This window comes from Enterobacter sp. K510, assembly GCF_055804875.1.
On sequence record NZ_JBNRLQ010000004.1, the window covers coordinates 168,894 to 225,478 of the forward strand.

At 56.0% G+C, this 56,585-nt stretch carries 54 protein-coding genes (2 of these 54 cut by a window edge); 25 read left to right on the forward strand and 29 right to left on the reverse strand.

From position 1 onward, the window contains the following. The 4 genes from nagZ to ACQUTD_RS08645 form a co-directional block, all read left to right on the forward strand. Window positions 1-912, forward strand: partial view of a beta-N-acetylhexosaminidase gene (nagZ, locus tag ACQUTD_RS08630; RefSeq protein ID WP_318364560.1) — the 3' portion only. It extends 114 nt beyond the left edge of the window; the window shows 912 of its 1,026 coding nt (coding positions 115-1,026); the start codon falls outside the window, past its left edge; it ends in the stop codon at window positions 910-912. A 33-nt stretch (window positions 913-945) separates the two neighbouring features. Beyond that, on the forward strand, window positions 946-1,488 hold the full coding sequence (gene ycfP / locus ACQUTD_RS08635) for an alpha/beta hydrolase YcfP (protein WP_072568175.1): 543 nt from the start codon (window positions 946-948) through the stop codon (window positions 1,486-1,488). A 237-nt stretch (window positions 1,489-1,725) separates the two neighbouring features. Beyond that, window positions 1,726-3,030 (forward strand): FAD-dependent oxidoreductase, encoded by a 1,305-nt coding sequence (locus tag ACQUTD_RS08640; protein ID WP_473274882.1) that lies wholly within the window; start codon window positions 1,726-1,728, stop codon window positions 3,028-3,030. Between the two features lie 187 nt (window positions 3,031-3,217). Then, a complete protein-coding gene (locus ACQUTD_RS08645; protein WP_072568177.1) occupies window positions 3,218-3,757 on the forward strand; it encodes a glycine zipper 2TM domain-containing protein in 540 nt (179 codons plus the stop codon). Between the two features lie 414 nt (window positions 3,758-4,171). Here ACQUTD_RS08645 and ACQUTD_RS08650 read toward each other — a convergent pair whose 3' ends face one another. The 4 genes from ACQUTD_RS08650 to ACQUTD_RS08665 all read right to left on the reverse strand — a co-directional run bounded on the left by ACQUTD_RS08650 (window position 4,172) and on the right by ACQUTD_RS08665 (window position 10,599). Beyond that, entirely contained in the window at window positions 4,172-4,807 is a 636-nt protein-coding gene (locus tag ACQUTD_RS08650) for a TetR family transcriptional regulator (RefSeq protein ID WP_473274878.1), read from the reverse strand. Window positions 4,808-4,865: 58 nt separating this feature from the next. Continuing rightward, window positions 4,866-5,834: a L,D-transpeptidase LdtC gene (gene ldtC, locus ACQUTD_RS08655; RefSeq protein ID WP_473274876.1), complete on the reverse strand. Its 969-nt coding sequence runs from the start codon at window positions 5,832-5,834 to the stop codon at window positions 4,866-4,868. Window positions 5,835-5,971: 137 nt separating this feature from the next. Continuing rightward, window positions 5,972-9,418, reverse strand: coding sequence for a transcription-repair coupling factor (mfd, locus tag ACQUTD_RS08660; RefSeq protein WP_473274875.1), 3,447 nt, complete (start codon window positions 9,416-9,418; stop codon window positions 5,972-5,974). Between the two features lie 107 nt (window positions 9,419-9,525). Further along, entirely contained in the window at window positions 9,526-10,599 is a 1,074-nt protein-coding gene (locus tag ACQUTD_RS08665) for an acyltransferase family protein (protein ID WP_318377111.1), read from the reverse strand. Between the two features lie 280 nt (window positions 10,600-10,879). Between ACQUTD_RS08665 and lolC the strand changes: the two genes are divergently transcribed. From lolC to cobB, 5 genes are read left to right on the forward strand one after another with little or no spacing between them, the layout of a single operon-like run. Further along, window positions 10,880-12,079: a lipoprotein-releasing ABC transporter permease subunit LolC gene (gene lolC / locus ACQUTD_RS08670; protein ID WP_072568183.1), complete on the forward strand. Its 1,200-nt coding sequence runs from the start codon at window positions 10,880-10,882 to the stop codon at window positions 12,077-12,079. Further along, window positions 12,072-12,773 carry a lipoprotein-releasing ABC transporter ATP-binding protein LolD gene (gene lolD, locus ACQUTD_RS08675; protein ID WP_072568184.1) on the forward strand — a complete coding sequence of 234 codons (702 nt, stop codon included), beginning with the start codon at window positions 12,072-12,074 and terminating at the stop codon, window positions 12,771-12,773. The genes lolC and lolD overlap by 8 nt, the downstream gene beginning before the upstream one ends. Next, entirely contained in the window at window positions 12,773-14,017 is a 1,245-nt protein-coding gene (gene lolE / locus ACQUTD_RS08680) for a lipoprotein-releasing ABC transporter permease subunit LolE (RefSeq protein WP_318364888.1), read from the forward strand. Before lolD ends, lolE begins: the two co-directional genes overlap by 1 nt. A 16-nt stretch (window positions 14,018-14,033) precedes the next feature. Continuing rightward, window positions 14,034-14,945, forward strand: a complete 912-nt coding sequence (nagK, locus tag ACQUTD_RS08685) for an N-acetylglucosamine kinase (RefSeq protein WP_473274872.1) — start codon at window positions 14,034-14,036, stop codon at window positions 14,943-14,945. A 15-nt stretch (window positions 14,946-14,960) separates the two neighbouring features. Next, window positions 14,961-15,782, forward strand: coding sequence for a Sir2 family NAD+-dependent deacetylase (gene cobB / locus ACQUTD_RS08690; RefSeq protein ID WP_473274870.1), 822 nt, complete (start codon window positions 14,961-14,963; stop codon window positions 15,780-15,782). 39 nt (window positions 15,783-15,821) lie between these two features. On the opposite strand, the gene potD is transcribed toward cobB, so the two are convergent. The 4 genes from potD to potA are packed head-to-tail and all read right to left on the reverse strand — an operon-like array spanning window position 15,822 to window position 19,642. Further along, on the reverse strand, window positions 15,822-16,865 hold the full coding sequence (gene potD / locus ACQUTD_RS08695; protein WP_072568188.1) for a spermidine/putrescine ABC transporter substrate-binding protein PotD: 1,044 nt from the start codon (window positions 16,863-16,865) through the stop codon (window positions 15,822-15,824). Then, window positions 16,862-17,653, reverse strand: coding sequence for a spermidine/putrescine ABC transporter permease PotC (potC, locus tag ACQUTD_RS08700; RefSeq protein WP_473274869.1), 792 nt, complete (start codon window positions 17,651-17,653; stop codon window positions 16,862-16,864). The genes potD and potC overlap by 4 nt, the downstream gene beginning before the upstream one ends. Beyond that, the gene (gene potB, locus ACQUTD_RS08705) at window positions 17,650-18,507 is read right to left on the reverse strand and encodes a spermidine/putrescine ABC transporter permease PotB (RefSeq protein ID WP_318377127.1); all 858 of its coding nucleotides are present in this window, start codon (window positions 18,505-18,507) and stop codon (window positions 17,650-17,652) included. Before potB ends, potC begins: the two co-directional genes overlap by 4 nt. Beyond that, window positions 18,491-19,642 (reverse strand): spermidine/putrescine ABC transporter ATP-binding protein PotA, encoded by a 1,152-nt coding sequence (gene potA / locus ACQUTD_RS08710; RefSeq protein ID WP_199775958.1) that lies wholly within the window; start codon window positions 19,640-19,642, stop codon window positions 18,491-18,493. The genes potB and potA overlap by 17 nt, the downstream gene beginning before the upstream one ends. Before the next feature lie 258 nt (window positions 19,643-19,900). Between potA and pepT the strand changes: the two genes are divergently transcribed. Together pepT and ACQUTD_RS08720 are read left to right on the forward strand one after the other, a co-directional pair. Then, window positions 19,901-21,127, forward strand: a complete 1,227-nt coding sequence (gene pepT, locus ACQUTD_RS08715; RefSeq protein ID WP_473274867.1) for a peptidase T — start codon at window positions 19,901-19,903, stop codon at window positions 21,125-21,127. Between the two features lie 107 nt (window positions 21,128-21,234). Beyond that, window positions 21,235-21,732, forward strand: coding sequence for an REP-associated tyrosine transposase (locus ACQUTD_RS08720; protein ID WP_473274865.1), 498 nt, complete (start codon window positions 21,235-21,237; stop codon window positions 21,730-21,732). 101 nt (window positions 21,733-21,833) lie between these two features. On the opposite strand, the gene ACQUTD_RS08725 is transcribed toward ACQUTD_RS08720, so the two are convergent. The 8 genes from ACQUTD_RS08725 to rluE form a co-directional block, all read right to left on the reverse strand. After that, entirely contained in the window at window positions 21,834-22,955 is a 1,122-nt protein-coding gene (locus tag ACQUTD_RS08725) for a JmjC domain-containing protein (protein ID WP_473274864.1), read from the reverse strand. Window positions 22,956-23,046: 91 nt separating this feature from the next. Beyond that, window positions 23,047-24,510: a two-component system sensor histidine kinase PhoQ gene (phoQ, locus tag ACQUTD_RS08730; protein ID WP_473274863.1), complete on the reverse strand. Its 1,464-nt coding sequence runs from the start codon at window positions 24,508-24,510 to the stop codon at window positions 23,047-23,049. Beyond that, complete coding sequence (gene phoP / locus ACQUTD_RS08735; RefSeq protein ID WP_318364896.1) at window positions 24,507-25,181, reverse strand: two-component system response regulator PhoP; 675 nt, start codon at window positions 25,179-25,181, stop codon at window positions 24,507-24,509. The genes phoQ and phoP overlap by 4 nt, the downstream gene beginning before the upstream one ends. 119 nt (window positions 25,182-25,300) lie before the next feature. Then, window positions 25,301-26,671 carry an adenylosuccinate lyase gene (gene purB, locus ACQUTD_RS08740; RefSeq protein WP_318364897.1) on the reverse strand — a complete coding sequence of 457 codons (1,371 nt, stop codon included), beginning with the start codon at window positions 26,669-26,671 and terminating at the stop codon, window positions 25,301-25,303. A gap of 18 nt (window positions 26,672-26,689) precedes the next feature. Next, window positions 26,690-27,319, reverse strand: coding sequence for a high frequency lysogenization protein HflD (gene hflD / locus ACQUTD_RS08745; RefSeq protein ID WP_072568198.1), 630 nt, complete (start codon window positions 27,317-27,319; stop codon window positions 26,690-26,692). A gap of 31 nt (window positions 27,320-27,350) precedes the next feature. Next, window positions 27,351-28,520: a tRNA 2-thiouridine(34) synthase MnmA gene (mnmA, locus tag ACQUTD_RS08750; RefSeq protein ID WP_072568199.1), complete on the reverse strand. Its 1,170-nt coding sequence runs from the start codon at window positions 28,518-28,520 to the stop codon at window positions 27,351-27,353. Continuing rightward, window positions 28,513-28,971 carry an NUDIX domain-containing protein gene (locus ACQUTD_RS08755; RefSeq protein WP_473274860.1) on the reverse strand — a complete coding sequence of 153 codons (459 nt, stop codon included), beginning with the start codon at window positions 28,969-28,971 and terminating at the stop codon, window positions 28,513-28,515. The genes mnmA and ACQUTD_RS08755 overlap by 8 nt, the downstream gene beginning before the upstream one ends. A 10-nt stretch (window positions 28,972-28,981) precedes the next feature. Continuing rightward, entirely contained in the window at window positions 28,982-29,635 is a 654-nt protein-coding gene (rluE, locus tag ACQUTD_RS08760) for a 23S rRNA pseudouridine(2457) synthase RluE (RefSeq protein ID WP_318373995.1), read from the reverse strand. A gap of 117 nt (window positions 29,636-29,752) precedes the next feature. Between rluE and icd the strand changes: the two genes are divergently transcribed. From icd to wcaA, 4 genes are all read left to right on the forward strand, one after another. After that, window positions 29,753-31,003, forward strand: a complete 1,251-nt coding sequence (gene icd / locus ACQUTD_RS08765; RefSeq protein WP_072568202.1) for an NADP-dependent isocitrate dehydrogenase — start codon at window positions 29,753-29,755, stop codon at window positions 31,001-31,003. A 239-nt stretch (window positions 31,004-31,242) separates the two neighbouring features. Beyond that, a complete protein-coding gene (locus ACQUTD_RS08770) occupies window positions 31,243-31,710 on the forward strand; it encodes an Hsp20 family protein (protein WP_321987311.1) in 468 nt (155 codons plus the stop codon). A 197-nt stretch (window positions 31,711-31,907) separates the two neighbouring features. Continuing rightward, on the forward strand, window positions 31,908-32,081 hold the full coding sequence (locus ACQUTD_RS08775; protein ID WP_072568204.1) for a GnsA/GnsB family addiction module toxin: 174 nt from the start codon (window positions 31,908-31,910) through the stop codon (window positions 32,079-32,081). Between the two features lie 349 nt (window positions 32,082-32,430). Next, window positions 32,431-33,318: a colanic acid biosynthesis glycosyltransferase WcaA gene (gene wcaA, locus ACQUTD_RS08780; protein WP_318364681.1), complete on the forward strand. Its 888-nt coding sequence runs from the start codon at window positions 32,431-32,433 to the stop codon at window positions 33,316-33,318. A gap of 44 nt (window positions 33,319-33,362) precedes the next feature. Here wcaA and ACQUTD_RS08785 read toward each other — a convergent pair whose 3' ends face one another. Then, window positions 33,363-34,040 (reverse strand): SOS response-associated peptidase family protein, encoded by a 678-nt coding sequence (locus ACQUTD_RS08785; RefSeq protein ID WP_473274857.1) that lies wholly within the window; start codon window positions 34,038-34,040, stop codon window positions 33,363-33,365. 118 nt (window positions 34,041-34,158) lie between these two features. Continuing rightward, the gene (gene yncL, locus ACQUTD_RS08790) at window positions 34,159-34,440 is read right to left on the reverse strand and encodes a stress response membrane protein YncL (RefSeq protein WP_072568206.1); all 282 of its coding nucleotides are present in this window, start codon (window positions 34,438-34,440) and stop codon (window positions 34,159-34,161) included. Window positions 34,441-34,477: 37 nt separating this feature from the next. Here yncL and ACQUTD_RS08795 point away from each other — a divergent pair, with 37 nt between their 5' ends. Then, window positions 34,478-35,095, forward strand: coding sequence for a LysE family transporter (locus ACQUTD_RS08795; protein ID WP_473274856.1), 618 nt, complete (start codon window positions 34,478-34,480; stop codon window positions 35,093-35,095). Between the two features lie 35 nt (window positions 35,096-35,130). On the opposite strand, the gene ACQUTD_RS08800 is transcribed toward ACQUTD_RS08795, so the two are convergent. Continuing rightward, a complete protein-coding gene (locus ACQUTD_RS08800) occupies window positions 35,131-36,714 on the reverse strand; it encodes a methyl-accepting chemotaxis protein (protein ID WP_473274855.1) in 1,584 nt (527 codons plus the stop codon). A 202-nt stretch (window positions 36,715-36,916) separates the two neighbouring features. Continuing rightward, window positions 36,917-38,722: an EAL domain-containing protein gene (locus tag ACQUTD_RS08805; protein ID WP_473274854.1), complete on the reverse strand. Its 1,806-nt coding sequence runs from the start codon at window positions 38,720-38,722 to the stop codon at window positions 36,917-36,919. A 381-nt stretch (window positions 38,723-39,103) separates the two neighbouring features. Between ACQUTD_RS08805 and ACQUTD_RS08810 the strand changes: the two genes are divergently transcribed. Further along, complete coding sequence (locus tag ACQUTD_RS08810) at window positions 39,104-39,409, forward strand: hypothetical protein (RefSeq protein ID WP_473274853.1); 306 nt, start codon at window positions 39,104-39,106, stop codon at window positions 39,407-39,409. Here ACQUTD_RS08810 and ACQUTD_RS08815 read toward each other — a convergent pair. Continuing rightward, entirely contained in the window at window positions 39,399-39,752 is a 354-nt protein-coding gene (locus ACQUTD_RS08815) for a DUF488 domain-containing protein (protein ID WP_318364647.1), read from the reverse strand. The two genes, ACQUTD_RS08810 and ACQUTD_RS08815, sit on opposite strands and share 11 nt — an antisense overlap. A gap of 132 nt (window positions 39,753-39,884) precedes the next feature. Here ACQUTD_RS08815 and ACQUTD_RS08820 point away from each other — a divergent pair, with 132 nt between their 5' ends. Then, window positions 39,885-40,592 (forward strand): CTP synthase C-terminal region-related (seleno)protein, encoded by a 708-nt coding sequence (locus ACQUTD_RS08820; protein WP_473274851.1) that lies wholly within the window; start codon window positions 39,885-39,887, stop codon window positions 40,590-40,592. Window positions 40,593-40,612: 20 nt separating this feature from the next. Here ACQUTD_RS08820 and ACQUTD_RS08825 read toward each other — a convergent pair whose 3' ends face one another. Next, a complete protein-coding gene (locus ACQUTD_RS08825) occupies window positions 40,613-41,800 on the reverse strand; it encodes a CynX/NimT family MFS transporter (protein WP_473274850.1) in 1,188 nt (395 codons plus the stop codon). Window positions 41,801-42,087: 287 nt separating this feature from the next. On the opposite strand from ACQUTD_RS08825, the gene ACQUTD_RS08830 reads away from it, so the two are divergent. The 4 genes from ACQUTD_RS08830 to ACQUTD_RS08845 are packed head-to-tail and all read left to right on the forward strand — an operon-like array spanning window position 42,088 to window position 45,168. Further along, window positions 42,088-42,912 carry a transporter substrate-binding domain-containing protein gene (locus tag ACQUTD_RS08830; protein WP_473274849.1) on the forward strand — a complete coding sequence of 275 codons (825 nt, stop codon included), beginning with the start codon at window positions 42,088-42,090 and terminating at the stop codon, window positions 42,910-42,912. A 2-nt stretch (window positions 42,913-42,914) separates the two neighbouring features. Further along, window positions 42,915-43,736 carry an ATP-binding cassette domain-containing protein gene (locus tag ACQUTD_RS08835; protein WP_473274848.1) on the forward strand — a complete coding sequence of 274 codons (822 nt, stop codon included), beginning with the start codon at window positions 42,915-42,917 and terminating at the stop codon, window positions 43,734-43,736. Further along, window positions 43,736-44,479: an ABC transporter permease subunit gene (locus ACQUTD_RS08840; RefSeq protein WP_473274845.1), complete on the forward strand. Its 744-nt coding sequence runs from the start codon at window positions 43,736-43,738 to the stop codon at window positions 44,477-44,479. Before ACQUTD_RS08835 ends, ACQUTD_RS08840 begins: the two co-directional genes overlap by 1 nt. Then, on the forward strand, window positions 44,476-45,168 hold the full coding sequence (locus ACQUTD_RS08845; RefSeq protein ID WP_473274844.1) for an ABC transporter permease subunit: 693 nt from the start codon (window positions 44,476-44,478) through the stop codon (window positions 45,166-45,168). Before ACQUTD_RS08840 ends, ACQUTD_RS08845 begins: the two co-directional genes overlap by 4 nt. Here ACQUTD_RS08845 and ACQUTD_RS08850 read toward each other — a convergent pair. The 3 genes from ACQUTD_RS08850 to ACQUTD_RS08860 form a co-directional block, all read right to left on the reverse strand. After that, entirely contained in the window at window positions 45,151-45,597 is a 447-nt protein-coding gene (locus tag ACQUTD_RS08850; RefSeq protein ID WP_473274843.1) for a DUF441 family protein, read from the reverse strand. The genes ACQUTD_RS08845 and ACQUTD_RS08850 overlap by 18 nt on opposite strands. Before the next feature lie 85 nt (window positions 45,598-45,682). Next, entirely contained in the window at window positions 45,683-47,725 is a 2,043-nt protein-coding gene (locus ACQUTD_RS08855) for a TIM-barrel domain-containing protein (protein WP_473274841.1), read from the reverse strand. A gap of 15 nt (window positions 47,726-47,740) precedes the next feature. Further along, the gene (locus ACQUTD_RS08860) at window positions 47,741-49,075 is read right to left on the reverse strand and encodes a glycoside-pentoside-hexuronide (GPH):cation symporter (RefSeq protein ID WP_072568219.1); all 1,335 of its coding nucleotides are present in this window, start codon (window positions 49,073-49,075) and stop codon (window positions 47,741-47,743) included. A gap of 314 nt (window positions 49,076-49,389) precedes the next feature. Between ACQUTD_RS08860 and yoaI the strand changes: the two genes are divergently transcribed. Further along, window positions 49,390-49,494 carry a small membrane protein YoaI gene (yoaI, locus tag ACQUTD_RS08865; RefSeq protein WP_099458762.1) on the forward strand — a complete coding sequence of 35 codons (105 nt, stop codon included), beginning with the start codon at window positions 49,390-49,392 and terminating at the stop codon, window positions 49,492-49,494. 63 nt (window positions 49,495-49,557) lie between these two features. Here the strand turns inward: yoaI and ACQUTD_RS08870 are convergent, their stop codons facing one another. The 3 genes from ACQUTD_RS08870 to yeaG all read right to left on the reverse strand — a co-directional run bounded on the left by ACQUTD_RS08870 (window position 49,558) and on the right by yeaG (window position 53,734). Further along, window positions 49,558-50,232, reverse strand: coding sequence for a class I SAM-dependent methyltransferase (locus tag ACQUTD_RS08870; RefSeq protein ID WP_072568220.1), 675 nt, complete (start codon window positions 50,230-50,232; stop codon window positions 49,558-49,560). Window positions 50,233-50,406: 174 nt separating this feature from the next. Then, window positions 50,407-51,690 carry a DUF444 family protein gene (locus tag ACQUTD_RS08875; protein ID WP_473274838.1) on the reverse strand — a complete coding sequence of 428 codons (1,284 nt, stop codon included), beginning with the start codon at window positions 51,688-51,690 and terminating at the stop codon, window positions 50,407-50,409. A 109-nt stretch (window positions 51,691-51,799) separates the two neighbouring features. Further along, entirely contained in the window at window positions 51,800-53,734 is a 1,935-nt protein-coding gene (yeaG, locus tag ACQUTD_RS08880) for a protein kinase YeaG (RefSeq protein ID WP_072568222.1), read from the reverse strand. A 434-nt stretch (window positions 53,735-54,168) separates the two neighbouring features. Between yeaG and ACQUTD_RS08885 the strand changes: the two genes are divergently transcribed. Beyond that, entirely contained in the window at window positions 54,169-54,915 is a 747-nt protein-coding gene (locus tag ACQUTD_RS08885) for a MipA/OmpV family protein (RefSeq protein ID WP_473274837.1), read from the forward strand. 90 nt (window positions 54,916-55,005) lie between these two features. Beyond that, on the forward strand, window positions 55,006-55,860 hold the full coding sequence (locus tag ACQUTD_RS08890) for an aldo/keto reductase (RefSeq protein WP_473274836.1): 855 nt from the start codon (window positions 55,006-55,008) through the stop codon (window positions 55,858-55,860). A gap of 33 nt (window positions 55,861-55,893) precedes the next feature. On the opposite strand, the gene ACQUTD_RS08895 is transcribed toward ACQUTD_RS08890, so the two are convergent. Continuing rightward, window positions 55,894-56,585 carry the 3' portion of an aldose epimerase family protein gene (locus ACQUTD_RS08895; RefSeq protein WP_473274995.1) on the reverse strand. It continues 193 nt past the right edge of the window, so the window shows 692 of its 885 coding nt (coding positions 194-885); its start codon lies beyond the right edge, outside the window; its stop codon occupies window positions 55,894-55,896.

A 56,585-nucleotide genomic window follows, 5' to 3' on the forward strand; every position in this document is an offset into this window, starting at 1 on the left:
CCCGCCCAGCTGCGCGAACTGGTGCGCCAGATCCGCGAGGCGTCCCATCACCGGCTGGTGGTGGCGGTGGATCAGGAAGGCGGGCGCGTTCAGCGCTTCAAAGAAGGCTTTACCCGACTGCCCGCGGCACAGTCCTTCGCCGCGCTGCTGGGAACAACCGAGGGCGGCAGGCTGGCGGAAGAGGCTGGCTGGCTGATGGCAAGCGAGATGATCGCCATGGACATCGACATCAGCTTTGCGCCGGTGCTGGATGTGGGACATATCAGCGCGGCCATTGGCGAACGCTCGTACCATGCCGATCCGGCGACCGCGCTGGCAATGGCGACCCGTTTTATCGACGGTATGCACAGCGCCGGAATGAAAACCACCGGCAAGCATTTTCCGGGACATGGCGCGGTAAGCGCAGATTCCCACAAAGAGACGCCGCGCGATCCCCGTGATGAAGCGGAGATCCGCGCCAAAGACATGTCCGTTTTCCGCTCGCTGATTACGGATAACAAGCTTGACGCCATCATGCCGGCGCATGTGATTTACAGCGATGCGGATCCGCGTCCGGCAAGCGGTTCACCCTACTGGCTGAAAACCGTGCTGCGCGGCGAGCTGGGCTTTAACGGCGTGATCTTCTCCGACGACCTGTCGATGGAAGGGGCGGCGATTATGGGCAGCTATGCGGAGCGCGGGCAGGCGTCGCTGGATGCCGGCTGCGATATGATCCTGGTTTGTAATAATCGTAAAGGCGCGGTCAGTGTTCTGGATAACCTGTCGCCGATCAAAGCAGAACGTGTTACAGAGTTGTATCATAAAGGTTCATTTACGCGTCAGGAATTGATGTCATCCGCGAAGTGGAAAACGGTCAGCGCCGCGCTGGAGCAGCTGCACGAACGCTGGCAGGAACATAAAACGGCGCATTAATCCATCGGTGCGTTGCAGTGTGGTGAGGGCACAATGATCATCTATTTACACGGTTTTGACTCGAACAGTCCGGGTAATCACGAGAAAGTGTTGCAGCTTCAGTTTATCGATCCGGATGTGCGGCTGCTGAGCTACAGCACCCGCCATCCGCGGCATGATATGCAGCACCTGCTGAAAGAAGTGGATAAAATGTTGCAGCTTAATGTCGATGAGCGTCCGCTGATCTGCGGCGTCGGGCTGGGCGGTTTCTGGGCCGAGCGTATCGGCTTTCTGTGCGATATCCGGCAGGTAATGTTTAACCCGAATCTGTGGCCGCAGGAGAATATGGAAGGCAAAATCGACCGTCCTGAAGAGTACGCCGATATTGCCACCAAATGCGTGACTAATTTTCGCGAAAAAAACCGCGACCGCTGTCTGGCGATCCTGTCCCGCCGGGACGAGGCGCTCGACAGCCAGCGTTCGGCGGCATTGCTGCAACCTTTTTACGAAATCGTCTGGGATGAAGAGCAGACGCATAAGTTTAAGAATATCTCCCCGCATTTGCAGCGCATCAAAGCCTTTAAAACCCTCGGTTAATCCGGCGTACATTCTTAAAAGTCAGCTTAATCGCTGACTTTTTTTTCCTTTACTGCGGATCACGCTTATCTTTTAAGCAGCAAAACTTGATGTACATCAATTTTGGTATGACCAATGCACCGAACATGCTATTCTCGTTACCGGTAAGGCGTTTTCCTGCTGGTAACTTGTTGTTAACTAAAACTTATTTCTATAACTTTTACTTAACAATTGGTTAATAATTTTAAGGGGGTCACCTTGACTACACCATTGAAAAAGATCGTGATTGTGGGCGGGGGTGCAGGCGGCCTTGAGCTGGCCACTCAACTGGGCAAAAAGCTCGGACGCGGTAAAAAAGCGAAAATCACGCTCATCGACCGTAACCACAGCCACCTGTGGAAGCCGCTGCTGCACGAAGTGGCGACCGGCTCGCTGGATGAAGGCGTGGATGCGCTGAGCTACCTGGCGCACGCGCGTAACCATCATTTCCAGTTCCAGCTTGGCTCCGTGATGGACATCAATCGCGAAAGCAAAACCCTGATGCTGGCTGAACTGCGCGACGAGAAGGGCGATCTGCTGGTGCCGGAACGTAAAATCGCTTACGACACCCTGGTGATGGCGCTGGGCAGCACCTCCAATGATTTCAATACGCCGGGCGTGAAAGAGCACTGTATCTTCCTCGACAACCCGCACCAGGCCCGTCGTTTCCATCAGGAAATGCTTAACCTGTTCCTGAAATACTCCGCCAACCTCGGCGCCAGCGGCAAGGTCAACATCGCCATTGTCGGCGGTGGCGCGACCGGCGTTGAGCTGTCGGCAGAGCTGCATAATGCGGTGAAACAGCTGCACAGCTACGGTTACAAAGGGCTGAGCAACGAGGCGCTGAACGTGACGCTGGTGGAAGCGGGCGAGCGTATTCTGCCTGCGCTGCCGCCGCGTATTTCCAGCGCCGCGCACAACGAACTGACCAAAATGGGCGTACGCGTCCTGACGCAGACCATGGTCACCAGCGCCGACAGCGAAGGGCTGCACACCAAAGACGGCGAACATATCAAAGCCGATCTGATGGTGTGGGCGGCAGGGATCAAAGCGCCGGACTTTATGAAAGAGATCGGTGGGCTGGAAACCAACCGCATTAATCAGCTGGTGGTTGAGCAGACCCTGCAAACCACCCGCGACCCGGACATTTTCGCCATCGGCGACTGCGCCTCCTGCGCCCGTCCGGAAGGGGGCTTTGTGCCGCCGCGCGCTCAGGCTGCTCACCAGATGGCGACCTGCGCGCTGCACAACATTCTGGCGCAGATGAAGGGCAAGCCGCTGAAAGCGTATGTCTATAAAGATCATGGCTCGCTGGTGTCGCTGTCGAACTTCTCCACCGTCGGCAGTCTGATGGGTAACCTGATGCGCGGCTCGATGATGATTGAAGGCCGCATGGCGCGCTTTGTATACATCTCGCTGTACCGTATGCACCAGGTGGCGCTGCATGGCTATTTCAAAACCGGCCTGATGATGGTGGTCGGCAGTATTAACCGGGTGATCCGCCCGCGTCTGAAGCTGCACTGACAGACCATGCCCCGCTTCGCGGCGGGGCGTTCAGCATATCCTTCTGCCCGACAGGGCTATGTGGTCAGACTTCTCTGAATCACCGCATTTCCCCGCACAATACCCCGCAAACTTCCTGAATTCTGATTGGCGTACGCTGCCTTTGATTGCAAAATTGTTACCAATAGCAAAAAAGGGAGATGATCCTGTGAATAAATCAATGTTAGCGGGTATAGGAATTGGTGTGGCCGCTGCTCTGGGTGTGGCAGCGGTTGCAGGCCTTGATGTCTTCAAAAGCGGCCCACAATATGCGCAGGTCGTCTCAGCCACACCAATCAAAGAAACGGTTAAAACGCCGCGTAAAGAGTGCCGTAACGTGACGGTAACGCATCGTCGCCCCGTGCAGGATGAAAATCGCCTGACAGGGTCGGTGCTGGGCGCTGTCGCAGGCGGCGTGATTGGTCACCAGTTTGGCGGCGGTCGCGGTAAAGATGTGGCCACTGTTGTCGGCGCGCTGGGCGGCGGCTATGCCGGTAATCAGATCCAGGGGTCACTACAGGATAATGACACCTACACCAGCACGCAGCAGCGTTGTAAAACCGTGTATGAAAAATCGGAAAAAATGCTCGGTTACGACGTCACCTACAAAATTGGTGACCAGCAGGGAAAAATTCGTATGGATAACGATCCCGGCACGCAAATTCCGCTGGATGGCAACGGCCAGCTGATCCTGAACAACAAAGCGTAAAAAAGAAGTTCTGCATTAATTGACTCCCCAATCGCTCAGGCTGGGGAGTCCTTTTTTATTTCTGCCTTATACCGCAGTATCGCGACTCTGCTTCACCAGCAGTCCTGCCGTAATCAATACCGAGACGAAAGCGAAAAGCACTGAACTGCCGCACAACAACCACAGACTAAACAACAATGTAATTACTATTAGCACTTTGAGTAATGGTAATAGCAAAACCATTTCATTTTCCTTCTGCATGTGAACAGCCATAAATCGCGTCTTCATGACCTGCAAGCGTCTCCCGTTGTGATACTGCTAATCATTAGCAGAAAAATAATCACAATAAGAATAGCAAAGCGAAGCGGAAAACAGAAAGACCTGACCTATTGCTGCAAAAGGTCAGGCCAATCAAACGAAAGAAGGGGATTACAGTCAGGATTTCAGCAATTCAGGCCACAGTCGCAGGGTGGTGTGGGTGATTTGCAGCAGTTTTTCCATGCAGGCGCCTTCACGCGCGCTCACGGACATGCCCTGCAGAATACAGCTCAGAAACTGTGCCAGCGCGACCACATCGCGGTTGGCCGGGATCTCGCCCCGCGCCTGGCGCTGCTGTAAAAACTGCAACAGCGTCTGCTCCTGGAGGGCGTGGCGGGATTTGATCGTTCGGGCGATTTCGTTTGAGGAGGCGGCGAGCGTCGCAGAGGTGTTAATCATAAAGCAGCCCGCCGGGGTATCCTTACTGGTAAAGCAGGTGGCGACAGAAGTGAAGTAATCCCGCAGCGCCTGCTCCAGGGGTTTTTCCTCGCACAGCAGTTGCGCGTCATGCTGCGCCGTGAAACGGGCGATATAGCGATCGAGCACGGCGCGGAACAGCCCCTCTTTATTGGTGAACTCTGCATACAGCGTCGGCGCTTTCGCGCCTGTCGCCTCAACCAGATCCGCTAACGAGGTGGCCTCATACCCGTGCTGCCAGAACAGCGTCATGGCTTTATCAAGCGCGGCGTCCCGGTCGAAGGTTTTCGGTCGGCCACGGCTTTTTTTAGTACCGCAGGTCACGTCGTTGTTCATAGCGCCGCCTGAATAATGATGTTTGTTGAACGATCATTATAAAAATTACCGGCAGGCATTACAAACTTTGCGCAACCTCCTGATGTTCCGTGACATCTACCGGCATTCCGGAACGAACCTGCATCACTTCATCCATCAGCGCGGTATTCGTTTGCGCACCCGCTTTAAAGGATTCCATTGCGCTGCTCAGTACGATTGGCTGGGTTTTCGGATCGTCGTTAATGGATTTAGACAGCGGCTGATGCACCTCCACCAGGCGACGGCCGTCCGGCTCGACAGAGGCCTTGATCGGCGTATTGATGATGTTCACTCTGGTGCCCGGCGTGACCTTTTTAAACAGCGTGGCGATATCGCCATCCCGCAGACGGATACAGCCGGAGCTGACGCGCATGCCGATGCCAAAATCTGCGTTAGTGCCGTGGATCAGGTACACACCGCCGTAGGCCGCCAGACGAATGGCATGATGCCCCATTGGGTTATCCGGGCCTGCCGGCACCACCGCAGGCAGATCGATACCCTGCGCTTTATAGCGGGCGCGAATATTCGCGGTCGGCGTCCAGGTCGGATTCGCGCGTTTGTCCGATACGGTAGTCACCATGGTGGGCGTTAAGGTATCACCCCCCAGCTGGCCGATGCCGATAGGGTAGATCGTCACTTCGCTTTTACCCGGCGGATAATAGTAAAGACGCAGCTCGGCAAGGTTAATGACAATACCCTCGCGCGGTACGTCCGGCAGCAGGGTTTGCAACGGAATGGTCAGTACGCTGCCCGCGCGGGGGACGTAAGGATCGACGCCGGGGTTCGCCTGTAACAGCGCAAGGAATCCGACATTGTATTTTTTGGCGATCGCTTCCAGCGAGCCGCCGTCGTTTTCCACGAGATGGAAGCGGTTTTCACCGACCACCCGGCTTCCCGCCGCGGGCAGCGGCCAGGTATTGGCCTGAGCGGGAAGGGCGAGCGCCAGAGTCGAGGCAACGGCAATAAAAGCCAGCCAACGGGCAAAACGCGAGGTTTTCATTAGTATCATCACCCACAGGTATATTCAGGTTATTGTTATTCAACATAAACCTTAATTATGGATGGTGGGCGTGTCGGGAAATGCAGGGGAAGTGCAAAGAGTTTGTAAAGGCTGGCGCGCCCTCCGGAGACGGCGCGCCAGTGAAATCAGGCGACGGCGTTTTCTGCCAGTTTCTGCATAAACTGACGCACCCATTCGATACGGGTTTTCCGCTCGCCGAGATCCTGGAAGAACTTCAGTCGTGTCGGCCCGTCGAGGCGGAAATGCTGCGGCTGCTTTTGCAGCAGACCAATCAGCCACACCGGATCCACATGATTCTTCTCGGCGAACTCAATAGTGCCGCCTTTGTCGTTACCTTCGATCTTGCGAATGCCCAGGTGCTGCGCCTGTTGACGCAGTAACGCCACCTCAAGCAGGGTACGCGCCGGATCCGGCAGCAGGCCGAAGCGATCGATCATCTCCACCTTAATTTCATCCAGCTCGTTCTCACTTTTCGCACTGGCCACCCGTTTGTAGAACGACAGGCGCGTATTCACGTCAGGAATGTAATCATCCGGGATCAGCGCCGGCATACGCAGTTCCACTTCCGTCTGCTGGCTGGTGAGATCTTCCAGAGAAGGCTCGCGCCCGGCTTTCAGCGCATCGACCGCGTTTTCCAGCATCTCCATGTACAGCGAGAAGCCGATGGTTTCCATCTGACCGCTCTGATCTTCCCCGAGCAGCTCCCCGGCGCCGCGGATCTCCAGATCGTGGGTCGCCAGCGCAAAGCCCGCCCCCAGATCTTCCAGCGAGGCAATGGCTTCGAGGCGTTTCTGCGCATCGGTGGTCATGGCTTTCGGATGCGGCGTCAGCAGCCACGCATAGGCCTGATGATGCGAACGCCCGACGCGCCCGCGCAGCTGGTGCAGCTGCGCCAGGCCAAAATGATCGGCCCGCTCGATGATGATAGTGTTGGCGGTGGGAATGTCGATCCCGGTTTCGATTATGGTGGTGCACACCAGCACGTTAAAACGCTGGTGATGGAAATCATTCATTACGCGCTCCAGCTCGCGCTCGCGCATCTGTCCGTGACCGATTGTGATACGCGCTTCCGGTACCAGATTCGCCAGACGTTGCGCCGCCTTCTGAATGTTTTCCACATCGTTATAAAGATAATACACCTGGCCGCCACGCAGGATCTCACGCAGCATGGCTTCACGTACCACCAGATCGTCATACTCGCGCACGAAGGTTTTCACCGCCAGACGACGGGCGGGTGGGGTGGCGATAATCGACAGATCGCGCATGCCGCTCATCGCCATATTCAGCGTGCGCGGGATCGGCGTCGCGGTCAGCGTCAGAATATCGACGTCGGCGCGCATCGCTTTAATGCGTTCTTTATGGCGCACGCCAAAGCGGTGCTCTTCATCGACGATAAGCAGTCCCAGGTCACGCATCTTCACATCGCTTTGCAGCAGCTTGTGCGTGCCGACCAGAATATCAATTTTACCCTCGGCGACCTGCTCCAGGATCTGCGCCTGCTCTTTGGCGCTGCGGAAGCGGGAGAGCATCTCAATGCGCACCGGCCAGTTGGCGAAGCGGTCGCGGAAGTTATCATAGTGCTGTTGCGCCAGCAGGGTGGTCGGCACCAGCACGGCCACCTGCTTATGGTTTTCCACCGCAAGGAAGGCGGCGCGCATCGCCACTTCGGTTTTGCCAAAGCCCACGTCGCCGCACACCAGACGATCCATCGCCAGCGGCTGAGACATATCGCTGAGCACCGCATTGATCGCCTGCGCCTGATCCGGCGTGGTTTCAAAGGGGAAACCTTCGCAGAACAGCTGATACTGTTCGCGATCGTGTTTGAACGCGAAACCGCTTTTCGCCGCGCGCTGGGCGTAAATATCCAGCAGTTCCGCCGCCACATCGCGGACTTTCTCCGCCGCTTTCTGCCGCGCCCGTGACCAGGCGTCGCTGCCGAGTTTATGCAGCGGGGCATTATCTTCAGCGCCACCGGCGTAGCGGCTAATCAGATGCAGGGACGAAACCGGCACATAGAGTTTGGCGTCACCGGCATAGGTGAGCATCAGGTATTCGCCCTTGATGCCGCCAGCTTCCAGGGTGGTCATTCCCGCATAGCGTCCGACACCGTGCTCCAGATGGACAACCGGCTGGCCGGGATGCAGTTCGGCGAGGTTACGGATCAGCGTATCCGGGTTAATGGTGCGGCGATTATCCTGGCGGCGACGGGACACGCGCTCGCCCAGCAGATCGCCTTCACAGATCAAGGCCCGGTTGCGCAGGGTGTCGATAAAGCCGCGCTCCGCCGCGCCAATGATCAGATAACGCCCGTTACCGGTCGCTTCATCGAGACGCTGAATGCGCTTCGGCGCGATCTTGATGCGTGCCAGCAGTTCGCCTAACGCCTCGCGACGCCCCTCGCTTTCCACCGAGAATACTACCGGGCCGCTGAAGGATTCGATAAATTTACGCAAGGCGTCGAGCGGCGATTTCTGCTGCGCCTGCACCGCCAGATCCGGCAGCGTCTGATAGCCCAGATTGGTGTTGGCGGCTTTGTCGGCCAGCTTGTCGGTTTTCAGCTGAATGCGCGGCCAGCCTTTCAGCGCGCCGAACAGTTCGTCAGCGCGCAGCCACAGGCGGGACGGCGGCAGCAGCGGTCGCATCGGATCGACGCCGCGGTTTTCATAGCGCGCCTGGGTGTCGTTCTGGAAACGCTCCGCGCTGCTTTCCAGATCGCCGGTATTCACAATCAGCGTATTCGCCGGGAAATAGCTGAACAGCGCCGGCAGCGGCTCGCTGAAGAACAGCGGCTGCCAGTATTCAATACCGGTCGGCAGGGTGCCTTTGCTCACCTGCTGATAGATGTGCTCCGCATCGCGCTTCACGTCAAAATTATCGCGCCACTGGCTGCGGAACAGCTCGATGGCGGCTTTATCCGTGGGGAATTCGTGGGCAGGCAGCAGATTGATGGCCTCCACTTCCTCCAGCGTGCGCTGCGTGTCGGCGTCAAACAGACGCAGACTATCGATTTCATCATCAAAGAAATCAATACGGTAGGGCTGCTCGCTGCCCATCGGATAGAGATCCAGCAGCGCGCCGCGGGTGGCATATTCACCGTGCGCCATCACCTGATCCACATGCCGGTAACCCGCATTATCCAGCTGCGCGCGCAGCGCATCCCGTGACAACCGCTGGCCTTTGTTCATCACCAGCGCGTGACCGTGCAGGAAGCTGTGCGGGCAAACGCGCTGCATCAGGGTGTTGACCGGCATGATCAGCACACCGCGCAGCATGGCGGGCAGCTGGTACAGCGTCGACAGGCGCGAGGAGATGATTTCCTGATGCGGCGAGAAGCTGTCGTAGGGCAGCGTTTCCCAGTCGGCCAGATTCATCACCAGATGATCGGTAAACTGCCTGATTTCATCGTGCAGACGCAGCGCGTTTTGCATATCGGGCGCGATCAGTACCACCGGGCCGGTATGACGTTCAACGATTTCAGCCACTTCGGTGGCACAGGCGCTGCCAGTAAGTTCGCCCAGCTGACGCTGGTCGCCCGCGCTGGAGGGCAGGGAATAACGGAATTGTTCAGGCATAGCGGATGTCATGATCTCTTAAGGGTACGCCCCCGATATGGGGGCATGCCACTGAAACACAATGCAGTTTATTATCCTCGATCATGCCATTTTAGCAAAGGCAACCGTCACCGGGTGGCTACTGCCGGACGTAAATCCACCGGCGGCGAGAAGAACAGATCGCCAAACAGACGCGTCGAGAGTTTGCGCACCAGCAGTCCCGCCGCGGTGCAAATCAGCAGACTGATAAAGGGATACACCAGCAGCAGCGCCAGTTCCACCATCGGCGGCAGCCGCGCCTGATTAAGCAGCGGGATCAGCGCCAGGCTGAAGCCTTCAATCAGAATACGGTGAGTGGTGTAAATAGCGATAGTATTAGAACCCACTACATTAAGCAGATTGTTTTCACCCGGCGGGAATCGCTGCTCCAGCTGCAAAAACAGCTTCATGATCAGCACAATGGAGAACAGCGACAGCAGCAGCGGCACGTTTTTAAACCACAGCAGCACCGCCGCCACCAGAGCGATCCCCAGCCACAGCGCATAGCGGCGCAGCGGCACGTTTTTAATGATGTCCATCACCGCCACGCCATACCACGCGCCCAGGCTGTAATAGATCATATTGCGCGCCACGCTGTTCAGACCCCACCAGGGCAGCGGCAGGAAATTAATGGCGACGGAGAGGATAACCAGTAAGCCCATTACCGGCGCTTTCCAGCGTTGCAGCGCCTTGCAGAGCACGAAATAGACCAGCAGCGCATACAGATACCACAGGCTGGTGCTGGCAGTAAGCATACCGTGCAGGAAGCCGGTAAAGGATCCGGCATAGGCGGCGTTGGCGGTGGCGCTGAGATCCCGTTCCGGCGCCAGCCATTCGTTTAACGCGCCAATCGCCAGCCACTGCACCACGCCCCACAGCGCCAGCACATAGAAAATACTCCACAGCCGTTTATCGATGCAGCCTTCCCACTGCACCTCTTCCACATACCGGCGGATCAGGTAGCCGGAGATAAAGAAAAACACCGGCATACGGAAGGGGGCGAGGTACAAATTAAAATAGATCCAGCACTTGGACAGGGTCTCCGACAGCGGATGTTGCAGCCCTTCCAGGTGCGGATAAAACGTAATTACCGAGTGGTAAATCACCACCAGACAGATACACAACCCTTTGATCTGGTTAATCCATAGTGCTTTTTGTTTCATGCTTACTACGTGCCTGTTATATCCAAGTTCAGGCGTTAATTGTGATGATGAGAGGAGACAGCGGTAATGCGTAAAGGTCTGGATTTGGACGGGCTGGCGCAATTTTCGGAACAATATTAAACGTAACTTTGCAGCCATTGCGCGCATTTAATGGAATAGTGGTTTGATTTTCCAGAACTTTTTAAGTGCATTCGCGACAATTCTTCACGTTTAAGCGATTTACCATCCCCGGTTTCGCTTATATACTCCCAAGTCTGCTCATAGCTACCAGACGGATTTCATGTATCAACCTGTCGCACTATTCATAGGCCTTCGCTACATGCGCGGGCGTGCAGTCGACCGCTTCGGTCGCTTTGTCTCCTGGCTTTCCACCATTGGCATTACGCTCGGCGTGATGGCGCTGGTAACGGTGCTATCGGTGATGAACGGCTTCGAACGTGAACTGCAAAACAATATTCTGGGGCTGATGCCGCAGGCCGTGCTGAGTGCCGATCATGGCTCACTGGATCCTGAAAAAGTGCCGGAAAGCGCCGCCCGTCTGCCGGGCGTCAACCGCACCGCGCCGCTGACCACCGGCGATGTGGTGCTGCAAAGCGCGCGCAGTGTATCGGTGGGCGTCATGCTTGGCATCGATCCGGCGCAGAAAGATCCGCTTACGCCCTTCCTTGTCAACGTACAGCAAAACGATTTGCAGCCGGGCAAGTACAACATCATTCTCGGCGAACAGCTGGCCGGGCAACTGGGCGTTAACCGTGGCGATCAGCTGCGCGTAATGGTCCCTTCCGCCAGTCAGTTTACGCCGATGGGGCGTCTGCCCAGCCAGCGCCTGTTTACGGTGATCGGCACCTTCGCCGCCAACAGCGAAGTGGATGGTTACCAGATGCTGGTGAACATTCAGGACGCCTCGCGCCTGATGCGCTATCCGGCGGGAAATATCACCGGCTGGCGTCTGTGGCTTAATGAGCCGCTGAAAGTCGACGAACTCAGCCAGCAAACGCTGCCCCAGGGCACCGCATGGCACGACTGGCGCGATCGCAAAGGCGAACTGTTCCAGGCGGTGCGCATGGAAAAAAACATGATGGGGCTGCTGCTGAGCCTGATCGTCGCGGTCGCGGCCTTTAACATCATTACCTCTCTCGGCCTGATGGTGATGGAGAAGCAGGGCGAGGTCGCCATTCTGCAAACCCAGGGCCTGACGCCGCGCCAGATCATGGCGGTGTTTATGGTGCAGGGCGCCAGCGCCGGGATCATCGGCGCGCTGCTCGGCGCGCTACTGGGCGCGCTGCTTGCCAGCCAGCTCAATAATCTTATGCCGATCATCGGCGCATTGCTGGATGGCGCTGCATTGCCGGTGGTGATCGAGCCGTTACAGGTGATCGTTATTGCGCTGGTGGCGATGGCCATCGCGCTGCTGTCCACGCTTTATCCTTCCTGGCGCGCCGCCGCCACCCAACCCGCTGAGGCTTTACGTTATGAATAAGATCCTGTTGCAATGTGACAACCTGTGCAAACGCTATCAGGAAGGGAACGTGCAAACGGATGTGCTGCACGATGTCAGCTTCAGCGTGGGTCAGGGTGAAATGATGGCGATTGTCGGCAGCTCCGGCTCCGGCAAAAGTACCTTACTGCATCTGCTGGGCGGCCTGGACACTCCAACCTCCGGCGATGTGATTTTTGACGATCAGCGGATGAGCAAACTGTCGTCCACTGCCAAAGCCGAACTGCGTAACCGCGAACTGGGCTTTATCTATCAGTTTCACCACCTGCTGCCGGACTTTACCGCCCAGGAAAACGTGGCGATGCCGCTGTTGATTGGTAAACATAAACCGGCGGAAATCGAGCGACGCGCCCGGGAAATGCTGGCCGCCGTGGGGCTGGAGCACCGTGCGAAACACCGCCCCTCCGAGCTGTCCGGCGGTGAGCGTCAGCGTGTGGCTATCGCCCGTGCGCTGGTGAATAGACCGCGACTGGTGCTGGCGGATGAGCCGACCGGTAACCTTGATGCGCGCAATGCCGACAGTATTTTTGCCCTGTTGGGTGAGCTGAATCAGACGCAGGGCACGGCCTTTCTGGTGGTAACGCACGACCTGCAACTGGCGCGTCGTATGACCCGCCAGCTCGAAATGCGCGATGGCCGCCTGACTGCTGACCTGACGCTGATGGGAGCGCAGTAATGGCCTCGCCTTTATCCCTCCTGATTGGGCTGCGGTTCAGCCGCGGCCGCCGCCGCAGCGGCATGGTATCGCTGATTTCGGTGATCTCAACCGTCGGTATCGCGCTGGGCGTGGCGGTGCTGATCGTCGGCCTCAGCGCCATGAACGGCTTCGAGCGCGAACTGAATAACCGCATTCTGGCGGTGGTGCCGCACGGTGAAATCGAAGCGGTGAACCAGCCGTGGACTAACTGGAACGAGGCGCTGACGAAAGTCGAAAAAGTGCCGGGCATCGTGGCCGCCGCCCCTTATATTAACTTTACCGGGCTGGTGGAGAGCGGCGCTAACCTGCGCGCCATCCAGGTGAAAGGCGTCGATCCGCAGCAGGAAACGCGGCTCAGCGCGTTGCCACGCTTTGTGCAGAACAACGCCTGGTCTGGCTTTAAAGCCGGTGAACAGCAGATCATCATCGGTAAGGGCGTCGCCGACGCGCTGAAGGTGAAGCAGGGCGACTGGGTGTCGATCATGATCCCGAACGCCAGCGCCGATCACAAACTGCAACAGCCGAAGCGCGTGCGTCTGCACGTCAGTGGTATTTTGCAGTTGAGCGGTCAGCTCGACCACAGCTTTGCCATGATCCCGATGAAGGATGCGCAGCAGTATCTGGATATGGGTGACAGTGTCACGGGCATCGCCCTGAAAGTGAACGATGTCTTTAACGCGCAAAAACTGGTGCGCGACGCAGGAGAGGTGACCAACAGCTACGTTTATATCAAAAGCTGGATCGGCACCTATGGCTATATGTACCGGGACATTCAGATGATCCGCGCCATTATGTATCTGGCGATGGTGCTGGTGATCGGCGTTGCCTGTTTCAATATCGTCTCCACCCTGGTGATGGCGGTAAAAGACAAGAGCGGTGACATCGCGGTGCTGCGTACGCTGGGGGCGAAGGACGGCCTGATCCGCGCCATTTTCGTCTGGTATGGTCTGCTGGCCGGGCTGTTCGGCAGCCTGTGTGGGGTGGTGATTGGCGTGCTGGTGTCGTTGAATCTCACGCCGATCATGAACGGCATCGAGAAGCTGATCGGCCATCAGTTCCTCTCCGGCGACATCTATTTTATTGATTTTCTGCCGTCAGAACTGCATGCGCTGGATGTGGTGTACGTGCTGGTTACGGCGCTGGTGCTGAGCCTGCTCGCCAGCTGGTATCCGGCCCGTCGCGCCAGCAATATCGATCCGGCGAGGGTGCTGAGCGGCCAATAACCAACAAGGAGTGGCGATGTATTACGGATTTGATATTGGTGGTACAAAAATTGCGATGGGCGTTTTCGACGCTGACCGGCGGTTATGCCATGAAACCCGTGTCGCCACGCCCCGTGAAGGTTATGACGCTTTTCTTAAAGCGGTGACGTCGCTGGTGCTGGAAGCCGATGAACGCTATGGCGTCAAAGGCTCCGTCGGTATCGGCATCCCCGGCATGCCGGAAACCGCAGACGGTACGCTGTACGCCGCCAACGTTCCGGCCGCAAGCGGCAAACCCCTGCGCGCGGATCTCTCGGCGCTGCTGGCGCGTGATGTCCGTCTGGATAACGACGCCAACTGCTTTGCGCTGTCGGAAGCCTGGGACGATGAATTTAAGCAATACCCGCTGGTGATGGGGCTGATCCTCGGCACCGGCGTTGGCGGCGGTCTGGTGCTGAACGGCAAATCCATTACCGGACGCAGCTATATCGCCGGTGAGTTCGGGCACATCCGTCTGCCGGTCGATGCCTTTGATGTGGTCGGCTTCGACTTCCCGCTGACCCGCTGCGGCTGCGGCAAACTCGGCTGTATTGAGAACTATCTTTCCGGTCGCGGCTTTGCATGGTTGTACCAACATTTCTACGATCAATCCTTATCCTCCCCGGAAATTATCGCGCTCTATGAGCAGGGGGATGCCAGGGCGCGCGCCCATGTGGCGCGCTACGCGGATCTGCTCGCGGTGTGCCTTGGCAATATACTGACGATTGTGGATCCCGATTTGCTGGTGATGGGCGGAGGGTTATCGAATTTTTCTGCGCTGACCACCCTTATCGCCGACCGCTTACCGCCGCATCTGCTGCCTGTTGCCCGGCTGCCGCGTATTGAACGCGCGCGTCATGGCGATGCCGGTGGGATGCGCGGAGCGGCCTTCCTTCACCTCACCGACTAGCCTAAAGAGGTTGCTATGCAGTCGCGCCGGTTACATCGTCTAAGCCGTTTTCGCCGTAACAAACGTCGTCTGCATGAGCGTTTACGCCAGCGAATTTTTTTCAGAGACAGAGTGGTGCCCGAAGTGATGGAAAAACCGAGAGTGGTGGTACTGACCGGAGCGGGGATCTCCGCCGAGTCAGGCATTCGCACCTTCCGCGCGGCCGATGGCCTGTGGGAAGAACATCATGTCGAAGACGTGGCCACGCCGGAAGGGTTCGCCCGCGATCCGGCGCTGGTGCAGTCGTTTTATAACGCCCGCCGTCGCCAGCTGCAGCTGCCCGAGATCGCGCCCAACGCCGCGCATCTGGCCCTGGCAGAGCTTGAAGCCGCGCTGGGCGATCGTTTTCTGCTGGTGACGCAGAATATCGATAACCTGCATGAGCGCGCCGGCAATAAAAACGTGCTGCACATGCACGGCGAACTGCTGAAAGTGCGCTGCGCCACCAGCGGCCAGGTGCTGGAGTGGACCGGTGATATCACGCCGGAAGACAAATGCCACTGCTGCCAGTTTCCGTCCACCTTACGCCCGCACGTGGTGTGGTTTGGCGAAATGCCGCTGGGAATGGATGAGATTTACAGCGCGCTGGCGATGGCCGACGTGTTTATCGCCATCGGCACCTCCGGGCATGTTTATCCCGCCGCGGGCTTTGTGCATGAGGCGCGTTTACAGGGCGCGCATACGGTGGAACTCAATCTGGAGCCAAGCCAGGTCGGCAGCGAATTTGAAGAGAAGCATTACGGGCTGGCAAGCGTGGTGGTGCCGGAGTATGTGGACAAGCTATTGAAAGGTTTGTGAGATGATGCAGCCTCTCCCTGCGGGAGAGGCTGGAGAAGGTTACCGCCCGGCTTTCAGCTTCTGGTAATACTCTTCATAAATGGCGCTGGCGGCGCCGACATCGTTCTGCCATTCGCCTTTACTGATGGTATCCGCATCCGGATACAGCGATTTGTCGTTCGCCACGTCCGGGGCCAGCAGCTTACGCGCCGCCAGGTTCGGCGTCGGGTAGCCGATGGTTTCCGCCACCTGCTTCGCCACGTCCGGACGCAGCAGGAAGTTGATTAACTTCAGCGCGCCCTCGACGTTTTTCGCGTTAGCCGGGATCGCCAGGCTGTCCATCCAGAAAATCCCGCCTTCTTTCGGCCAGACGATCTGCAATGGTGTGCCGGACTGACGGGCAACATAAGCTGAGCCATTCCAGACCATACCCAGATTCACTTCGCCTTCCATGTACGGGTTCGCCGGATTATCCGAGTTGAACGCCGCCACGTTTGGCATCAGTTTTTTCAGCTCCTGATAGGCCGCTTCGATCTCTTTTGGATCGGTGGTGTTGCCGGACAGTCCAAGTTTACGCAGCGCCACCTGGAACACCTCGCGGGCATCGTCGGTCAGCAGCAGGCTGCTTTTGTATTCCGGTTTCCACAGATCGCCCCAGCCGGTGATGGTGGCGGGATCGATAGCCTCGCTGTTCACGCCAATGGCGGTCGCGCCCCAGATATAGGGAATGGAATAGTCGTTCTGCGGATCGAAGGGCTTGTTCAGCATGTCCGGATCGAGATTATGGAAGTTGGTGAGCTTCGTTTTATCGATCTTCTGGATCATGCCCTCTTTGCGCATTTTATCGACGAAATAGGTGGAGGGCACCACCAGATCGTACGCGCCATCTTTGTAGGTTTTGAGCTTGGCATACATGGTTTCATTCGACTCATAGGTCGAATAGATCACCTTGATCCCCGTCTCTTTGGTGAACTGTTCCAGCAGGCCTGGCGGCACGTACTCGGTCCAGTTGTAGAAGTAAAGCGTATTGTTGTCCGCGTGAGCAGCGCTCATTCCCATTGCCAGAGCGCCCGCAGCGAGCAGGTGGCGTGACCATTTGATCATTTTAACGTCCCCTGAGATTTGGTTTTATCACGTGCAATAAGCTGGCTGGCGATCACCAGAACCAGCGAGAGTACTAACAGAATAGTCGCCAGCGCGTTCACTTCCGGTGACACGCCGACTTTCACCATTGAATAGATCTTCAGTGGCAGAATTTCATAGCCAGGCCCGGTGACGAAAGATGAAACGACCACGTCATCCATCGACAGGGTAAAGCTCAGCACCCAACCGGCGGCCACCGCAGGCATTGCCAGCGGCAGAATAATTTTGCGCAGAATGGTCACTTCGCTGGCACCGAGATCCTTCGCCGCTTCCAGCATCCGCACATCAAACCCTTTCAGCCGCGAATAGACGGTGACCACCACAAACGGCAGGCAGAAGGTGATGTGGGAAAACAGCAGCGACCAGAAGCCCAGCTGAATGCCGATAAGCATAAAGAGCACCAGCAGCGAAATCGCCATCACGATGTCCGGCGACATCATCACCACAAACAGCATGCCGCTGACGAAAGGCTTGCCGCGAAAACGGTAACGGTAGAGCGCCACCGCCGTCAGGGAGCCAATCAGCGTGGCAAAGGTAGCCGACAGCACCGCCATGGTCAGCGAGTGGCGGGCGGCCTGTAACAGGCTGTCATTGTTCATCAACAGGCTGTACCAGTCGGTGGTGAAGCCCTGCCAGTTGATGCCGAAGCGCACCTGGTTGAAGGAATTGACGATCAGAATAATGATCGGAATATAAAGATAAGCGTAAATGGCGGTCATAAAACCGCCGCGCAGCAGGCGACCGATCATTCCAGCTCCACCTTTTTATTCAGAAAACGCATCGCCCGCCAGTAAACCAGCAGCATCAGGCCCATCACCACCGTCAGCGTAATGCTGGTGGCGGAGCCGAACGGCCAGTCGCGAATGTTCAGGAACTGGCTTTTAATCACGTTACCAATCAGCAGGTTTTTCGCGCCGCCCATCAGATCCGAGACGTAAAACAGCCCCATCGCCGGCAGCATCACCAGCAGACAGCCTGCGATAATGCCCGGCATGGTCAGCGGAATAATAATGCGGATAAAGGTTTGCAGCTTACTGGCACCCAGATCGCGGGCGGCCTCCAGCAGCGGTTTGTCGAGTTTTTCAATACTCGACCACAGCGGCATTACCATAAAGGGCAGCAGGATATACACCAGCCCGATGATCACCGCGCCCGGCGTGAACATGATACGCAGCGGCGTATCAATGACGCCCAGCCACAGCAGAAACGCATTCAGATAGCCTTTGGTGCTGAGAAACAGTTTCAGGCCATAAATGCGGATCAGGGAGTTGGTCCAGAAAGGCACGATCAGCAAAAACAGCAGCAGCGGGCGCACCTTCTGCGGCAGCTTGGCCAGAAACCAGGCAAAGGGATAGCCGAGCGCGAGGCAGGCGAGGGTGGCGATCAGCGCCATATTCAGCGAGTGCAACAGCACATCGAAATAGAGCGGATCGAGCAGACGCGAATAGTTGTCCAGCGTAAACACCAGACTGACAAAGGAGGCGTCATCGCGGGTTAAAAAACTGGTGACGATGATCATCAGGTTGGGCAGAAAAACAAACAGCACCAGCCAGCCGACGACGGTCGCGATCACCACATTCTGGAATTTACTGGTGTTCTTCATCAGGCAGTACGACCTCCCAGCTTTCCACCCAGTTGATGGCCATCTTTTGATCCAGCGAGTGGTCAAAATCCGGATCGTCTTCGTTGAAGAATTCGCTGACCATCACCATTTTGCCGTTTTCCAGCTCCACCACCGACTCCAGCGTCATGCCTTTGTAATTGCGCTCGCGCACAAAGCCAATCAGACCGTCCACCTCGCGGCTGTCGTTGATCTCCTCCACGCGCAGATCTTCCGGGCGCAGCATCACGTTCAGGCGCTGACCTTTTTCTACCGGGAAATGGACGTGGATATTGCATTCGCGGCCTTCGACGCTGGCGCGCACGCGCTGTTCGTCCAGACGTTCGATCACCGTGGCGTTGAACAGGTTGATCTCGCCGATGAAGCTTGCGACAAACAGGTTTTTTGGTTCTTCGTAAATTTCACGCGGCGTGCCGTCCTGCTCGATCTTACCCTCGCGCATCACCACGATGCGGTCGGACATGGTCAGCGCTTCTTCCTGATCGTGGGTTACGAACACAAAAGTGATGCCCAGTTTACGTTGCAGGGCTTTCAGTTCGTTCTGCATCTGTTTGCGCAGTTTATAATCCAGCGCGGAGAGGGATTCATCAAGCAGCAACAGGCGCGGTTTATTCACCACTGCTCGGGCGATGGCGACGCGCTGCTGTTGTCCGCCGGAAAGCTGATGGGGTTTACGTTCGGCGAAGCTGTCCAGTTGCACCATGCGCAGGGCTTCGGTCACGCGGGGAGTAATTTGATCGGCTGGCGTTTTTTGCATTCGCAGGCCAAAGGCGACGTTTTCAAAAACCGTCATATGCGGGAAAAGCGCGTAGCTTTGAAAAACCGTATTGACGTGGCGGTGTTCAGCCGGAACCTGGGTGATGTCCTGATCTTCGAGATGGATATGACCGGCATCGACATTTTCCAGTCCGGCAATCAGGCGCAGCACTGTGGTTTTACCGCAGCCAGAGGGGCCAAGCAGTGTCAGAAATTCGCCATTATTGATGGTGAGATTAAGATCGGAAATGACATTTTTACCATCAAAGCTTTTCCGAATCCCCGCCAGGTGCACCAGCGGCGAAAGCGAACGCGTTTGTGTATTCAATTTTTTACTCTGTCCCGTGTAGACGCAATGGATGGCTTACCATTGCGGGGTTTGTGATTAACCACCTTAGGGTTTGACACATTAATGAGGCCTGGCATTCTACGGCAAACCACTGAAATCGCCAATCCTTGTGAGATATTCCCTTTCAGAGGTGGAATTTCTCAACCATGCTTAGGTCTGGGGTCGCGAAAGCTAAAAAATTCTCGTTTGCACGGGTAAAAGTGACCTGACGCAATATTTCTGTTTTCACGCTTATCAATAATGTTGTCTCAAATAGTGAGGGTGGCCCGCATGGATAAATTACTAGAGCGTTTTTTGCACTATGTTTCGCTGGATACACAATCAAAACCGGGCGTCAGACAGGTTCCCAGTACCGAAGGGCAATGGAAGCTGTTGCAGCTGCTGAAAGACCAGCTCGAAGAAATGGGGCTTGTTAACGTCACTCTGAGCGAAAAAGGAACGGTGATGGCAACCCTGCCGGCTAACGTGCCGGGCGATATTCCGGCCATCGGTTTTATTTCCCATGTCGATACCTCGCCCGATTTCACCGGTAAAAACGTCAATCCGCAGATTGTCGAGAACTATCGCGGCGGCGATATTGCCCTTGGCGTGGGCGATGAAGTGTTATCCCCGGTGATGTTCCCGGTGCTGCATCAGCTGCTGGGCCAGACGCTGATCACCACCGACGGCAAAACCCTGCTTGGGGCCGATGACAAAGCGGGCGTGGCGGAGATCATGACCGCGCTGTCGGTGCTGATTAATAAAAACATTCCTCACGGTGATATTCGCGTGGCCTTCACGCCGGATGAAGAGGTGGGTAAAGGCGCGAAGCACTTCGACGTCGAAGCCTTTGACGCCCGCTGGGCCTATACCATTGACGGCGGCGGCGTGGGCGAGCTGGAGTTTGAAAACTTTAACGCGGCATCGGTAACCATCAAAATCGTCGGCAACAACGTCCATCCCGGTACGGCGAAAGGGGTAATGGTCAATGCCCTCTCTCTGGCGAGCCGCATTCATGCAGAAGTGCCGCCCGCGGAAAGCCCGGAGCAGACGGAAGGGTATGAGGGTTTCTATCACCTGACCAGCATCAAAGGGACGGTGGATCGCGCTGAAATGCACTACATCATCCGCGATTTTGACCGCCAGGCTTTTGAGGCGCGCAAACGTAAGATGATGGAGATCGCCAAAACGGTCGGCAAAGGGCTGCACCCGGATTGTTACATTGAACTGGTGATCGAAGACAGCTATTACAATATGCGCGAGAAAGTCGCCGAGTTTCCGCACATCATTGACATCGCGCAGCAGGCAATGCGCGATTGCGATATCGAACCTGTGATGAAACCCATCCGCGGCGGCACCGACGGCGCACAGTTATCCTTTATGGGATTGCCCTGCCCGAACATCTTCACCGGCGGCTATAACTACCACGGTAAGCATGAATTCGTGACGCTGGAAGGCATGGAAAAAGCGGTGAAAGTGATCGTGCGTATTGCGGAGTTAACCGCAAAAAGTCATTAACGCCGGGCGGCGCTGCGCTTGCCCGGCCTACGCTCGACCATACCGTTGTAGGCCCGGTAAGCTTAGCGCCACCGGGCATCACAATTCCCCAGGTAAAGGATTACCGCATGTCAAATTATCGTCGGCACTACATCCCCGGTGGCAGCTGGTTTTTTACCGTTAACCTGAAAAACCGACAAAGCGATCTGCTGATTCGTCACATTGCTCTGCTGCGCCGCGCAACGTCCTTTGTTAAACATCACAAACCCTTTCACATTGACGCCTGGGTGATCCTGCCCGAGCACATGCACTGCATTTGGACGCTGCCGGAAAACGACAGCGATTTTTCCGGCCGCTGGCGGGATCTTAAGAAAATGTTTACGCGTTCGCTGAACAGCCGCGATATCTGGCAACCGCGATTCCGGGAGCATACATTGCGTGACGAGGAGGATTTCCGGCGGCATCGGGATTACATCAATATTAACCCGGTGAAGCATGGCTGGGTGGCGCGGGTGAGCGACTGGCCGTATTCAACTTTTCATCGTGATGTGCGGGACGGCATTTATCCGCCTGACTGGGCGGGTGAAGTGGCGGATTTGCCAACGGGAGAACGACGGGAAGAGTAGCATCGCCGGGCGGCGCTGCGCTTGCCCGGCCTACGTTTTGAGTTCGATCATACCATTGTAGGCCCGGTAAGCGCAGCGCCACCGGGCATCATATTCACATCTTAATCTTCAAAGAACCAGTAGCCGCTGTTCACCAGCGCGGCGAGCATCGCGAGGAAAGAGGGATCTTCCAGCGCGTCGCCCAGCGTGTCGGCGGTGATCACCATCTGGCTGGCAAGCGCTGCCAGCGCCGGACGGTGCGGCGACTCGATCTTCTCGCCATTGGCAAAGACATCATCCCCAATGCGCAACACCCGTAAGCCGCCCAGACGCACCAGTTTATCGCCCTGTTGCAGCGCATCGTAAATCTCATCCGGCTGATACGGCGGTTCCGGCGGCGCGACGTCCAGCTCGTGACGCGACTGGGAAATAAACTCGCCAAACCACTGCTGGAAATGCTCCGGCTGATTGATCAGATCGAGCATGGTAGCGCGCACACGATCCAGCTCCTGCGGCAGAATGTCCGCCGGGTGTTCGCGCGGCGGCACGTCAGGATCGGTGTAACGAAGCCCGCCCAGTTCCCGTTGCAGCACATAATCGGCAAAGCCGCTGATCAGCTCGCGGCCACTCGGCGCGCGGAAGCCCACCGAATAGTTCATCGAATTTTCCAGCGAATAGCCTTCGTGCGGGAATCCCGGCGGGATATAGAGAATATCGCCCGGCTCCATATCTTCATCAATGATGGCATCGAACGGATCGACCTGTAACAGATCCGGATGCGGGCAGTGCTGTTTCATCGGCACTTTCTCGCCCACCCGCCAGCGGCGGCGGCCGGTACCCTGAATGATAAACACGTCATACTGATCGAAATGCGGGCCCACGCCGCCGCCGGGCACGGAGAAGGAGATCATCAAATCGTCAATACGCCAGTCAGGCAGCGTACGGAAGGGGCGCATCAGCGCCGCGGTTGGCTGATGCCAGTGATCCACCGCCTGTACCAGCAGCGACCAGTTGGTTTCGCCGAGGTGATCGTAGCTCTCAAACGGACCATGGCTGACCTGCCATTTCCCCTCCTGATGGCTCACCAGGCGGCTGTCCACTTCGCTTTCCATAGCCAGTCCCGCCAGTTCGTCCGGCGAAAGTGGATCGACAAAATTTGCAAAACCCCGCTTCAGCACCACAGGGCGTTTTTGCCAGTAGCGTGCGATGAAGTCGGGCCAGTCTAACGTTAAATGGTAGTCCATATAATTTTCCAGGGCTTACGTACCTGAAACGGATTATAACGGAAGGATGACAGGCTGCGTGCAGCGGCAGCGCTTATTTTCTGCGGATGCTCTAATTATCAGCGGATATGAGCTGCTGGCGGGCAAAAATCACTTCCATGCGCGCGCCGCCGAGCAGACTTTCCCCCGCCAGGATCTTACCGTCATACTGCTCGACGATTTCGCGGGCTACCGACAGGCCCACGCCCTGGCCGGGACGCAGCGTATCCGCCCGCTGGCCGCGGTCAAATACCAGATCGCGCTTGCTGGCGGGAATGCCGGGACCGTCGTCCTCCACAATGATATGCAGCCGGTCATCATGCTGATGCGCCGAGACCTCCACGAACTCCAGACAGTATTTACAGGCGTTATCCAGCACGTTGCCCATGACTTCCATAAAATCCGTCTGCTCGCCGACAAAGCTGATCTCCGGCGAAATATCGAGGCTGATATCCACGCCTTTACGCTGGTAAACCTTATTCAGCGCCGATGTCAGATTATCCAGCAGCGGGGCGACCGGGTGTAATTCACGGCTCAGCAACATATTGCCGCTGCGCATACTGGCGCGATGCAGGTAATAGCCGATCTGCTGCGAAATGCGGCTGATCTGCTCAAGCATCACCGGTTCCGCTTCGCTGACCGTCAGCTTTTCGCTGCGCAGCGAGCGCAGGGTACTTTGCAGCACCGCCAGCGGCGTTTTCAGGCTGTGGGTGAGGTCAGTCAGGGTGGTGCGGTATTTGTCATAGCGATCCCGCTCGCTTTTCAGCAGACGGTTGAGATTGCTCACCAGGCTGGTCAGCTCGCGGGTGGTTTCCGGGTTCAGCCGTTCCCGATGGTGCTCTTCCAGCTCGCGTACCTCGCCCGCCAGCGCTTCGATGGGGCGCAGGCTCCACCAGGCTGCGATCCACAGCAGCGGGATCACCAGCAACAGGTTGGCGGCCAGCACATAAATAAACCAGCTCCACACCATATAGGAGCGCTTAAGCTCAATGGGAATGGTGTCGATCACCACAATGGTTAACTGCGGCATACGGGGCGTGGCGGGATAGACGTTAATCGCCACCGAGTGCGTCATTTCGCTGTCGCTGTCATCCTCACGGATCGCCTGGAGACGTTGTTGCGCATCGTGGTCGCTGCTCAGCAGCAGACGCGAAGCATCCACATCCGCTTCGATTTCATGAAAGCCGTTAGCCTGTAACCATTCCGGACGAATACGTTTGATAAGCCAGGGCACCTCGCGCTGCGCCCACAGCAGTTTGCCGTGGCGGTCGTAGATCAGCGCCATGGACGGGCTTTGCAGATTGAGATTTTCAGGGATCTCAATGCTGAACTGATTATTTTCCCAGCGGGAGAGGGTATAGAACAGATTGCTTTCGCCGCGTAGCAGGCGGAAGGTGGTTTTATCGAAGCTGACGCTGTAACCCACCAGCGCCACCATGCCGTAGGCCAGCGACAGCACCATCACCACGGCGGCGGTGGCCAGCAGAAAACGTACCCGCAGCGAGAGCGGTAAAAGGCGACGCAGCAGTTTTCTCATTCGCGCAGTTCGAACAGGTAGCCCTGACCGCGAACGGTAGTGATCACATCCTCCGGGTACTGCGCCTGAATTTTCTTGCGCAGACGGCCCATCAGCACGTCGATGGTGTGGCTTTCGCGCAGCTCCGCATCGGGGTACAGCTGCAACATCAGCGAATCTTTGCTCACCACTTTGCCGCTGTTGCGGATCAGCGTTTCCATAATGGTGTATTCAAAGGCGGTAAGTTTGATCACTTCGCCATTCACCGACAGCTCACGGCGGGAGAGATCCACCTGAAAAGGCGGCATGGAGATCACCTGCGACGCCAGCCCGCTGTTACGGCGCATCAGCGCCTGCATCCGCGCCGCCACTTCTTCAATATGAAACGGCTTGGTGACATAGTCATCCGCGCCGGCGCTCAGCACTTCAACTTTATCCTGCCAGCCTTCACGGGCGGTCAGCACCAGTACCGGCAGCGACACCTCATTGCTGCGCCAGCGGCGGATCAGCGACAGTCCGTCTTCATCCGGCAGGCCGAGGTCCACCAGCGCAATATCGGGGATATGCTCGTTTAAATAGTAATCCGCTTCTTTTGCATCTTCGGCATCGTCAACCTGATGGCCCAGTTCCTGAAGCTGAACTTTAAGATGGTGACGCAGAAGGGCATTGTCTTCCACAACGAGTACGCGCATTGTCTGGCCTCGCTTTTGTCTTTGATAAGATGAGTTTAACGCGGATTATGTTACGCAAGGCATAAACATTTACTAAACAGCCCCCTTTCCGGGCGGGAAGGGGGCGAAGGGCAGGGAAATTACTTCAGCTCATCAACCATGGTGACGGCACGACCGATGTAATTGGCCGGGGTCATGGCTTTCAGACGGGTTTTCTCGTCTTCCGGCAGTTCGAGGCTGTCGATAAACTGCTTCATGCCTTCAGCGTCAACGCGTTTGCCGCGGGTCAGCTCCTTGAGTTTTTCATACGGCTTCTCGATACCGTAACGACGCATCACCGTCTGGATCGGCTCTGCCAGCACTTCCCAGTTATGATCCAGCTCGTCCAGCAGACGTTCGCGGTTCACTTCCAGTTTACTCACGCCTTTCAGCGTCGACTGATAGGCGATCAACGCATAGCCGATACCCACACCAAGGTTACGCAGCACGGTGGAGTCGGTCAGATCGCGCTGCCAGCGGGACACCGGCAGTTTGCTCGCCAGATGCTGCAACAGCGCGTTCGACAGTCCGAGGTTGCCTTCGGAGTTTTCGAAGTCAATCGGGTTCACTTTGTGCGGCATGGTGGAGGAACCGATTTCACCGGCGATGGTTTTCTGTTTGAAGTGGTTCAGCGCCACGTAGCCCCACACATCACGGTCGAAATCGATCAGGATGGTGTTAAAGCGGGCGATACAGTCAAACAGCTCGGCAATGTAGTCGTGCGGCTCGATCTGCGTGGTGTACGGGTTCCACTGAATGCCGAGCGAAGTCACGAACTCTTCGCTGAACTGGTGCCAGTCAACTTCCGGATAGGCGGCAATGTGGGCATTGTAGTTACCCACCGCGCCGTTGATTTTGCCGAGGATCTCCACCTGCGCGAGCTGGCGGTACTGACGCTCCATACGGTAAGCGACGTTCGCCATCTCTTTACCCATGGTTGACGGCGTGGCTGGCTGGCCGTGGGTGCGTGACAGCAGCGGGATATCGCGATACTGCACCGCCAGGTCTTTCACCGCGTCGATCAGCTTGCGCCAGTATGGCAGCACCACTTCTTCACGGGCGGTTTGCAGCATCAGGGCGTGAGACAGGTTATTAATGTCTTCCGAGGTACAGGCGAAGTGAATGAACTCAGACACGGCATGCAGTTCAGGGATATCCGCCACTTTCTCTTTCAGAAAATATTCCACCGCTTTTACGTCGTGATTGGTGGTGCGTTCGATGGTTTTAATGCGCGCGGCATCGGCTTCATTAAATTCAGCGACGATTTTATCAAGGTAACCGTTTGCGTCGGCAGCAAAAGCTGGAACTTCCTTGACAGCTGCATGCGCGGCCAGCTTTTGCAGCCAGCGAACTTCTACCTGTACACGAAACTTCAGCAAACCGTATTCGCTGAAAATCCCGCGCAGCGCGCTGACTTTATCGCCGTAGCGTCCATCGACAGGGGATACAGCGGTCAGTGAGGATAATTCCATAGGTCACAACTCCGGGAGTTAACAATGAGCAAGAATTTGTTTAGCCTGCGTGGACAGGCGATTACGGGAAAACATTAATTGCAGACGGCCGCCGCCAACCTGGTGCCACAACACCGCGGCACGGATCCCGGCCAGCAGGGCAGCGCGCACTTTCGCCTGCACCTGCGAACTTTGCAGCACCGCCGGGGAACCGGTAACCTGAATGCGCGGGCCGAGGGGACTGATCACGTCCACATAGATAGCGGCCATGCTGCTTAGCAGGGTGTCGGACTGCAAATCGAAATGATCGAGCTGGCGCTGTAAGCCGTCGATGCGGCTGCCCAGCGTGTCCATCGCGCCTTTACTGGCGGCCAGTTTACGCTCCAGCACCATCAGGCTCAGGGTATAGCGCGTCAGTTCCGCATTCAGCCCCTGACGGCTGCCGGCATTCAGCACGCCGAGCAGGGTTTCAAGGCCGAGGCGCAGGTTGGCTTCGCTGCCGCCAAACACGCCGAGCGTGGAGTCCGGGCTTAAATCAATCACGCTGTTAAGCGACACATGCAGCGCGTCGGCATCGCAATGCCCGTGATGTGCAAGCTCCTGCACCAGGCGGGCTGACTGGCAAATTCCCGCCAGCGCTATCGTGATGTCATAATAATTTTTTGCCACCTTGTCTCCTTACTTTCGCTTTAATCAGGCGTTAAACGGGAAGCGGCAGACGCTGCTCAATGATGCCGCCGCCAAGGCACACGTCGCCCAGGTAAAATACCGCCGACTGGCCAGGGGTAACGGCAGCAACAGGTTCGTCAAAGCGAACGTCAATCCTGTCTTCATCCAGCGCCGTCACCGTGCAGGGAATATCCGTCTGGCGATAGCGCGTTTTAACGGTGCAGTGCAGCGTGCCGGTTAACGGCTGACGATCCACCCAGTGCAGCTGTTGGGCAATCAGACCCACCGACATCAGACGCGGATGATCGTGGCCCTGAGCGACAATCAGCACGTTGTTTTCAACGTCCTTGTCGACCACGTACCATGGATCTTCGCTGCCTTCTTTGGTGCCGCCAATGCCCAGACCTTTACGCTGACCCAGGGTGTGGTACATCAGGCCCTGGTGCTCGCCGATGGTGTCACCGTCGACGGTCACGATCTTGCCCGGCTGGGCAGGCAGATAACGGCCGAGGAATTCGCGGAATTTGCGCTCACCGATAAAGCAGATACCGGTGGAGTCTTTTTTCTTCGCGGTGATCAGACCCAGCTCTTCAGCGATCTGACGCACCTGCGGTTTTTCCAGCTCGCCCACCGGGAACAGGCTTTGCGCGATCTGTTCGTGGCCGAGCGTGTAGAGGAAATAGCTCTGGTCTTTGTTGCCATCCAAACCGCGCAGCAGACGGCTTTTGCCATCGACATCCGCGCGACGCACGTAATGGCCGGTGGCGATATAATCCGCGCCCAGGTCTTCAGCGGCAAATTCGAGGAAGGCTTTAAATTTGATCTCTTTGTTGCACAGAATATCCGGGTTCGGAGTGCGGCCGGCTTTGTATTCCGCGAGGAAGTGCTCGAACACGTTATCCCAGTATTCTGCGGCAAAGTTTACGGTGTGCAGCTCGATGCCGAGTTTGTCGCACACCGCCTGCGCATCGGCAAGATCGGCGGCGGCAGTGCAGTATTCCTCGCCGTCATCTTCTTCCCAGTTCTTCATGAACAGGCCTTCCACTTTGTAGCCCTGTTGCTGTAACAGGTAAGCAGAGACGGAAGAGTCGACACCGCCGGACATGCCGACGATCACTTTTTTTGGGCTATCAGACATAGAATACTCACGACATTGAACTTCAAGGCGGCGTATTCTATCACGCGTTAGCGACTCAGGCATCCCCTGTAAACGGCCAGTTAAATTCACCGATAAGCGCAAGCGGGTAGCGCTGCCCGGTCTGCCAGCTGCGAATACTTTCCGCAACCAGCGGCGAGCGCAGGTTGTCGGCGGTGAGGATCTCCTCTGCGCTGACCCACAGGCAGCGGTCAATATCGCTGTCATGGGGTTCAGTAGCGCACAGAGTGTCAAGTTCAATGGCGAAAAGAAAACGCAGGAAAGGCGTGCGGTCAGGGGCGATCCACTGATGCATGCGGATAAAGTGTTGCGGATCGGCAATGATGCCGGTTTCTTCATAGAGTTCACGTTTTGCCGCCTGCACCAGGGTTTCATCGGCTTCCAGATGCCCGGCGGGCTGGTTCCAGGTGGCCTTGCCCCTGACTTTTTCTTCCACCACTAAAAATTTGCCCTGCGCATGGACGACGCAGGCGACGGTAACGTGTGGTTTAAACATAGTGTTGTCCTTATTCGGTGGCGTCGCGCCACTCGCCATTAGCAAGAGAATCCAGCGTGTATCCACCCATCGCATAACGGATCAGCCGCAGCGTGGGGTGGCCCACATGGGCAGTCATACGACGCACCTGACGGTTACGGCCTTCATAAAGGGTGATTTTCAGCCAGCTGGTGGGAATGGCTTTACGCTCGCGGATCGGCGGATTACGCGGCCACAGCCATTCTGGCTCAGCCACTAACTCCACGCCTGCGGGCAGGGTAGGGCCATCATTAAGCGTCACGCCGTTACGCAGCGCGGCCAGCGCCTCGTCATTCGGTTCGCCTTCAATCTGCACATAATAGATTTTGCCGGTGCGTTTACCGGGCTGCGTCAGCTGCGCCTGAAGCGCGCCATCATTGGTCAGCACCAGTAACCCTTCGCTGTCGCGATCGAGACGACCGGCGGCATAGACGCCCGCCACCGGAACAAAATCCTTCAGCGTGCGGCGTCCGGCTTCGTCGGTGAACTGCGGCAACACATCGTAGGGTTTATTGAACAGGATGACCCGTTTCGGCCCGCTTTCTGTAGGGCGCTTAGCAGTATGTCGTGAGCTGAATCGCTTAACCCGGTGATTTCTATTAGAAGTTTTCAGCATGGTATTTTCAGAAGTTATCAATTGCCGCATTATAACCGAAGAACGAGTGCCTTTCATGAAACCCAACAATCAGTTAGTATTGACAGGCTCATTACAATTCATTAACAAAAAATCAGTCATAACCAGAAGCGCTCGAAGGAGAGGTGAATGGAAAGCAAAGTAGTTGTTCCGACGGAAGGTCAGAAGATCACCCTGCAAAACGGCAAACTCAACGTTCCCAATAATCCGATTATTCCGTTCATCGAAGGCGATGGGATCGGTGTGGACGTGACCCCGCCTATGCTGAAGGTGGTTAATGCCGCTGTGGAAAAAGCCTACAAAGGTGAGCGTAAGATTTCCTGGATGGAAATTTACACCGGTGAAAAATCCACCCAGATTTATGGCCAGGACGTCTGGCTGCCAAAAGAGACCCTTGATCTGATCCGCGAATACCGCGTGGCGATCAAAGGCCCGCTGACCACCCCGGTAGGCGGCGGCATTCGCTCCCTGAACGTGGCTCTGCGCCAGGAGCTGGATCTGTACGTTTGTCTGCGTCCGGTACGTTATTATGAAGGCGTGCCAAGCCCGGTTAAACGTCCTGACCTGACCGACATGGTGATCTTCCGCGAAAACGCCGAAGACATCTATGCCGGTATCGAATGGAAAGCAGACAGCGCCGAAGCTGAAAAAGTGATCAAATTCCTGCGCGACGAAATGGGCGTGAAAAAAATCCGCTTCCCGGAACATTGCGGCATTGGTGTTAAACCGTGTTCGGAAGAAGGGACCAAACGTCTGGTGCGTGCAGCGATCCAGTACGCAATCACCAACGATCGCGACTCTGTGACCCTGGTTCACAAAGGCAACATCATGAAGTTCACCGAAGGCGCTTTCAAAGACTGGGGCTACCAGCTGGCGAAAGAAGAATTCGGCGGCGAGCTGATCGACGGCGGCCCGTGGCAGAAAATCAAGAACCCGAACACCGGCAAAGAGATCATCATTAAAGATGTAATTGCTGATGCGTTCCTGCAACAGATCCTGCTGCGTCCGGCTGAATACGACGTGATCGCCTGTATGAACCTGAACGGCGACTATATCTCTGATGCGCTGGCAGCCCAGGTTGGCGGTATCGGTATCGCGCCGGGCGCGAACATCGGCGACGAATGCGCCCTGTTCGAAGCGACCCACGGTACTGCGCCGAAATACGCAGGCCAGGATAAAGTGAACCCAGGTTCCGTGATCCTGTCCGCTGAAATGATGCTGCGTCACATGGAATGGTTCGAAGCCGCAGACCTGATCGTCAAAGGTATGGAAGGCGCGATTGCCGCGAAGACCGTAACTTATGACTTCGAACGTCTGATGGAAGGCGCTAAGCTGCTGAAATGTTCAGAGTTTGGTGACGCGATCATCAGCCACATGTAATTCGCCTGGCGGGTTATATGCACAACGGGAGCCGAAAGGCTCCCGTTTTTTTTGCCACAAATAAAACATCACTCTTGAGCAGGGTTGCGTCTGCGGCGGCAATAAAAAAACATTACAAAGGTTGAAAAAATTATTTGATGTCAGCCTTGAAAAACCGCCAGCAGATATTATTTTTATTCACGGACAAGCAATGCTTGCCTGAACATTAAACTTTTGAACAGGAATTCGGGAGATTAATCATGGCACTCAGAACTTTGTCAGCCTTTCCAACATTAGCTGATTCCCTTTTTTCCGATCGCTTTAACCGCATCGACAGGTTGTTCAGCCAGCTTACCGGTGATACGCCGGTGGCGGCAGCGCCATCTTACGACGTGAAAAAACGGGATGCCAACCACTATATGATTTCGGTAAGCGTGCCCGGCTGGAAGGAGAGCGAGCTGGAAATTGAAACGGTCAGTGGAAACCTGACAATTTCCGGTAAACGTGAAGAAGAGTCCTCCAGTGAACAGGAGAGCTGGATCCATCGCGGCATCTACCGGCAGGATTTCCAGCTGAGTTTCTCTCTGCCGGAACATGCCAAAGTCAGTAATGCCAGCCTGGCGGACGGGCTACTGACATTAGATATTCATCAGGAAATCCCTGAGAGTGAAAAACCGAAAAAAATCGCCATCGGAAACAATCAAAAAGTGCTCGAACACAAAGCGTAATTTGTTGCCTTGTTTTTACGTTGGCCCGCTGATGCGGGCCTTTTTTTTCGTCACGTTAATGGCTTTAAAACCCGTCATTTTCTGATTTCTGGACGCCATCAGGGAAGATAACCTAAGCTTTATAACAGGTTAATCTTAGTTAGATGAGCGTTCTGGCATCTGATGTGTGCGGAACAGTATTAAAGGAGTAGCAAGCGATGAAACAAGAAGAACTGACACGTAAAGCTGAAGAAGAGATTTCCGCGCTGATAGCTAAAAAAATCGCTGAGATCAGGAAGAAAACCGAGAAAGAGGTTTCTGAGATAGAATTTGTTCCCCGCGAGACGATGACCGGACTCGAAGGGTATGACGTTAAAATAAAACTCTTGTAATAAACATAACGGGAACCAGAGGTTCCCGTTTTTATCACGACAGATTAATCAAAATAAACACATGCAACTATTAAAAATCGTAGTTTTAATATTCTGTGTATAAGTTTTTTCTGAAAATGCTTTTTCTGTAAGTAATTTTATTTATCAGAATGTGAGCAATTGTTATTGTTTTCCGAAATGCTAACGAAGCGGTTTCGGAGCAAAAAAAATGGCTGCCATAAGACGCATAAACCTGATGTTTACACATTCCGCCCATACTGACGTTAACCCTGTTCCTTATCATTTACCCGATTGCAAAACCGTGGATTTTACCAGCAACAATACGGCAACGACGGCGGACGTTGAAAACATGGTCAGGGCGGGCAACTGGCTGACAGAGGCCGCTGTGGCTTCACCTCTTATCTCAATTTATATGCCCACCTGGAATCGCGAAGCGCTGGCTATACGGGCTATTAATTCCATTGTCGCGCAAGACTACAGCAACTGGGAAATGATCGTTATTGATGACTGCTCGCCAGCCTGGGGCCAGCTCAGTCACTATATTGAAAGCCTGAAAGACGTCCGGATCAGGTTTATTCGCAACGAATATAACTCCGGGGCATGCGCCGTCAGAAATCAGGCAATAGGGCTGGCGACAGGGCATTACATCACAGGTATTGACGATGATGACGAATGGTTACCCAATCGACTTTCATCATTTCTTGAGCATCAGGCTAAGCTTAATGAACACGCTTACCTGTATGCAGATGATTACATCTGTGAAAACAAAGATTATAAAGACTTAGCAGAATTACGCTTATACCCTAAGCCTGAATATAATGAGAACTTATTTGATAAAAAGAATATCGTCGGTAATCAGATCTTTACCTTAACCAGCAGATTACAGAACGGACTTTTCGATACCCGCTTATCAGCCGCACAAGATTATGATGCTTTTTATCGACTCGCCAGAAAGTACGGCTCACCCGTTAAAGTTCATAAAGCGACACAGATACTTTATGTCAATCATGGCGAGGCACGGATTACCGGCTCGCGTAAAAAATTCTCGGGGTATCTGAATTTTTACAAAAAGCATAAGGGCAGTTTCGATAAATCCAGTAAGAAATATCAATTATTTACGCTGTATTATATTCGTAATAAACCTATGCGATTACGGACGCTACTGACATTGATGACACTGAGAAATATCAAACGCTACGCGATGCTGTATACAAGTTTCAAAAACAAAAAATTCTGAAACCCGTCCGGCGAGGCAGTAAACCGCGCTTGTTGAGCGAGCTGCTAAGAGAGACTCACAGGCTCAATTAACTCCGCCCCCTGGTTTCTGATATTGCCCACCGCACGGGTAACCGGATGCCAGATAAATTCTTCCGCCGGTATCGCACCATCAGCGGCAATATCACTGGCTTCGCTGCCGCTAATCTCCTGGCGCATCCACTCCCTGGCCGCGTCTGGCGTTAACACCAGCGGTCGACGGTCATGAATATCCACCAGCCCTTTATCCGCCGCTGCGGTGACAATCAAAAAGCCTTCCGCTTCATCGCCGCGCTCAAAGGGCGTGCTGCCGATAGCGGCCATAAAGATTGGCTGACCATTAGCACGATGAATAAAATAAGGCTGTTTTTTATCGCCTTCTTTTTTCCATTCAAACCAGCCGTCCGCAAAGCAGATCGCCCGGCCATGCAGCCAGAGCGGTTTAAACATTCTGCTGGTGGCTGCGGTTTCGACACGGGCATTAATAAGCGGCGCTTTGCTCCACCAGCCGGGCGCGTACGACCACAGCACAGGATCGAGATGGAGCTTTTCGTCGCGCTCGCTCATCAGTAAAACCTTTGTTCCCGGCGCGACGTTATAACGACCTATAGGTTGTGGATCGAAGGCAATGTCGCGCTCCGTTTCCTCCACCAGAAAGGCGAGGTACTCTTCCCGGCTCTGTGCCTGGGCAAATCTTCCGCACATAAACTTCTCCGGTGATAACAACGTGCCCGGCGGCGCTGGCTTGCCGGGCCTGATTAAATACAAAACAAACACCCCGGCTCAGGGCCGGGGCGTTTATTTTTAAATATCAGTGTGCGCCTCAGAACCAGTGGTATTTGGACGATAGCGTCATAACCAGTGCGGCAGCGGCAAGCAAATTAAGAAGAACGGCAGTTCTGCTGGAAATATTCATCTTCGCATCCTTCACGTGACAACGTGGATGTTGGTAATACAGTAAGGCCAAAACAACTTCCCTGAGTGTAGTGAGGACTGACGATTTTGCCTCGTCAAATAGTCTTATTTTTTGTCGGAAAAGAATTTTCGGACAAGTTTGATGACTATCAATCTTCAGAGGCGTCAGATTCGTCTTATCTGTTATCATCACCGGCGCCTGAAATTACATAAAACGGAGAACAGACGTGACCATTTTTGACACCCTGCTGGCGTACAGTATTGCCGCCACTTTACTGACGCTTACCCCCGGTCTGGATACGGCGCTTATTCTGCGCACGGCCTCCGTCGAGGGAAAAAGAGCGGCGTTTAACGCGGCTATGGGTATTAACGTAGGTTGTTTTATCTGGGGAGCGATGGTGGCCTTTGGCCTCGGCGCCCTGATTGCGGTGTCGGAACTGGCGTACAACATCCTTAAGTATTGCGGCGCAGCCTATCTCTGCTGGCTGGGGATCTCTATGTTGCTGCGTCCGGGTAGCGGTTTACCCGTCAGCGTAAGCAGCAAAACCGCGCATAACTGGTTTGTGAAAGGGATGCTGGGGAATGTGTTGAATCCGAAAATGGGTGTGTTTTATGTCTCTTTCCTGCCGCAGTTTATTCCCCACGGACAGCCGCTCATTGCCTGGACCTTCGGGCTGGTGGCGATCCATGTAATGATCGGTATGAGCTGGTCAACAACGCTGATCCTGGCAACGCGTCCGCTGGCGAGCTTCCTGAAGCGCGAAAAGGTTTCCCGCTGGATGGATCGCAGCACAGGCACGCTGTTTATTCTGTTTGCCACTAAGCTGGCGCTGAGTAAGCGCTAAGCAAAAACGGGCGCGCGATGCGCCCGTTCCTGACATTATGCTGCGCTATCACGCAGCTTAAACACCTGCACCATCTCCAGCAGCCTGTGCGCCTGATCCTGCATGGCGTGCGCCGCGGCAGAAGACTCCTGCGACAGCGTGGCGTTCTGCTGCGTGGCGGTGTCCATATGCGTCATCGCGATATGTACCTGGTCGATCCCCACGCTCTGCTCATTGCTGGCAATTGAAATGGTGTCCACCAGTTGGCTCACGCGCTCGACGCTGCGCACGATCTCCTGCATTGCGCTACCGGCGTTATTCACCAGTTTATTGCCGTCGCTGATCCGGTTTACCGAGCGTTCGATTAGCTCACCGATCTCTCTGGCGGCAGTAGCAGAGCGCTGCGCCAGGGCGCGCACTTCGCTCGCCACCACCGCAAAACCCCGCCCCTGATTGCCAGCCCGCGCCGCTTCCACTGCCGCATTGAGCGCCAGAATGTTGGTCTGGAAGGCGATGCTGTCAATCACGCCGATAATGCTGCTGATCTCGCTGGCGAGCAGATTAATATCGCGCATGGTATCCACCACTTTCTCCACCACGTTACCGCCCTGGCCTGCGGTGACGCAGGCTTCGCGGGTCAGGGTGCTGGCGATGCGCGAGTTCTCGGTGTTGTTTTTCACCACCGACGTCAGCTGTTCCATCGACGCCACGGTCTGCTCCAGCGCGCTGGCCTGCGCTTCATTGCGGGCCGACAGCTCCAGGCTACCGGTGGCGATCTGCTTCGAGGCGCTGGCGATAGTCTCGGTGCCATTGCGCACGCCGTTGACGATACCGGTCAGGTTATCGTTCATCTCCCGCAGAGCGCGCATCAGAAGGGCGGTTTCATCGCGTCCGCTGACGGCGATAGTGGTTTGCAAATCGCCGGCGGCCACGCGGCGCGCCACGGATACGGCCTGTGCCAGCGGACGAGTAATGCTGCGTACCAGCCACCAGGTGATCATCAGACCGGCTATCAGCGTCAGGGCCATCGCCAGCAACAACAGATATTTAGTTTGCTGATACAGCGCCATGTTGCGATCGTGCGTCTGCTGGCGGATGCGATCTGCCTGTTTGAGCGTGGCGGCTACCGTCTCGTCGATCATGCGCGTCGGTTCCCGATCAATGCCGGACACCAGCTTATCCACCCGCTGCGCGCTGGAAGGATCCTGGATATCGTACTGGGTCAGCGCAGCGAGATAATGCGCCTCAAGCTCGCTATGCAGCTGGCGGGTTCGTTCCACCAGCCCGGTATCCAGCCCGATTTGCGGCAGCAGGGTAGCCAGTTCCGTCAGCAGCGCCTGGGTTTTCTGGCTCTGGGCGACAAATGCATTTTTATATTTATCGAAGCTGTCCTGTCCCTGACCGCCGCGCAGCAGCGTATTTTTCCACTCCTGCACCTGAATTTTGAACTGTACCTGTGCATTTCGCGCCGTATCGATACTTTGCGTCACACGTTTTTCCGTCGCCATAATGTGCTGATTCTGCGTCAGCCCGTCGGCGTTAATCACTAATCCTCTGCTGCCGATAAACAGCGTCGCCAGCAGCAGTACCGCAGCCAGTAAACCGAGCCGCTGCCCGATAGTAAGGTGGTTAAGTTTCATTATATCTGTGGTTCCTGAGGTCAAAGAGTGCCATCGGGATGACGAGCACACAGGTATCGACCCGGCGGCGACGGGCTTTAATGGCAGGAGTGTGGAAAAAAGCAGCAAAGTGGCGTTAATCGATTGATGTGCAATAACTATATAATTTTATGACATATTTATGACAGGCGGCAAAATAGCCAAAAGCCGCCTGTTTAACCCGCTACAGGAAATTGCGCAGCGACGCCACTTCAAGAGGACTGGCTTCGGTGAGCCATGCGGGGATTGCCTCTGGCGGCACCGGGCGCGAGAAAAAGTAGCCCTGCGCTTCGTCGCAGCCATAGGACTGCAACAGCATGGCGGTCTCTTTATCTTCCACACCCTCAGCCAGCACCAGATAATTCAGATCCTTGAGCATCATAATCACGTGACGGGCGATAATGCGGCTGCCGGGATCGGTGGTCAGCTGGCTAATCAGCGAACGGTCGAGCTTGATAATATCAATGGGAATACGGCGTAAATAACTGATATTACTGTAGCCTGCGCCAAAGTCGTCGAGCAGGATCTTAAAGCCCTTCATTTTCAGCCGATCCAGTTCACAGAGCGCCTGCTCGCTCTCCAGCACTTTTTCTGTTTCCAGGCATTCAATGCGAATATCCTGCGCCACGAGGCCTGCCTCAAGGATCTGCTGCTCCAGCGTATCGGCAAAACCGGGGCAGGAAAAATCGCTGACCGTTACGTTGATGGATACCGGAAGCAGAATGCCCGCCTCCCGCCAGCGACTGAGCTGGGCGATCACGGTGCGGATCACCCAGTGGGTAATATCGTTCATCAGCGTGGTTTTCTCCGCCAGCGCCACAATGGTGGCGGGGGAAATATTGCCCAGCACAGGATGCTGCCAGCGCAGCAGCGCCTCGCATCCTTCGGTGAAACCGGTGTGCAGGGATATTTTCGGCTGATAAACCAGATAAAACTGATCCGGCGCTTTGATGGCCTCGCTCAAATCGTAAAGCAATTTAAAATCGCTGTTGCGCTTCTCATCGAACGCGCGGTCAAAGGGCAGGACAGGAATATGCTGGCGAATCGCTTCATGCAGTGCGCTGATCGCCTGGCGCAATATCTCTTTCGGATCCTCAATGCCGGGCCGGAAATTCACGTAGCCGGTGAAGATTTTCAGGCGAATGTCGATGTCGCCGCGAATTTTCGCCTCAATGTCCGGCAGGTTTTCCGCTTTTTTGATCAATGTTTTTGCGTATTCGCTGTCTATTAACAGCGCAAAGCGTCCCGGCGCGAAAGCATATAACGGCGTGGTGGCCGGTAATTTTAAACGCAGGCGTAACAGTGGCCCGAAGCCGCGCAGCATTTTCTCCACCGCGCTCAGCCCAAGATAGCGTGAAAGCTCGTAGGCCTGTGGCATATCAATGCAGTCAAACAGGATCAGCGTAGAGGGACGATGGGCGGTTTCCAGCCCAATACGCTCCATCTCTTTCAGTAAAAACTGCCGGTTGGGCAGGCCGGTTAACGCATCCACACGCCCTAAAGAGTACCAGGCTTCCAGATAGGTGCAGGCCAGCGAAGCAATGCGCAGGAAATTTTCCGTTTGCTGTGCATCAGGTTCAAGGGGCGTCGGATGGCTGACGCACAGCGTGCCCAGCACAAAACCCTCTTTGGTCTGTAATGGCGCGGCGGCATAAAAAATAACGTGACCGTTCAGCGACAGTTCATGATCGCGAAAGCGTTCGTCAAGACGCGTATCGTTACAGATGATGGCATTGCAACTTTTTACTGAATGCTGGCACATGGAATCAACAATCGGCATTTTCAGCGGAATAGCCGGATTGTTTTTCACAAATTTAATGTACTGATGCTGATCATCAAAAATAGTAACAAAACAGCCATCAACGCCCATGATTTCACTGGCGAGACAGGCAAATTCGCCCAGCGCAGCATCACGGGCGCTGTCCTGTTCCTTAAGTAACGCCAGGGCCGCCAGTCGTTTGGTTTCATTTTTATTCAGGCCGGTGAACATAAGGCGCTCCTGCTCAGAACGGTGCTGAGTCTGGGGAAGAATTTTTACAGGAAAGAGTTATTTTTAGCGTACGGCGGGGATCACCACCAGCCGAACTGGGATCCGGCAACGGCGGCAATAGCAATAATCAGCATAATAATGGTGGTTTTTCTCACGTGATTCTCCCGAAAGGCGCTGCTGGCCGGACAATAAACAGAATGGCAATCAGTATTTTCTTATACGATAACGGATTACTGCGCCGCGTTAAATGAGACTTTCATTGCCAGCGTGAAAAACCCGGTCCGGTGGCATCCTCAGGGGAGGGTGACAGAACGGCCTTAGCCAGGGTAAACTTCGTTTTCGGATTTATCTTAAACATCTTTAACGAAGCACGAGAGCAGCATGTACTTGTTAAAACCGGGCAGCCAGGCCTTAATCATTGGCGCGCAGACCCCTGTCGGTCGTCGTAATATTGGTAAATCGGTAGAGCTGTTTGGCCTCTGCCAGCCGGGTGGGCGTTTTCTCAACCCCGTGAACGGGGTGATGACGCAGATGCCAGATAACGCGCCGCGTGCGCTGTGGCTGGTGATCGGCGATGTCTTTACCTTTGATGGCCAGCATGGTTTCGCCTTTGTCCGCGCCGAACACCTGATGCCGCTGCTGCCGGATGCCATGCCTCAGGAAGCCGACGCCCGGGTTATGTATTAACCATGTCGCCAAGCCAGGCTGCCAGCACCTGCGCATGATTTTGCGCGCTGTTTTTCGCCGCATATAACAGCGTCAGATTTTGCGTTTTTGCCAGCGCCGCGAGACGCTTGCCATCCTCGCGCTGTCCTGCAAGTTCGGCGCGATACTGCTCAGTGAACGCGGCGAAATCCAGCGTCCCGCTATGAAAGGCCTTGCGCAGTTCTGTTGACGGTGCCAGCGTTTTGCACCACTCATCACAGGCGAGGTCACACTTTTTGATGCCGCGCGGCCACAGCCTGTCTACCAGTACCCGATACCCGTCATCCTCTGCCGGGGCGTCATATACCCGTTTCCAGTTGATCATCCTCATACTCCTTATTAATCAGGGGGCTGATTAGCTTCACCTGTGAATTTTAAGGTGTTGTGATAACGACAAAAGATCATTATTCTGATGTTCCTTATGTTACCCATAAATTGCACAACATAGGGAACCCCCATGGACCACCTGCCTGTCAAAGAAACGCTGCGCATCGCCCTCGTCGGTGATTACAATCCTGAGGTTATTGCTCACCAGGCCATTCCGCTGGCGATTGATGATGCCGCCGCCGTACAAAACCTCACCGCTGATTATGACTGGCTGGCGACCTCGGAAATTAACAGCGCCGAAGATTTAGTCGGATACGATGCCATCTGGGTGGTACCTGCCAGCCCCTACAAAAATCCTGAAGGCGCGTTTATCGCTATTCGCTATGCCCGTGAAAACAGCATCCCGTTCCTCGGCACCTGTGGGGGTTTCCAGCATGCGATGATCGAGTACGCGCGTAATGTGCTGGGCTGGGGAGATGCCGCGCACGCGGAAACCGACACCGAGGGCCGGATGGTGATATCCGCCTTACAGTGTTCGCTGGTGGAGGAAACCGGGGTGATTGAACTGCGTCCGAACACGCTGATCGGCAAGGCCTATGGCCGCGACAGTATTGAGGAAGGCTATCATTGCCGCTTCGGGATCTCCCCCGAATTTGCCGATGCCCTCAGCAGCAGCGATTTTCGCGTCACCGGCTGGGACGAAGAGGGCGAGATCCGCGCGGTGGAGCTGACCAGCCATCCGTTCTTCGTCGCCACCCTGTTCCAGCATGAACGCGGCGCGCTGGCCGGACGCCCGGTGCCGCTGGTGCACGCTATGCTGCGCGCGGCCAGCAACTAACTTTCCTGATAGTCGCGGGGTCAGCCAGCGTTGATCTCGCGATCCTGTCCGGCAAAAGCGCCGAATACCGCCATTGCCACCGCTAACAGCGCACAGGCGAGCAGCGGAATATGCCAGTCGCCGCTGGCATCATGAATTTTCCCCATCAGCGGCGGCCCGCAGGCGGCCAGCAGATAACCCACAGATTGCGCCATGCCGGATAAAGCCGCAGCCTGATGCGCCGAGCTGGCGCGCAGACCGATAAACGTCAGGCCGAGGATCATGGTTGCGCCGGATCCGAAACCAAAGATCACCGTCCACAGCACCGCCTGCGCCGGGAACAGCCACAGCCCGACGGCGCTGAAGGCGCACAGCAGCGAGACGATAGCGGCGATGCCGCGTTGATCGCGCAGACGATGCAGCACCAGGGGGATCAGAATACCCGGCGCGGCGGTCGCCAGTTGCAACAGACCATGCAGGGATCCCGCCTGCGCCTCGCTGTAGCCGTGGCTGATCAAAATCGCGGGCAGCCAGCCAATAATCACATAATAAATCAGCGAGTTAATGCCGAGGAACAACGTGACCTGCCAGGCAAGGCGCGAGCGCCAGATACCGCGATCGTGCAGGCCAGGCGTGCTGCTGAGCGCGGCAGGCGCGCTGGCGCGCAACTGCGGCAACCACAGAGCAAGGGCGAGCAGCGGAAACGCCATCAGCGCCAGCAGTGCGCCGCGCCAGCCGAAACCGTGCAGTGCAATGGGCACTACCAGCGCTGAGCCGAGCGCCGCGGCCGCGCCCATGGTCAGGGAATAGGCGCCGGTCATTTTCGCCACCTGACCGGCGAAATCACGTTTGATGATCCCCGGCAGCAGCACGTTACCCAGCGCAATGCCGCAGCCGATCACCGCCGTGCCGGTAAACAGCAGCGCCGCCGAGGGCAGGGAGCGCACGGCGATACCGGCGCAAATCAATACCATCGCCACCAGCAGACTGCGCTCCATACCCAGGCGGCGCGCGATGCCCGCCGCCAGCGGGGACACCAGCGCAAAGGCCAGCAGCGGCAGCGTCGTGAGCATGCCGGTCTGCGCGGTGGTGAGGCCGTAGTCGTCACGAATAGCCCCCAGCAACGGGGCCGCGCCGGTGAAAGTGACGCGTAACGTGGTGGCAATCAACAGGATCCCGGTAAACAGCAGCAATCCCTGCCTTGTGCGAAGTGAAATAGCGGTAGTCATTATATTCTCTGTTTTCTGGCTTATTGAGCCGCGTCAGTCTAATCCCAGAACGTCCACCCGCCAAATCTGGCAGCGCATCATGCCGATGATTTTCTGCTTGTCAGACCATTCTTAAGGTGTGGTTATTCCGGGTTTATGCTGCCGGAAAGGAAATTATAAGAGGATCCTTTCGTGCAGGCATTTTTCATAACTTTTTTCGATATGTAATGCACTTTTTGATATTTGTCTGTGCGGGGAGAGCTGTGTGAATTTAGCAGCAATTTCAATAACAACGGATCACCATTAGCATGGCAATTTTCGCACAGACCAAAAAAACCGTCGCGCTGACTGCGCTGGCGCTGCTGACCACGCTCTCCTTTGCGGCGCATGCCGATAAACTGGCCGACATCAAAGCCGCGGGCGTTGTTAAAGTCGCCACTTTTGATGCCAACCCGCCGTTTGGCGCCATCGATGCAAAAACCCACGACATCGTGGGCTACGACGTGGATTTCGCCAAAGCGCTTGCTAAAAGCCTCGGCGTGAAGCTGGAGCTGGTGGCCACCAACCCCGCCAACCGTATTCCGCTGTTGCAGTCCGGGAAAGTGGATCTGATTGTCGCTGACATCACCATCACCCCGGAGCGCGCGCAGGTGATCGATTTCTCCACGCCCTATTTTGTGACCGGGCAGCAATTCCTCGTCCCCGCTGACGGCAAAGATTCGCTGGATGCCTACAGCAAAGCCCGTATCGGCGCGGTGAAAGGCACCACCGGCGAGCAGGCGCTGCACCAGCGTTTCCCGCAATCCCGCGTGCTGGCCTATGACGATATCCCGCTGGCGCTGACCGCACTGCGTAACGGCAATGTGCAGGCGATCACCCAGGATAGCACCATTCTTGCCGGTCTGCTGGCGGAAGCGCCGGACAAAGCGAAGTTTAAAATCCTGCCGGATCTGCTGTCGAAAGAAGAAATCGGCGTTGGCGTCAGCAAAGGCGAAACCGCGCTGCTGAAGGCGGTGAATGACGAACTGGTGAAGCTTGAGCAGAGCGGTGATGCCGCGAAAATCTACGACGCCTGGTTTGGCCCGCAAACCAAAACCCCGCAGCCGCGCAGCTTTAAAATAGAAGCGAAGTAATTATGTTTGCAGGTTTATTTTCCACCTCCGCGGCGTCGGCCACGGAGGCGTTTGCCGTGCAAAAAGGCACGGTCGAATTCCGTCAGGTGAGCAAGCGTTACGGCGATCATCAGGTGCTTAAGAATATTGATTTGCAGGTGCGCGCCGGGGAAGTGCTTGCCGTCTGCGGGCCATCCGGTTCGGGAAAATCAACGCTCATTCGCCTGATCAACCAGCTGGAAACCCTGACCAGCGGCGAGGTCCTTATCGACGGCAACCCCACCAGCGGGCTGAAAGGCCGCGCCCTGCGGCAGATCCGCCGCCAGGTGGGATTCGTGTTCCAGCAATTCAATCTTTACGCCCATCTCAGCGCGCTGGATAACATCACCCTGGCGCTGACCCGCGTGCATGGTAAATCGGCAGTGGATGCGCAGCAGATCGCCCTCAGCCTGCTGGAGCGCGTCGGTCTGCTGGATAAAGCCCATCATTTCCCGGCGCAGCTCTCCGGCGGGCAGCAACAGCGGGTGGCGATCGCCCGCACGCTGGCGGCCAGCCCGCACATTATTTTGTTTGATGAGCCCACCTCGGCGCTGGATCCGGAGATGATCGGCGAAGTATTACAGGTAATGAAATCGCTGGCGCACAGCGGCATCACGCTGATCGTCGTCACCCATGAAATGCAGTTTGCCCGCGAAATCGCCGACCGGGTGATCTTTATTGATGGCGGTGAAATCCTTGAGCAGGCGGCCCCGGCGCAGTTTTTCACCGCGCCGCAGCATCCCCGCGCGCAGCGGTTTCTGCAAAAGGTGCTCAACCCGTTACATGCTGAAAACAGGGACGGCTGATGAACTTTCATCCTGACTGGGCCGGCGTGCTGACCGGCCAGCCGGCGCAGTGGATCCTCTCCGGTTTTTTGACCACGGTGTGGGTAACGCTGGCGGGTATGCTGCTCGCGACCTTATTGACCGTGCTGTTGCTGGCGTTGCGTCTGACCGGCGGGCGCGTGGGGCGGGGCGTGGTGGCGGTGTGGGTGTCACTGTTTCGCAATACGCCGCTGCTGGTGCAACTGCTGTTCTGGTATTTCGCTGCCTGGAATCTGCTGCCGCAGGCGTTTCGTCAGTATGTGAATGACGAGCACGTCTTCTCGGTGCTGCCGGGGGACGTCTGGTGGTTTACGCCGGAGTTTCTCAGCTCAGCCTGGGCGCTGGGGCTGTTTACCGCCGCCTTTCTGGTGGAGGAGATCCAGTCCGGGCTGCATGCCGTGCCGCGCGGCCAGGTGGAAGCGGCCACCGCCCAGGGTTTCAGTCCGCTGGCGCTGTTCCGCTGGATCCTGCTGCCGCAGGGGCTGAAAAATGCCTGGCAGCCGGTGGTCGGTCAGTATCTCAATCTGATGAAACTCTCCTCGCTGGCGACCGGTATTGGCTTTGCGGAACTGACCTACCAGACGCGGCAGATCGAAAGCTTCAACGCCCATGCGCTGGAGGCGTTCGCCATCGGCAGCGCGCTCTATTTGCTGCTCGGCCTGGTGATGAGTCTGCTGCTCAATGCCCCTGTCTGGTGGCGGGCGCGTAAGGAGAAAACACAATGATCGCCAGTATTACGGTCATTACCGACAATCTGGATTATCTGCTGCTCGGACGTACCGCGCAGGGCGAGCCGGGCGGCGTGCTGCTGTCGGTGCTGATGACGCTGGGGGCGGCGGCGCTGGCCTTTCCCGGCGGCATACTGCTTGCCTGTTGCGCCTGGCGTTTCAAAGGCTGGCCGCGCAGGGTGCTCTTTGTCTGGGCGGAGCTGATCCGCGGCATTCCGCTGATCTTCGTCATTTTCTGGCTGTGGTTTTTACTGCCCGCGTTGACTGGTGCTGATCTGCCGGGGGCGGTGACCGTCACGCTGGCGCTGGCATGGTTCACCTCGGCCTCGGTGATGTATTCGACCCTCGCTGCCCTGGGAGCGCTGCCGAAAGGGCAATATGAGGCGGCTGTCGCCGGAGGATTCAGCAGCCTGCAACTGTTGCGCTGGGTGCTGCTACCGCAGGCGCTGCGCAATGCGCTGCCGTCTTATGTCGGCCTGCTCATCGCCCTGCTGAAAGATACCTCGCTGGCGTTTATCGTCAATGTGCCGGAACTGACCACTGTCGCAGGCCAGGTAAACAGCCGCGTTCAGGTCTATCCGGCGGCGCTGTTTATCTTTACCGGCCTGGTTTATTACCTGCTGTGCAGCCTGCTGGAGCAGTCGGTGAAACGCTGGCAGCGGCGACGTTTACTGCCGTCCAATTAACAGCGACACCAGGCCTGCGGCGATCAGCGGGCCGACGGGCACCCCACGGAACAGCGCCACGCCGAGCACCGTACCGACCAGTAATCCGGCCACCAGCGACGGCTGCGAGCTCATCAGCGTGACGCCGCGCCCGCCAAGCCAGGAGACAAAAACGCCAACCGCAATGGCGATCAGGGATTTCCAGTTGGCGAAGGAGTGCAACAGCGTTGACGGCGGCAGGGTGCCGCTGGCAATGGGGGCCATCACGCCGATGGTCAGGATGATGATGCCGATGGTCAGCCCCTGTTTTTCGATCCACGGAAAAAAGGCGTTGAGCGGCGTCACCCGCACAATGATCAGCACCAGAATAGAAATGGCCACGGTGGTGTTGTGGCTGGCAAACCCCAGCGCGGCGAGGGCGAGTAAGATAAACAGCGTGGTATCGAACATGGCGGCATCCTGACCAGAAAAGTTAGCCTGCTTACTTTACGCGCATCCGCGTGAAGAAACAGGCGTTTTTTGGTTCAGATGATTTTCAACCTTGTACCAGTAAATCCACCAGCGGGCTGTTTTCCCGTATGAATACCGGAATGGTTTCAAGGGCCGCATCCACGGTGATCTGCTGCTGCCCCTGATAACGCTCGCCGTTAAGCGCCACCCAGCCGTGGACGCCCGGCAGCCAGACATCACGCTGGCGCTGACCGGCATGCATCACCGGCGCCACCAGCAGATCCTCGCCAAACAGATACTGATCTTCCACCTGCCAGCTTTGTGGTTCATCAGGATAATGCCAGAACAGCGGGCGCATCAACGGATCGCCATGCTGGTGGGCGTTGTCAAACAGCGCATCGACATACGGACGCAGCGTTTCACGCACCGACAGCCAGTGCTGCATAATGGCGAAATTCTCCTCGCCGTAGCTCCACAGCTCGTTCGGCGAACCGCTGTTACACTGCGGAATGCCGTTGCGGTAGCTTTCCGGCGGCTGGATCTGCGGCTCGCGATAGCCGTGCATACGCAGCACCGGACAGAATACCGCCCACTGGAACCAGCGGATCAGCAGTTCATGGAACGCCGGATCGTTCACGTTGCCGCCCTGAAAACCGCCGATATCGGTGGTCCACCAGGGAATGCCCGCCAGTCCCATATTCAGCCCGGCAGCCAGCTGGTTGCGAAAGGCGTGGAAGGATGAATGCACATCCCCGGACCAGGCCAGCACGCCAAAGCGCTGGCTGCCCGCCCAGGAACAGCGCACCAGATTCACAATCTCCGTTTCGCCGTTAGCCGTCAGGCCATCATAAAAGCCCTGGGCAAAATCGCGCGGATACTGGTTGCCGACTTCCAGCACCGGCCCGGCGTGGTAGCGGTAGTTATCGAAGTCATAGGCGCGGTATTCCGGCTCGGCTTCGTCCAGCCAGAACAGCTTAATGCCCAGATCGTAGTAATTTTTCTTCACCGTCTCCCAGACAAATTCCCGCGCCTGCGGGTGGGTGGCGTCAAAGAAGGTGGTGTTACCCATAAAATCGAGATCCACCTGTACGCCGCGATCGCTGGTCACCAGCCAGCCTTTGGCTTTCATCACCGGGAACAGGGGGCTGCGCGCTTCCACCGTCGGCCAGACGGACACCATCAGTTCGATGCCCAGCGATTTCAGTTCCGCGACCATCGCCGCCGGATCGGGCCAGTCCACAGGATCGAAGCACCAGGTGCCCTGATTTGGCCAGTGGAAGAAGTCGATGACCATCACCGACAGCGGCAGATGGCGACGACGATATTCACGGGCTACCTCCAGCACTTCCTGCTGGGTGCGGTAGCGCAGTTTGCACTGCCACAGGCCGCTGGTGAATGCCGGGGCGGGCGGCGGCGTGCCGGTGGCTTTCGCGTACTGGCGGGTCAGTTGTACGGTGTTGTCGGCGGCGGTGATCCAGTAATCCATCTCCTGAGTAACCCGCGCCTGCCATTCGGTGTGGTTTTTCGCAAAACTCGCCTCGCCGATGGCCGGATTATTCCACAGCAGGCCGTAGCCGAGGCTCGACTGCATGAACGGCACGCTGGCCTGGGAGTTACGCTGGGCCAGCTCCAGCACACAGCCTTTCAGATCCAGCCACGGCTGCTGGTATTGGCCCATGCCGTAGATTTTTTCGTCATTGCGCGATTCAAAGCGCACGGTGAGCTGATATTTGCCGCCGGGCAACGGTTTGAATTCCCGGCCGTCCAGCTTCAGGGCGCTGACGTATTTATCCTGGCTTTTCTCGCTGGCCCCAATGCCGACGGTGGAGCGCTGCCGCCACATCTCTTCCAGCAGCAGCTCGCCACGCTGGTTGTAAAAGGCCAGTTGACCCTTCAGGTTCAGCACCGCGGTGATATTACCGTTGCGCAATGTCAGGGTTTCCGCGCTGGCGGTGATCTCACTTGCACCGGCGTCGTTTCGTGGCAGCAGGGCATGCAGATTATCGGTGAACGCCGGGGCGCAGGTGGCGCGCACGCGCAGGCTGTGTTCACCCCAGGGTTCCACGCGCAGGATTTGTCGTTCAAAGCGCCATTCGATGCTGTCAGGATGTTGGATCAGTTCGCTCATAAATAATGCGTCCTTTTATGCAGCCGTTTGCTTAGCTAAATGGATGGATTTCATGGTGTTGTCGTCGAGCTTGTACCAGCGCAGCATGGCGAAGGCGCACAGGGAGAGAACGCCCGGCACCACGGTAAAGAGCGCGACGATGCAGTACATGGCGGTGCTGTTCTGCGTCGGGGCGTTGGCGACATAACCGCTGAAGCCCAGCGTCCAGCCAACGATAGCGCCGCTGATCGCCATGCCGAGTTTCAGTACCGCGAGGAAGGTGGAGAAGATCACGCCATCCATGCGTTTGCCCTGCAACCATTCGCCGTAGTCAGCGACGTCCGCCATCATCACCCACATCAGGGTGGTGGTGGCCTGGTAGAGAGTGGAGACGATAAAGGTCAGCGGCACCAGCACCAGTACGGATTTTGGTGCGAAGAACAGCGCGATACTCAGCACGCCCGCCAGCACCGCGCAGTAACCAAACATCTGCACTTTGCTGAAATTACGCGTCAGCCGTTTCGCCAGCGCGCTGCCCGCCGCTTTGCCGAGAATATGCGCCCCCAGCATCCACATAAAATAGCTGGCGCTGCCAAGATAATAAGTGACGAAATACATCATCGCGCCAAGACGTACCACCCCAAATCCAATATTGGTCAGCACCAGCACGGCGACAATGCGCCACTGATCGTTTTTTAATAAATCGCGTAATTCCGCGAGATAATTATTATGCGTGGCGGGAGCATTGATACGTTCACGGGTATTGGTAAAACAGATCCAGAACATGATCACCGCCGCCGCGGCCATAATCGCCATTGCCGCACGGTAGCCGAGTAATTTGTCATCGCCGCCAATATATTCTGCCAGCGGCATCATAAAGAAGGTCGACATCGCGCCGCCGAGGGTGGCTAAAAAGAAACGGTAAGACTGGAGTGAAATACGCTCTTCGTTATTGGGGGTGATCACCGCGCCCATCGAACAGTAGGGAATATTAATGGCGGTGTACATCAGCATCATGAAGGTATAGGTCACGGAGGCAAAGATCATTTTCCCCGTCAGGGTGAGGGATTCCGGCACCGCGTAGGTCAGCAGACAGCTCGCGCCAAAGGGCAGGGCCAGCCACAGCATCCACGGGCGGAACTTGCCCCAGCGGGTTCGGGTGCGGTCCGCAAGATAACCCATCGCCGGATCGATAATCGCATCGGCGGTACGCGCCAGCAAAAACATCGTGCCGACAAAGGCCGCCGGTAAGCCAACCACATCGGTGTAATAAAAGGTGAGAAATATAATGACATTATCCAGCCCGACATGGCTGGCCATATCGCCCAGACCATAACTTATTTTTTCTTTACGGGTGATCTTTTCCTGCATCTTATTCACCTGTCTCTGTAAGGGTATTTTGTCGATAGTTCAGAGACTATTGTTGATGCATGTTGTCAGGCTTAACAATTGCGAGATTTACTAATGGGGTTATGGAAACGCATTTTCGTGATACCGGTAACAATAATGGCGGTAATTTCCATATTTTAAGTGCTTTTAGTCCATATCCTAAAAGCAGGAAATAACGCAGCGCAGGAATCGTTTCAGCGGAATAATATTCATATTAATACAGGAAAAACGTCATAAATTTGTCATGCGCGCTGGCTGATAATGGCGCATCGTCCGTAAAAGCGACAGGTGTGACAATGAACGATCCCATGCTAATGGAAACGCTGATTATCACCTCCACTTTTTTAGCCATTATCATGGTGCTGGTGGCATCAGTACTGATTCTGGAGCGTTCCGGCTGAAGCTGCCGGGCGGGAAAAGAAAAAGCCGCCACGGGGGCGGCAAAAAGGTAACGTGTTTCTTAGTTATTGTTTCTGTAATAAGTAGCTGTTTTCGTAGCCCGGCACGACGCCAATGACGTCAAAGCCACGGAAGTAACCTCCGGCACGCAGCAGATCCACCGCAGGACCCACTTCCGGCGAATACTGATGATCGCGATAGTCATCAAACACAATGTAGCCGCCGCTGATCACCGTTGGCGAATAGAGCAGGAAATCCATCAGCACATGGCGTCCCAGGTGACCGCCGTCGATATGCAGCAGCAAGGTTTTCGGGTTGAATGCCAGAACGCGCTCAATGCTGTGCTCTGAATAACCGCGTACCAGATTCACTTCCGGGAACAGGCGCTCGTGATAGAAGCCCAGTTCATTAGCCTGATTCGGCAACTCCATCGGATCGACGCTGATGATTTTGCGTTTACGTTTACACATTTCGTTCATGAAAGCGCTGGATTTACCCTTCCACACGCCAATTTCAATGATGTCGCCTTCGGCTTTAGAATTTTCCAGCAGCCAGCAGAGATAGCCGAGGAATTTCACATGCGTGTGGAAAGAAAGCTCTTTGCGCGGCATCGCCAGTTCCGGCGGCAGCGCGGCCTGCGCTTCAACCATGGCTGCGCCAACCGAATCCCAGACGTCATCAATGACCCGTTGTAATTCAGGATCTTCTAAAAATAATTTCAGGTCTGAAATTTCGAGCATCAGGGCGGTTTCCTTCGTGTAGTGAGTTGGTGGTATTTACCTGACGTTAAATTTGCCACAGAAGGGGCGGGTACAAGGGGGGAAATAGCTGGCATTTTGCGGGGCATTTAGGCGGATAGCGGAAATGAAAAAGCCGGTGGACTGACGTTCACCGGCTTTTTTGCGGGAAAAGCATTAATTATGGGCGTCGCTGGCCTGTTTGTGGAACAGCTCGCGGAACACCGGATAAATATCATCCTGATCGCGAATATGCTGGATAGCGAAGTTATCGAAGCTTGCCTGTAAATGCTCATATTCACGCCACAGCGTCTGATGGGCGCGGCGGGTGATCTCAATATAACTGTAATAACGCACTACCGGCAGGATCTTCTTCGCCAGTATCTCATGACACAGCGGGGAGTCATCGGCCCAGTTATCGCCGTCGGAGGCCTGCGCCGCGTAAATGTTCCACTGCGCCGGATCGTAACGCTCCTTCACCACCTCATCCATCAGCTTCAGGGCGCTGGAAACGATGGTGCCGCCGGTTTCCTGCGAGTAGAAGAACTCATGCTCGTCTACTTCTTTGGCCTGGGTGTGATGGCGAATATAGACCACTTCCACGTTCTTATAGGTTCTGGAAAGGAACAGATAAAGCAGAATATAAAAACGCTTCGCCATGTCTTTGGTGGCCTGATCCATCGAGCCTGACACGTCCATCAGACAGAACATCACCGCCTGGCTGGACGGCTCCGGGCGTTTCTCATAGTTCCTGTACCTTAAATCAAAGGTGTCGATAAAGGGTACACGTTCGATTTTCGCCCGCAGTTCGGCGATCTCCCGGCGCAGCTGTTCCTCTTCCAGTAATTGCGCCGGCTCGCTGTTCGCCACCTGTTCCAGATTTTCTTCCAGCTCGCGCAGCTGACGGCGCTTGCCCGCGGTCATCGCCGTACGGCGCGCCAGCGAGTTTTGCAGTGAACGCACTACGCTGATATTTGCCGGTACACCGTTCGCGGTATAGCCCGCACGATGGGTTTTGTATTCGTTAAGCTGGCGATGCTGATTCTTTTTCAGGTTCGGCAACGCCAGATCTTCAAACAGCAGATCGAGGTATTCATCTTTGGAGATCTGAAAGACGAATTCGTCCTGGCCTTCACCGTCCTGGCTGGCCTGACCCTGACCGCTGCCGCTGCCACCGCCGCCCCCCTGCGGACGTTCAATGCGGTCGTTCTGCACAAAGTGATCGTTGCCGGGATGAACGCGGTTGCGCAGGCCGCCGCGTCCCTGATGAAACATAGGTTCGTTAATGTCTTCAGACGGGATGGAAACGGACTCGCCGCTGTCCACGTCGGTGACCGAGCGCTTGTTGATGGCCCCGGAAATCGACTGCTTGATTTGCGATTTATAACGGCGCAAGAAGCGCTGGCGGTTCACCGTGCTCTTGTTTTTGCCGTTAAGACGCCGGTCTATAAACCAGGTCATACGCCCTCCGTACTGCCAACTGTTCGCAGGATCTGTAGGTGCCGGGCTGCGCGGACGCAGACCCGGCCTACGGAGTATTATTGTTGGCCCGGCGTGCGCCGGGCGGCTGTCAGGACGATTTACGCACGCGCAGATACCATTCGCACAGCAGACGAACCTGCTTGCGGGTATAGCCTTTTTCCATCATGCGATCGACAAAATCGTCGTGTTTCTTCTGCTCGTCGGTTGAGGTTTTGGCGTTAAAGGAGATCACCGGTAACAGCTCTTCGGTATTGGAGAACATTTTCTTCTCGATTACCGTGCGCAGTTTTTCATAGCTCGTCCAGTTCGGGTTACGGCCGCTGAAATTCGCCCTGGCGCGCAGCACAAAATTGACGATTTCGTTACGGAAGTCTTTCGGGTTGCTGATCCCGGCGGGCTTCTCGATTTTCTCCAGTTCGGCGTTCAACGATTCCCGATCGAACAGCTGGCCGGTATCCGGATCGCGGTACTCCTGATCCTGGATCCAGAAATCGGCGTAGGTGACATAACGGTCAAAAATGTTCTGTCCGTATTCCGAATAGGATTCCAGATACGCGGTCTGGATCTCCTTGCCGATAAATTCGGCATATTTCGGGATCAGATAGCCTTTGAGGAACTCCAGATAACGCTCTGCCTGTTCCTGCGGGAACTGCTCGCGCTCGATCTGCTGCTCCAGCACGTAGAACAGGTGCACCGGGTTAGCCGCCACTTCGGTATGATCGAAGTTAAAGACGCGGGACAAAATTTTGAACGCAAATCGGGTCGACAGACCGTTCATGCCTTCGTCCACGCCCGCGTAATCGCGATACTCCTGATAAGATTTCGCCTTCGGATCGGTATCTTTCAGGCTTTCACCATCATAAACGCGCATTTTGGAATAGATGCTGGAGTTTTCCGGCTCTTTCAGGCGCGAGAGGATCGAGAAACGTGACAGTGTTTCCAGGGTCCCCGGCGCGCAGGGCGCGTGGGCCAGCTCACTGTGATTAAGCAGTTTCTCGTAGATCTTCATCTCTTCCGAGATGCGCAGGCAGTACGGCACCTTGACGATATAGACACGATCAAGGAAAGCTTCGTTATTCTTGTTGTTACGGAACGTCACCCATTCGGATTCGTTGGAGTGCGCAAGAATAATGCCGTTAAACGGCAGGGCGGAAATCCCCTCAGTACCGTTATAGTTACCTTCCTGTGTCGCCGTCAGCAGGGGATGCAGCACCTTGATGGGCGCTTTAAACATCTCGACGAATTCCATCACGCCCTGGTTGGCGCGGCACAGCGCGCCGGAATAGCCGTAGGCGTCCGGATCGTTCTGCGCGTGGTTTTCCAGTTTACGAATATCCACTTTCCCGACCAACGCCGAGATGTCCTGGTTGTTTTCATCCCCGGGCTCGGTTTTAGCAATGGCGATCTGCTCCAGGATCGACGGCCAGACTTTCACGACGCGGAATTTAGTGATGTCGCCGCCAAACTCGTGCAGCCGCTTCGCCGCCCATGGCGACATAATGGTGCCGAGATAACGCCGCGGTACGTTGTACTCTTTTTCCAGAATTTGCGCGTCTTCCTGCGGATTGAACAGGCACAGCGGGTGATCGTTGACCGGGCTGCGCTCGCCGTTAGCGCTCAGCACGTAAATGGGGACGCGCTGCATTAAGGATTTCAGGCGCTCGGCCAGCGACGATTTACCGCCACCCACCGGGCCGAGCAAATAAAGGATCTGTTTCTTCTCTTCCAGCCCTTGCGCGGCGTGTTTGAGATAAGAAACGATTTGTTCAATGGCTTCTTCCATACCATAGAACTCTTCAAAGGCGGGGTAGCGTCCAATTACCCTGTTCGAAAACAGACGGGAAAGCCGTGGCTCCAGAGCAGTATCCACCATCACTGGCTCACCAATGGCCATCAACAGGCGTTCTGCCGCATTGGCATAAGCACTGCGATCCTGCCGACATATGGAAAGAAACTCCTGCAGTGTGAACTCTTCGTCCTTGGCAGCTTCATAGCGCTGGCGATAGTGATCGAATATATTCATGGCATGCCGTCCTTTCGTTTTTTAGCACAGGTTAAGAGCCGTTCATATGAATTGTGGAGGCTCCCGGAAGAGGTAGGTTGAACGTTGCTGATGAGTACCAACAACCCGCGTGCCAGGTGACAGGACGCCCGGCGCTCGCGTGCTCGCGATACACCTTCTTAAAATTAAGCGTAGATGGCATTTGCAAAACTTGCATGCCACCGCAAACCAATTTCAATGACATATCAATAACTCATCTGATGTTTTTCTGTTTCGTGATATAGGCCGCGCCAGCGCTTCATCGCAGCGTCATATCATTGCAAACGCGCTGTCATTATCAGACCGCAAGATGATGTGTTGAGTTTTGTAATATTCGGGTAAAAAAATTTGGGAAGCACGGCGCGGGCAGTTACACTTCACTGGCCCCATTATTTGACGATAGGAAAGAAAGGATTGTGACCAAATTCAAAGTTCTGGCGCTGGGCGTTCTGACCGCCATCACAGCCACTTCAGCTCTGGCTGACAATAATTTTTCGGTAGGTGCCGGTGTTGGTGTCCTTGAAACGCCGTATAAGGACTACGATCGCGATGTGGTTCCGGTACCGGTTATCACCTATGAAGGGGATGACTTCTGGTTCCGCGGTCTGGGCGGCGGCTATTACCTGTGGAACGATGAGAGCGACAAACTCTCCATCACCGCCTATTACTCTCCGTTTGAATTCAAACCTAAAGACAGCGACAACTGGCAGCTGCGTCGCCTTGATAAACGTAAAGCGACGCTGATGGCTGGCTTGTCCTACGTGCACAACACCCAGTACGGCTTCCTGCGCACCAGTCTGGCGGGCGATACTCTGGATAACAGCAACGGTATCTCCTGGGATCTGGCCTGGCTTTATCGCTATACCAACGGCGGCCTGACGTTAACGCCGGGTATCGGTCTTGAGTGGAGCAGCGAAAACATGAACGAATACTACTACGGCGTTTCCGGTAAGGAATCCCGCCGCAGTGGTCTCGATCGCTACGATCCGGACAGCGACTGGAGCCCGTATCTGGAGCTGAGCGCGAGCTATAAACTGACTGATGCCTGGAGCGTTTACGGCATTGGCCGCTACACGCATCTGTCCAGCGAAGTCAAAGACAGCCCGATGGTGGATAAATCCTGGGCGGGCGCACTGTCCGCAGGGGTTACCTACAGCTTCTGATTGTGCAATGACATTGTGCATTCAGTGAATAACAGGGCGCTTTTGCGCCCTGTTTGCATTGGGGTGGAACAACACTCACAGGAGACGAGCATGAGCGATAAAACCGTGATGTTTGAGCGCGAACTGGCCCTGCCCGCCATCGGGCAGGGCACCTGGTATATGGGGGAGGACGCCAGCCAGCGGCAAAAAGAGATCGCCGCATTGCGTGCAGGCGTTGACGCTGGCCTGACGCTTATCGACACCGCCGAAATGTATGCCGATGGCGGCGCGGAGGAGGTGGTCGGCGAGGCGCTTCAGGGCTTGCGGGAGCAGGTATTTCTGGTCTCGAAAGTCTATCCATGGAACGCCGGAGGGCAAAAAGCCATTGCCGCCTGCGAAGCCAGCCTGCGCCGCCTGCAAACTGATTATCTCGATCTCTATCTGCTGCACTGGCGCGGCAATTATTCCTTTGCGGAAACGGTCGAGGCGATGGAAAGGCTGATCCGCGAGGGCAAAATTCGTCGCTGGGGCGTTTCAAATCTCGATTATGACGATATGCAGGAACTGTGGAGCGTGGCGGGCGGTCAGGCCTGCGCCACTAATCAGGTGCTCTATCACCTGGGATCGCGCGGCATTGAATTCGATCTGCTGCCCTGGTGCCGCCAACAGCAGATGCCGGTGATGGCCTATTGTCCGCTGGCCCAGGCCGGGCGGCTGCGTGATGACCTGTTCAACAGTCGCGCCGTACAGGAGGTTGCCCATGCGCATCAGGCCACGCCCGCCCAGGTTTTACTTGCGTGGGCGATCCGCGAGCAGGGGGTGATGGCCATACCGAAAGCCTCCAGCGTGGACCATGTGAAAGAGAATGCCGCTGCGCTGGCGCTGAACTTATCCGCCGAAGCCATTGCCATGCTGGAGAAGGCGTTTCCGGCACCGGGGCGCAAAACGCCGCTCGACATGGTGTAATTTTTCCCCTCTCGCAGGGAGAGGGGAGATGTCTTAGCGTTTAACCACGCGGATGGTCTGCGCCAGGCGGGACGGTTTTTCTTCCGTGGCTTTCTGGGCTTTAGTGGCGCAGGCAGTTTCCACGCATACAAAAGTCTTATAGCCGTCGTCCGGCATATCGCCCATGCTGGCGGAGAGCGCCGGGCCAGGGTTCCAGCCAACCACGTTACAGTGATGATGGTGGATCACTTCAATGGTGCGGTTCAGCGCGCCGTCGTTGATGATGCTGCACGCTTCCGGATTCAGGTAGACGCGATCGGTACGGTCCGGGAAGGTTTGCACGCCGTCAGTCAGCACGTCTTCTTTCGCGCCGTTCACTTTATCAATAAAGCGATCGCCGAGGCCGCTGACTTTCACCGCGCTGATGTCGCCAACGTTGAAATAGGTGTGCAGGGCAGAAAAGGTTTCGAATTCGCCGTGGGCTTCCAGTTCGATTTCACAGGTTTTGCCGAGCTTAAAGCGGGCATAGAGGGTGAAGTCATGCGGCCAGTACTGACGGGTGGCATCGCTGCTTTGCAGTTCAAAAGTCAGCACCACGCCGTTATCGTCTTCGTTATGGGCTTTCAGCGTCCACGGCAGGTTACGGGCGAAACCGTGTGCCGGCAGGCCTTCCTGCGCCGCCGGGCCAAACCACGGCCAGCAGATGGGTACGCCGCCGCGCAGCGCCACGCCATTTTTAAACGGCG

What these genes read in the sequence shown, in the direction of transcription:
- ycfP (WP_072568175.1), top strand. Translation starts at nt 946, where the DNA reads ATGATCATCTATTTACACGGTTTTGACTCGAACAGTCCGGGTAATCAC.
- ACQUTD_RS08650 (WP_473274878.1), bottom strand. Translation starts at nt 4,807, where the DNA reads ATGAACAACGACGTGACCTGCGGTACTAAAAAAAGCCGTGGCCGACCG.
- ldtC (WP_473274876.1), bottom strand. Translation starts at nt 5,834, where the DNA reads ATGATACTAATGAAAACCTCGCGTTTTGCCCGTTGGCTGGCTTTTATT.
- mfd (WP_473274875.1), bottom strand. Translation starts at nt 9,418, where the DNA reads ATGCCTGAACAATTCCGTTATTCCCTGCCCTCCAGCGCGGGCGACCAG.
- ACQUTD_RS08665 (WP_318377111.1), bottom strand. Translation starts at nt 10,599, where the DNA reads ATGAAACAAAAAGCACTATGGATTAACCAGATCAAAGGGTTGTGTATC.
- lolC (WP_072568183.1), top strand. Translation starts at nt 10,880, where the DNA reads ATGTATCAACCTGTCGCACTATTCATAGGCCTTCGCTACATGCGCGGG.
- lolD (WP_072568184.1), top strand. Translation starts at nt 12,072, where the DNA reads ATGAATAAGATCCTGTTGCAATGTGACAACCTGTGCAAACGCTATCAG.
- lolE (WP_318364888.1), top strand. Translation starts at nt 12,773, where the DNA reads ATGGCCTCGCCTTTATCCCTCCTGATTGGGCTGCGGTTCAGCCGCGGC.
- nagK (WP_473274872.1), top strand. Translation starts at nt 14,034, where the DNA reads ATGTATTACGGATTTGATATTGGTGGTACAAAAATTGCGATGGGCGTT.
- cobB (WP_473274870.1), top strand. Translation starts at nt 14,961, where the DNA reads ATGCAGTCGCGCCGGTTACATCGTCTAAGCCGTTTTCGCCGTAACAAA.
- potD (WP_072568188.1), bottom strand. Translation starts at nt 16,865, where the DNA reads ATGATCAAATGGTCACGCCACCTGCTCGCTGCGGGCGCTCTGGCAATG.
- potC (WP_473274869.1), bottom strand. Translation starts at nt 17,653, where the DNA reads ATGATCGGTCGCCTGCTGCGCGGCGGTTTTATGACCGCCATTTACGCT.
- potB (WP_318377127.1), bottom strand. Translation starts at nt 18,507, where the DNA reads ATGAAGAACACCAGTAAATTCCAGAATGTGGTGATCGCGACCGTCGTC.
- pepT (WP_473274867.1), top strand. Translation starts at nt 19,901, where the DNA reads ATGGATAAATTACTAGAGCGTTTTTTGCACTATGTTTCGCTGGATACA.
- ACQUTD_RS08720 (WP_473274865.1), top strand. Translation starts at nt 21,235, where the DNA reads ATGTCAAATTATCGTCGGCACTACATCCCCGGTGGCAGCTGGTTTTTT.
- ACQUTD_RS08725 (WP_473274864.1), bottom strand. Translation starts at nt 22,955, where the DNA reads ATGGACTACCATTTAACGTTAGACTGGCCCGACTTCATCGCACGCTAC.
- phoQ (WP_473274863.1), bottom strand. Translation starts at nt 24,510, where the DNA reads ATGAGAAAACTGCTGCGTCGCCTTTTACCGCTCTCGCTGCGGGTACGT.
- phoP (WP_318364896.1), bottom strand. Translation starts at nt 25,181, where the DNA reads ATGCGCGTACTCGTTGTGGAAGACAATGCCCTTCTGCGTCACCATCTT.
- purB (WP_318364897.1), bottom strand. Translation starts at nt 26,671, where the DNA reads ATGGAATTATCCTCACTGACCGCTGTATCCCCTGTCGATGGACGCTAC.
- mnmA (WP_072568199.1), bottom strand. Translation starts at nt 28,520, where the DNA reads ATGCCTGAGTCGCTAACGCGTGATAGAATACGCCGCCTTGAAGTTCAA.
- ACQUTD_RS08755 (WP_473274860.1), bottom strand. Translation starts at nt 28,971, where the DNA reads ATGTTTAAACCACACGTTACCGTCGCCTGCGTCGTCCATGCGCAGGGC.
- rluE (WP_318373995.1), bottom strand. Translation starts at nt 29,635, where the DNA reads ATGCGGCAATTGATAACTTCTGAAAATACCATGCTGAAAACTTCTAAT.
- icd (WP_072568202.1), top strand. Translation starts at nt 29,753, where the DNA reads ATGGAAAGCAAAGTAGTTGTTCCGACGGAAGGTCAGAAGATCACCCTG.
- ACQUTD_RS08770 (WP_321987311.1), top strand. Translation starts at nt 31,243, where the DNA reads ATGGCACTCAGAACTTTGTCAGCCTTTCCAACATTAGCTGATTCCCTT.
- ACQUTD_RS08775 (WP_072568204.1), top strand. Translation starts at nt 31,908, where the DNA reads ATGAAACAAGAAGAACTGACACGTAAAGCTGAAGAAGAGATTTCCGCG.
- wcaA (WP_318364681.1), top strand. Translation starts at nt 32,431, where the DNA reads ATGGTCAGGGCGGGCAACTGGCTGACAGAGGCCGCTGTGGCTTCACCT.
- ACQUTD_RS08785 (WP_473274857.1), bottom strand. Translation starts at nt 34,040, where the DNA reads ATGTGCGGAAGATTTGCCCAGGCACAGAGCCGGGAAGAGTACCTCGCC.
- yncL (WP_072568206.1), bottom strand. Translation starts at nt 34,440, where the DNA reads ATGATAACAGATAAGACGAATCTGACGCCTCTGAAGATTGATAGTCAT.
- ACQUTD_RS08800 (WP_473274855.1), bottom strand. Translation starts at nt 36,714, where the DNA reads ATGAAACTTAACCACCTTACTATCGGGCAGCGGCTCGGTTTACTGGCT.
- ACQUTD_RS08805 (WP_473274854.1), bottom strand. Translation starts at nt 38,722, where the DNA reads ATGTTCACCGGCCTGAATAAAAATGAAACCAAACGACTGGCGGCCCTG.
- ACQUTD_RS08810 (WP_473274853.1), top strand. Translation starts at nt 39,104, where the DNA reads ATGTACTTGTTAAAACCGGGCAGCCAGGCCTTAATCATTGGCGCGCAG.
- ACQUTD_RS08815 (WP_318364647.1), bottom strand. Translation starts at nt 39,752, where the DNA reads ATGATCAACTGGAAACGGGTATATGACGCCCCGGCAGAGGATGACGGG.
- ACQUTD_RS08820 (WP_473274851.1), top strand. Translation starts at nt 39,885, where the DNA reads ATGGACCACCTGCCTGTCAAAGAAACGCTGCGCATCGCCCTCGTCGGT.
- ACQUTD_RS08825 (WP_473274850.1), bottom strand. Translation starts at nt 41,800, where the DNA reads ATGACTACCGCTATTTCACTTCGCACAAGGCAGGGATTGCTGCTGTTT.
- ACQUTD_RS08830 (WP_473274849.1), top strand. Translation starts at nt 42,088, where the DNA reads ATGGCAATTTTCGCACAGACCAAAAAAACCGTCGCGCTGACTGCGCTG.
- ACQUTD_RS08835 (WP_473274848.1), top strand. Translation starts at nt 42,915, where the DNA reads ATGTTTGCAGGTTTATTTTCCACCTCCGCGGCGTCGGCCACGGAGGCG.
- ACQUTD_RS08840 (WP_473274845.1), top strand. Translation starts at nt 43,736, where the DNA reads ATGAACTTTCATCCTGACTGGGCCGGCGTGCTGACCGGCCAGCCGGCG.
- ACQUTD_RS08845 (WP_473274844.1), top strand. Translation starts at nt 44,476, where the DNA reads ATGATCGCCAGTATTACGGTCATTACCGACAATCTGGATTATCTGCTG.
- ACQUTD_RS08850 (WP_473274843.1), bottom strand. Translation starts at nt 45,597, where the DNA reads ATGTTCGATACCACGCTGTTTATCTTACTCGCCCTCGCCGCGCTGGGG.
- ACQUTD_RS08855 (WP_473274841.1), bottom strand. Translation starts at nt 47,725, where the DNA reads ATGAGCGAACTGATCCAACATCCTGACAGCATCGAATGGCGCTTTGAA.
- ACQUTD_RS08860 (WP_072568219.1), bottom strand. Translation starts at nt 49,075, where the DNA reads ATGCAGGAAAAGATCACCCGTAAAGAAAAAATAAGTTATGGTCTGGGC.
- yoaI (WP_099458762.1), top strand. Translation starts at nt 49,390, where the DNA reads ATGAACGATCCCATGCTAATGGAAACGCTGATTATCACCTCCACTTTT.
- ACQUTD_RS08870 (WP_072568220.1), bottom strand. Translation starts at nt 50,232, where the DNA reads ATGCTCGAAATTTCAGACCTGAAATTATTTTTAGAAGATCCTGAATTA.
- ACQUTD_RS08875 (WP_473274838.1), bottom strand. Translation starts at nt 51,690, where the DNA reads ATGACCTGGTTTATAGACCGGCGTCTTAACGGCAAAAACAAGAGCACG.
- yeaG (WP_072568222.1), bottom strand. Translation starts at nt 53,734, where the DNA reads ATGAATATATTCGATCACTATCGCCAGCGCTATGAAGCTGCCAAGGAC.
- ACQUTD_RS08890 (WP_473274836.1), top strand. Translation starts at nt 55,006, where the DNA reads ATGAGCGATAAAACCGTGATGTTTGAGCGCGAACTGGCCCTGCCCGCC.